We start from the raw sequence: 57671 nt of genomic DNA on the forward strand, positions 1-57671 counted from the left end.
CTGAAGTTTATCAGTTTGTTTGGAGTTATCACCATTTATTATTAGATGGTTGGTCTGTTCAGGTACTTTTAAAAGAATTTATTGTTATTTATCAAGCATATAGTCAACAACAAACACCGGGTTTACTCAACCCACGTCGTTATCGAGATTATATTGGGTGGTTACAGCAACAAAACTTGGCGGAAGCTGAGATTTTTTGGAAACAGCAATTACAGGGGTTTGTGTCGCCAACGCGGTTAAATGTTGGTCAAAATATAGATATTCGTCCCGATAATTTACACAGCCATTATCACGAGGAAAAAATTCAGCTTTCAGTCGAATTAACTAGCAAACTGCAAACCCTAGCTAAACAAAAACAATTAACCATCAATACCTTTATCCAAGGTGCTTGGGCGTTGTTGTTAAGTCGCTATAGTGGGGAAAAAGATGTTTTATTTGCTACTGTTAGTGCTGGTCGTCCCAGTGCGCTGAATGGTGCTGATGCAATGGTGGGATTATTTATTAATACTTTACCATTTCGGGTGTTAGTTTCTCCTGAAGAGACACTATATCAATGGCTGCAAAAACTACAAAATCAGCAAGTAGAAATACGGCAATATGAATATAGTTCCTTAGTAGATATTCATCGTTGGAGTGAAGTTTCACCATCTATACCACTATTTGAAACTTTGGTGGTATTTGAAAATTATCCCATTGAACCTGCTCTAAAACAGTCTTTAGAATCTTTGGAAATTCGCAATATTCAAGGGACGGAACAGACGAATTATCCTTTAACATTGTATGCTGTTTTGGATACGCAGCTTGCTTTGAGAATTTTATATGATAGCGATCGCTTTCACCATACCACCATCACCCAAATATTAGAACAGTTAGAAACCCTGTTGTTAGGAATGACACAGGGAGACTGTAATTTATCCGCACTCCCATTTCTCAGTCCCACCCAACAACAGCAAATACTCATTGACTGGAACGCCACAACAGAGGAAATTCCCCAGCAATCTGTTCACGAAATCATCAGCCAGCAAGCACAACAAACACCGGACGCGACAGCAGTTGTATTTGCAGATAAAACCCTAACTTACGCCGAATTAAACGCCAAATCGAACCAAATTGCCCATTATCTACTACAACTGGGAGTCAAACCCGAAGACCGAATTGGAGTTTATTTACAGCGTTCATCGCCATTATTACTCATAGCCTTGTTGGGTATCCTCAAAGCTGGTGCAGCCTACGTACCACTAGACCCCACCTTTCCCCCAGAACGTCTGCGTTTCATGATAGCAGATGCAGAGTTAACATTGCTACTCACACAAACATCTTTAAACAGTATTTTTATTGATGAATTAGCGACAATTAACCTCGATGAATTAGAGGAAAACATTAATCAAAAGCCAATATTTGACCCACAAATTGAAGTAAAGCCAGAACAACTAACTTATTTAATTTATACATCTGGTTCAACAGGACAACCAAAAGGAGTGATGATTGAAGGGCGATCGCTCATCAACATTTTAACAGACCTAAAACAAAGGTTATCAATTACCCTTAACGACAAACTCTTAGCAGTAACCACCATCGCCTTTGACATCGCCGCCTTAGAATTATTCCTCCCCTTAATCGCCGGCGCACAAGTCGTATTAGCGCCCCAAACCCTTGATCCCACTCAACTTGCAACCTGCATAGAAAAAAATCAAATCACCGTCATGCAAGCCACCCCCGCCACCTGGAGGTTACTAATAACCAGTGGTTGGGAAGGTAAACAAGACTTAAAAATTCTCTGTGGCGGAGAAGCATTAGATAACACCCTAGCGCAAAAGCTATTATCTTGTACCCAAGAAGTCTGGAACCTATACGGACCAACAGAAACCACAATTTGGTCAGCCGCCCAAAAACTCAGTATAGATGAACCCGTAACCATCGGACATCCCATAGCCAACACCCAATTTTACATCCTCAACGAGCATTTACAACCCGTCCCCATCGGCGTACCCGGAGAACTATATATTGCTGGAGATGGACTAGCCAAAGGATATTGGAAACGTCCAGAATTGACAGCAGAAAGATTCCTCATCAAAACTCCTCTCTGCGCCTCTGCGCCTCTGCGTGAGAAAATCCTATACAAAACAGGCGATCGCGTCCGCTACCTAAGAGATGGTAAACTCGAATACTTAGGGAGACTAGATTACCAAGTCAAAATTCGCGGATTTCGCATTGAACTAGGAGAAATAGAAGCGCGACTAGCACAACATCCCGCAATAGCACAAGCAGTAGTCACCCTGCGAGAAGATGAACCAACAGAACCCCGCATAGTAGCTTACATAGTTTCCCATCCTGAAATTATCCCCACAGAACTACGCACATTTTTAGGGGAAAAACTACCTACATATATGATGCCATCAGCATTCATAGTTTTAGAAAAATTCCCCCTCACACCCAACGGTAAAGTAGACCGCAAAGCATTACCAAAATCCAACAATTTACCTTTAACAACCACTAACAATTTCATACCACCACAAACACAAATCGAACAAACCCTAGCCAATATTTGGCAACAAGTATTAAGCAGAGAAAACATCAGCATACATGATAACTTCTTCGACTTAGGAGGACATTCCTTATTAATAGTGAGAATGCAAGGACAACTAAACCTAAAATTCAACCAAAACATACCCCTAGTAGACCTATTCCGTTATCCCACAATCAACTCCCTAGCAAAATACCTAACCCAAAACACCCCCACACCAGATAAAGAAATAGAAAACAGAATATCCCAACAACAAACCGGAAAACAAAGACTCCTCCAACAAAGACAAACCCGACTAAAAACCTAACCCTATTCAAATAAATTATATGAAAAACCCCACCGAATACACAGGATTAGAAATAGCAATTATCGGCATAACAGGGAAATTTCCCGGTGCTAATAACCTAGAAGAATATTGGCAAAACCTCCGCAACGGAGTAGAATCAATCACCGAATTAAGCGATGAACAAATCCAAAAAAACGGCGTAGAACCCGCACAATTAAAACATCCCAATTACGTCAAAAGACAAGCCATAATAGACAACATCGAATACTTTGACGCAGAATTTTTCGGATTCAATCCCAGAGAAGCAGAAATTCTCGACCCCCAGCACAGACTATTTTTAGAATGTGCTTGGACAGCCTTAGAAGATGCAGGATATAACCCAGAAAACTACACCGGAGCAATTGGAGTTTATGCCGGTGCAGCCATGAATAACTATTTATTAAACTTAATCACTAACCCACAAATTCAAAATCAAGTTAGCCGCTATCAACTATTTTTATCCAACGATAAAGACTTTCTCACCACCAGAGTTTCTTATAAATTAAATTTACGAGGCCCAAGCTTAGATATTCAAACAGCTTGTTCCACATCCTTAGTAGCAGTCCATCTAGCTTGTCAAAGTTTATTAAGTGGTGAATGTGACATAGCCCTAGCAGGCGGTGTATCCTTAGCAAAAGCCACAGGTTACTTATACCAAGAAGGCGGAATTTACTCACCTGATGGCCATTGTCGCGCCTTTGATGCTGATGCTCAAGGAACAATTGCAGGTAGTGGTTTAGGTATTGTTGTTCTCAAAAGACTGCAAGAAGCTATTGAAGATAGAGATTATATTCATGCTGTAATTAAAGGTTCAGCTATTAATAATGATGGCGGTTTAAAAGTCAGCTACACAGCACCGAGAATTGATACCCAAGCAGCAGTAATTCGCGCCGCACAAGCATTAGCCGGAGTAGAACCAACAGAGATTAGTTATATTGAAACCCACGGAACAGGAACAGCATTAGGTGATCCCATTGAAATCGCCGCCTTAACTCAAGCCTTCCGCGCCGGAACAGAGAAAACCGGATTTTGTGCCATATCATCAGTAAAACCCAACATTGGACATTTAGATGCGGCTGCGGGAATTGCTAGTTTAATCAAAACTGTATTAGCACTCAAACATCAACAAATTCCCGCCAATTTACATTTTCAACAACCAAATCCCCAAATAGATTTTTCGCAAACACCCTTTTATGTCAACACCAATTTAGTTAACTGGAAAACCGACAAAACACCCCGCCGTGCTGGTGTCAGTTCCTTTGGAATTGGGGGGACAAATGCTCATGTAATTTTAGAAGAAGCACCAATACAATTCAAAAGTAAAAAGTCAAAAGTCAAAATTAATTATCATCTGTTATGTTTATCGGCTAAAAGTGAAAAAGCTCTTGAGCAAGCAACAATTAATCTGGCTACATATTTACAACAACATCCAGAATTAAACCTTGCAGATATTGCTTATACTTTGCAAATAGGACGACAACATTTTGCATATCGTCGGATGGTGTTGTGTCAAACTACGCAAGAAGCAGCGCAAATTTTAGAGAAAGAAACTAAATACACTCATACAAACCTCGAAAAAAGCCCAAGTATCGCCTTCATGTTTCCTGGACAAGGTAGCCAATACCTCAACATGGGTAAGGAATTATATGATACAGAAGCTATATTTCGAGAGCAAATAGATCATTGCTGTGAATTATTACAGGATGATTTGGGGTTAGATTTGCGGTTACAAATTTATTCACAAGACTCTGAACAACTCAACCAAACATCCATAGCACAACCAGCATTATTTATAATCGAATATGCCTTAGCAAAATTGTGGATATCTTGGGGTATTCAGCCACAAGCCATGATTGGTCATAGTATCGGACAATACGTAGCAGCAACTTTAGCTGGTGTCTTTACTCTCCCCGATGCTTTAAAATTGGTAGCCTTGCGTGGTCGTTTAATGCAAGAATGTCCCACTGGGGGAATGCTCTCAGTAGCAATGTCAGCAGCTGAACTACAAGCTCTGTTGACAGATAATTTAGTCATAGCGGCATACAACGCACCAGAATTATGTGTAGTATCTGGTACTGAAGCAGAAATTACCCAACTAGAAACAAACTTAAATCAACAGGGAATTTCCACCCGTAAATTACAAACATCTCACGCTTTCCATTCACCCTTAATGGAGTCAATAATTACTCCATTTATCGCCGCTTTCCAGAAAATTCAACTGCAAACACCCAAAATTCCTTTTATTTCTAACGTTACAGGTACTTGGATTACACCAGAACAAGCAACTGATCCACACTACTGGGCAAATCACTTACGTCAACCTGTACAATTTGCCACAGGAATCAAAGAACTGCTAACAGAACCTCAGCAAATTTTACTAGAAGTAGGCGCAGGACGAACACTCGCTACTTTAGCCAAACAACAAACCAACAGCCATACAATTTTATCTTCCTTACCCCATCCCCAAGATACACAATCAGATGTAGCATTTTTACTGCAAACCTTGGGTCAATTGTGGTTAGCAGGTGTATCAATTGATTGGTCAAATTTCTACACACACCAACAACGTCAACGTCTACCATTACCTACCTATCCCTTTCAGAGACAACGTTACTGGATTGATCTCAAAACAGAGAATACTCAACTCCCAATCCCCAGTCCCCAATCCCCAGTTCCCCAGTTTTATATGCCTTCTTGGGAACGTAGTTTACCCCATCCCCAGATAGATATAGCTGAAAAACGCTTGTGTTGGTTGGTATTTACAGATAATTACGGCGTTTCTCAAGAAATAATTAATACTTTGCAAGCGGTTGGACATGATGTAATTATTGTTAACAAAGGTGAAAAATACGACCAACCCGCATATCGTAATTTTACAGTTAATCCCCAAAACTCCCAGGATTTTGTTGAGTTGTGGTCAGATTTAGAACTGCGAGAACTAATCCCTCACCATATTTTATATTTATGGGATTTAACTGATTCACAACAGCAACCAGTCAGTTTATTATATCTAGCGCAAGCAATTTACTCGCAAGCAATTGAGCAAGAAATAACATTAACATTGGTAACAAATGATGGACAATTGCTATTAGGAAATGAAAATATCCAACCCATGAAAGCGACAGTTTGGGGTATGGGTAAAGTATTTTCTCAAGAAATACCACAATTAAATTGTCGCTGTGTTGATATTTCATTAACAAGCGCAGTTAAGACAAATGAACAAATCGCTCAACAATTAATTATAGAATGTTTAAATAATCAGATTCAATCTGTAGTTGCCTATCGGGGTAATTATCGCTGGCATCAAATTTATAAACCCTTATTAATAGATGATGCACAATCCAAAATATCTGTACGAGAAGGAGGTAATTATGTAATTTTGGGAGACTTAACAACAGGTTTAGGAACAGTATTTGCTGACTATTTGATGAAAATGTCAGCGCGGTTAGTGCTACTTAGTGATGTCATTCCCACAACTCTCAAACAAAGTTTAGATAATGCTGGTATTGATTACTTATCACTCAATATAGATATTACCAAGCAAGCAGAATTAGAAAATGCAATAGCTCAAACCGAGACAAAATTCGGAAAAATAAATGGGATATTTTACTCCACACCCATGAGTAATGAGCATTCAATGGCATTTTTACCCCAATTAACTACAAAACACTGGGAATATAACTACCGGACAAAAATACAGGGATTATCTGTTTTAGCTGAAGTTTTGCGCGATAAACCTTTAGATTTTTGTGTATTACAATCTTCCCTATCCACAGTTTTAGGCGGGTTAGGTTTAGCTGCTTACGCTGCGGCGAATGCAGTAATTGATATGTTTGCTATTCAACAAAATCAAAATAGCAAATTCCCCTGGATTAGCATTAATTGGGATGCTTGTCGTAGCGAGTTAGAAACAGACATTAATCATAGTTTCGCCGCCAATTTAGCAGCAATAGCACTCACACCGGAAGAAGTATGGCAAGCAACCCAACATATTATCAAATTAGGTTTACCAGAATCAGTTGTAGTTACCAAAGCCGATTTAGACAAACGTTTAGAACAGTGGGTAAAAAACACCCCAAGCAAAACCAAAACAGAAACCGATAACAGTTATACCCGTCCCCAACTCACAAATGAATATGTTGAACCCCGTAACGAAATTGAAACAGCGATCGCGCAAATTTGGCAAGACCTATTAGGAATTTCCCCCATTGGAATTGATGATAGCTTCTTCGACTTAGGCGGACATTCCCTACTAGCCATTCAAGCCATTTCCAGATTACGCGATCGCTTTGGTGTCGAACTCTCAATGCGGAACTTACTATACGAAACACCTACCATCTCTGGAATTGCAGCAGTTATTTCCAACCAAAAACCCAAACTAGAAGACTTAGAACAAATGACAGCATTATTAACAGAAATCCAAAACCTTTCCCCAGAAGAAGTATTACAACAACTGCAAGATTAATCATCTGCATCAGGATTTACAGGATTTGAAGATTTACCAGATTGAATTTAATCCTGTACATCCTTTAATCCAGAGCATCCTGATTCAGACAATTTAATCTAGTTAATCCTGACCCCATAAAAAAATGTCAAACTACTCAGAAATCCTCTCAACCCTAACCCCAGAACAAAAAGCCTTATTTGAACGCCGCCTAAAAGAAAAAGGATTAACCCTACCTCAATCCTCCACCATTCCCCCACGCAATCAAACAGAAAACATCCCCCTATCCTTCGCCCAACAACGCCTCTGGTTCATCCAACAACTAGAACCAGATAGCTACGTTTATAACGTTCCCTGCGTCCTAAAAATGCACGGAAACTTAGAACTATCCGCATTAGAAGCAGCCATCAACGAACTTAGAAAAAGACACGAAACCTTAAGAACATATTTCACCACCAATTCCGAAAATCAACCCATTCAAATTATTGAACCTTGGCAACCCATCACCTTACAAATTATAGACACAACCGCAGAAATTGAAAAAATAGCATTAACCGCCGCACAAACACCATTTAATTTAACTCAGCCTTTATTCAAAACTAGCCTTTTCCGGTTAGCTGAAAACGAACATATTTTATTAATTACAACCCATCATATTATTTCAGATCGTTGGTCAGTCGGTGTTTTTCTCAAAGAAATTTCTCTATTATATTCAGCTTACGTGCGGGCAGAATCTGCACTATTATCAGAATTACCTATTCAATATGCTGATTGGGCATTGTGGCAAAGACAACAATTACAAGGTGCATTTCTAGAAGAACAAATTAATTATTGGCAACAAAAACTAGGCGGTGAATTGCCTGTTTTACAATTACCGATTTTGCGTAAAGATGTATCTACATACTCTGGTTCACAGTATGCAGTTGCTCTTTCTCCCTCTTTATCCCAAGGGTTGAAAACTTTAGCAGCCAAGCAGGGTGTCACCTTATTTATGTTGCTATTAGCGAGTTTTCAATTATTACTATATCGCTACACAGGAGAAGAAGATTTATTAATTGGTACAGATATTGTTAACCGCGATCGCCAGGAAACAGAAAATCTCATTGGTTTATTAGTCAATACTGTAGTATTGCGTACAAATTTAGACGGAAATCCTACGATAACGGAATTATTAAAACGAGTACGTGAGGTGACGCTCGGTGCTTTCGCTCATCAACATTTACCTTTTGAAAAATTGGTAGAAGTTCTAAATCCAGAACGGCATATTAATCAAATGATGCCTTTATTTCAGGTGAAATTTGATTTACAACTGGCAACAGTACAACCACCTCAACTAGCAGGATTATCTGTAGAAAGATTGCCAATTAATGATAATACTGCCAAATATGAATTACGTCTAAATTTACAAGATACTTCCCAGGGAATTAAGGGACAATTTGAATATAGTTCGGAATTATTCGATGCTGCTACTATTACTCAAATGGCAGAGCATTGGCAGATGCTTTTAGAAAATATAGTTACAAATATTGATACGAAAATATCTGATTTATCTTTATTAACTGCGAAGGAATCAGAATTATTAAATAATTGGAATACGACATCACGGGAATATCCTCAACATGAGTGTATTCATGAATTATTTGCAGCACAGGTGGAAAGAACACCTGATGCAATTGCTTTGATTTTTGGTGAGGAAGTTTTTACATATCAAGAGCTTAATATTAAGGCTAATCAACTGGCTCATTATTTACAAACTTTGGGAGTGAAGCCAGAAACGCCTGTGGGAATTTGTCTGGAACGTTCCCCGGAAATGGTGATTGGGATGTTAGCAATTCTCAAGGCTGGGGGGTTCTATGTACCTTTAGATCCGGCTTATCCTGATGAGAGATTACGGTATATTTTGGATGATGCGAAAGTTGAGATTTTGTTAGTTCACGCAGAGACGCAGAGGCGCAGAGAGGAGTTTGGGAGGGTTGTTTGTTTGGATTGGGAGAGTTTTGGGGAATATCCTATTACTCATCCTGTGACGGATGTTACGCCGGGGAATTTGGCTTATTTGATTTATACTTCGGGTTCTACGGGTAAGCCAAAGGGGGTGATGATTGAACATCGCAGTCCAGTTTGTTTATTGTACTGGGCGCGTGAGGTTTTTAGTGATCATGCAATTTCTGGGGTGTTGGCGGCTACTTCTATCTGTTTTGATTTATCGGTGTTTGAGATTTTTGTTCCTCTGTGTTGGGGGGGTAAGGTAATTTTGGCGGAAAATGCGCTGGAATTGCCGAATTTACCTGCTAAAAATCAGGTGACGTTAATTAATACTGTACCAAGTGCGATCGCTCAACTTCTCAACTTTAATGCTATTCCTAATTCTGTGAACACAGTTAATTTAGCGGGTGAACCTCTGACATGGAAATTGGTACAGCAACTTCAACAACTCCCTCATGTTCAGTACATCTATAATCTTTATGGGCCTTCGGAAGATACTACTTATTCTACTTACATAGAACTGAAAGATATTACACCAAATAGTCCTACTCCTCCTATTGGTCGTGCGATCGCAAATACTCAAGTTTATATTTTAGACAAACATTTACAACCATTACCCATTGGTGTACCAGGAGAATTATACATTGCAGGTGCAGGAGTCGCACGAGGATATTGGCAACGTCCAGAATTGACAGCAGAAAGGTTTATTGGAGACTGGGGACTGGGGACTGGGGACTGGGGATTGGGAATTAAAACACGGGCTAAACGCCCCGCTTCCGGTAACAGCACTTTATATAAGACAGGCGATCGCGTTCGTTATCTCCTAGATGGCAATATTGAATACTTGGGTAGATTAGATAATCAAGTAAAAATACGTGGTTATCGCATTGAATTAGGTGAAATTGACGCTTTACTCAGTCAGTATCCAGAAATTCAAGAATCTGTGGTGATTGCTAGTGAAACAGCATCAGGTGATAAAAGATTAGTTGCTTATATTGCTCCTAAAAATATCAATATTCCAGATTTAAGGCAATATTTAGCAGATAAATTACCTGGATACATGATTCCCGGCTATTTCATGACTTTGGATGCACTACCACGTAATCCCAATGGTAAAATTGACCGTAAGGCGTTACCCGCAGTTGAAAATTTATCCTCAGAATTAGGGATTGCTTATGTAGCACCTCGCACATCTACAGAGCAAGCTTTAGAGGTGATTTGGCGAGAAATACTCTTAGTTGAGCAAATCAGCATTCATGATAACTTTTTTGCATTAGGTGGACATTCAATACTGGGGATTCAATTAGTAGCGAGAATTAACGAATCCTTACAGGTAGAAGTACCTCTCAAGTATTTATTTCAGTTTCCCACCATTGCCAGTTTAGCTGCACAGATTGACCAGTTACAGCGCCATGAAATTAAGTTGGGATTACCCAAAATTCAACCCCAGCCCCAAGAACGTTATCAACCTTTTCCCCTAACAGATATTCAGCAAGCTTACCTCATCGGACGTAACGCCGCTTTTGAGTTGGGTAACATTGCTACACACGGTTATCAAGAAATTGAGACGATAGGGTTAACTGTTGCACAGGTTGAAATGGCAATGCAGCGATTAATTGAGCGTCATGATATGCTGCGGGTAATTGTCCAAGCTGATGGACAGCAACAAGTTTTATCACAAGTACCGGATTTCAAAATTGCGGTGACAGATTTGCGTGGGGTAGATTCTGCACTCCAGGATATCCGCCAAAGCCTTTCCCATCAAATTCGCCCCACTGACAGCTATCCTTTATTTGAAATTCAAGCAATTTTATTAGATGACAACAAAATCCGCTTCTGCATCAGCTTTGATGTTTTAATCGGTGATGCTTGGAGTTTTCGCTTATTAGGTAGAGAATTAGTCCAAATTCTGGAAAATCCAGATGTCGAGTTACCACCCATTAACTTAACTTTCCGAGATTACGTCCTCACAGAAAAGACATTACAAGATTCAGCGATTTATCACCGTTCTCAAGCCTACTGGCAAAATCGCCTCACCAGCCTACCCCTTGCACCAGAATTACCTTTAACAAAGCCACTCAGCAAAATTACAGAACCTCATTTCACCCGTCGCAGTGGTACTTTATCCCCAACCCAATGGCAAAAACTCAAACAGCAAGCCAGCGAAGCGGGAATTACACCATCAGGCATACTTTTGGCTGCTTTTGCTAAAATTCTCTCACGGTGGAGCAAACAACCTAATTTCACCCTAAATCTGACTTTATTTAACCGGCTACCCCTACATCCCGAAGTTAATCAAATTGTCGGAGATTTTACCGCCTCTCTACTTCTAGAAATTGCCAGTGCAGGGTGTAATAACTTCCTCGAACTAGCTCACCGCATCCAAACCCAACTGTGGGATGATTTAGACCATCGCTATTTCAGTGGTGTAGAGGTACTGCGTCTACTAGCGCGTCAGCAACAACGGGTGACAGAAGCCCTGATGCCTGTAGTGTTTACCAGCACCCTCACCCAAGATCATCAACAAACAGAAGATAAACGCCATTGGCAGGGTAACTTAATATACAGCCTTAGCCAAACCTCCCAAGTGTATTTTGACCATCAAGTAGGAGAAGTCGCCGGCGCATTAGTATTTAATTGGGACACCATTGATGAACTTTTCCCCCCAGGAATGTTAGATGAAATGTTCCGTTCCTACTGTAATTTCCTCAAACAGTTAGTAGAACCCGATACTAATAACATCCCCCTGCCCCCTGCCCCCTGCCCCCTGCCTCCTGCCCTCTGCCTTCACACCCTATTTTTTCAGCAGGTAGTAAAACAACCAAACCAGCCAGCAATTTTTACTACAGAACAAACCTTAACTTATCAACAGGTGAGCGATCGCGTCTGTCATCTTGCCGAACATTTACAACAATCAGGTGTAATTCCCAACCAATTAGTAGCAATTGTCATGGATAAAGGTGGGGAACAAGTAGTAGCAGCCTTAGCAATCCTCACTGCTGGTGCAGCCTACGTACCCATAGATCCACAATTACCAGCCCAGCGTCGTCTGCACCTACTACAAGAAACCCAAGCACAAATTATACTTACTCAGTCCTGGCTAGATAAAACTTTAGAATGGGCTGATAATCTAACTCGGATATGTGTTGATACTCTTGATGCACCACACCAAGCAACCATACCCACACCACAACAACAACCCACAGATTTAGCTTATGTAATTTACACATCCGGCTCAACGGGAACACCCAAAGGTGTAATGATTGATCATCAAGGTGCAGTCAACACCATATTAGATATTAATCAACGCTTTGGTGTAACAGCAAATGACCGAGTTTTAGCGGTGTCATCCCTGAGTTTTGATTTATCCGTGTATGACATCTTTGGTATTTTAGCGGCTGGCGGAACAATCATCATTCCTGATAGCGGTAATGATCCCACCCATTGGATGCAGTTAATCAAGCAATATCAGGTAACAATTTGGAACTCAGTTCCCGCCCTGATGCAGCTTTTAGTTGACACCTCACCTACCCAAAACCAGACACTCCGCCTAATTTTACTCAGTGGTGATTGGATTCCTTTAACATTACCCGAACGCATTTGTAGCCAATTCAATCATCCGCAAATTATTAGTTTAGGTGGTGCAACAGAAGCATCTATTTGGTCAATTTTCTACCCTATATGCGAAATCGATCCGAATTGGAAAAGTATTCCCTACGGTTATTCTCTTACTAATCAACAGGTTTACGTCCTTAACCATTCCCTAGAAACCTCTCCTCCCTGGGCTATAGGCGAAATTTACATCGGTGGTTTAGGAGTTGCTAAAGGTTATTGGCAAAATCCAGAATTAACGGCGGAAAAGTTTATTAATTGGGAACTGGAGACTGGGAAAATAAATAACCCTACTCCCATTTATAAAACTGGTGATTTAGGACGCTACTTACCTAATGGGACAATAGAATTTTTAGGAAGAGAAGATTTTCAAGTTAAAGTTAATGGCTATCGAATTGAGTTAGGAGAAATTGAAGCAGCTTTACAACAACATCCAGCCATAAACCAAGCCGTTGTGACAACTGCGGGAAATACACCATCTCAACAACATTTAGTTGCTTATTTGGTGTTAGAACCAGAAGTAATTGTCAGCCAAAACATTCTTAATTCTTCCTCCCAACTTGATTTTAAACTACAACAAAAGGGAGTCAGGAAATTTTATCCTGGGGTGCATTCTGTAGCTTTACCTGGAGTTAAAACTTCTAAAGTCAATTTACGACGACAAAGTTACCGACAGTTTTTAGCAGAAACCGTACCTCTAAATGCCTTGGGTGAACTTTTAGAATGTTTGCAAATGCAGCAATTAGAAAACTCTCCTCTGCCAAAATATCGCTATGCTTCTGCTGGTAGTTTATATCCAGTCCAAACATATATTTATATCAAACCCCATCAAGTTGAAAATTTAGCTGCTGATTTTTATTACTACCATCCCCAACAACATCAACTTATCCAATTAAGTGATGCTATAAATATTGATAGCAGTATCTATGGCATCAATCAAGAGATTTTTACAGCCGCAGCATTTTCTATATTTTTAATTGGTGACTTACAAGCAATTTCACCAGTTTACGGAGATAAAGCCAGGGATTTCTGTTTGCTGGAAGCGGGTTATATAGGTCAACTATTAATGGAAACTGCCCCAAATCAAAACTTAGGTCTGTGTCCCATTGGTGATTTAGAATTTGATGCTATCCGTGAACATTTCGCTTTAAATGAACAACAAATATTCTTGCATGGTTTTGTTGGTGGGACTATCGATCCCAGTTGGAAAAATCTTTGGCTATCACCAGAAACTTCTTCAAACAAAATCACAAAAACCGAATTAGTTACCCAAAAATTACGGCAATTCCTCCAACAAACATTGCCAGAATATATGATACCTAGCCTCTATATTCCCCTAGAAGCCCTACCATTAACAGCCAATGGCAAAATTGACCGCCGTGCTTTACCCCAGCCAGAATATCAATTTATTCAGTTTGAACAGCCTATTATACCTCCCTCTACGGAATTAGAAATAGCACTAGCTCAACTATGGGAATCTATTTTAAATGTAGAAGTTTCAAGTATTCACAATAATTTCTTTGAATTAGGAGGTAATTCATTATCAGCAACTCAGATAATTACACAGATGCGGCAAAATTTCCAACTTGATTTACCCATTCGGGAATTTTTCCTCAAGCCTACATTAACAGCACAAGCTGAATTAATCAAGCATCAGTGGGAATCTAGAAAAGAAATTACAATTGAACCTATTGAAAGTATTAATCCTCAAAAATTACTGGCAAATTTAGATGAACTTTCAGACGAAGAAGTGGAGATGTTACTTCAAAAAATGCAGTTAGAAGAGGGTGATTAATTTCACGCAGAGAGATACTTTTGAGATGAAAATTAAAAACTTAATCTCCTAAACTCTCATTCTCTGCGCCTCTGCGTGAGACAAAAATAAAAATCTTATTTTAGTTGAGTAAACTATGAATATTTCTACATCACAAAAACGCCAACTATTAGCAAAACTGCTACAACAAAAAGTAGCTAAACAAAATTTTCCGCTTTCTTTTGCTCAAAAAAGATTGTGGTTTCTCGATAAATTACAACCAGGATTATCTGTTTATAATATACCTGCGGCTTTGCGGTTGACGGGTAATCTCGATCTGACTCGTTTAGAGCAAAGTTTACAGTCAATTGTGTTACGTCATGAGATTTTACGCACCAGTTTTACTGTAATTAATGATGAACCTGTACAGAATATTGCTGCAAATTTAAAACTAACTTTACCTTTAATTGATTTGCGGGAATTATCACAACAAAATCAAACAGCAGAAGTTATACAGCAAGCTAAGTTACTTACAGAACAACCGTTTCAACTTACAGAAGCGCCTTTATTACGTGTTGCGTTACTACAACTGTGTAATACTGAATTTGTGTTGATTTTGGTGATGCACCACATTATTACAGATTACTGGTCATTTCGTGTTTTAGTACGGGAATTAATATCAATTTATCAAGGTCAAACCTTAGCAGAATTACCAATTCAATTTGCAGATTTTGCAACTTGGCAACAAAAATGGTTACAAAGTGAAGCTAGAACAACTCAATTATTATACTGGCAAAAGCAACTGCAAAATTGTCCCTGTGAATTGTCTCTCCCTACAGATTATTCACGCAAAGCCATACAGACTTTTAGAGGTGCGCGGCTATTTTTCACTTTATCACCAGAATTATCTGAGCAATTGCAGCGACTCAGCCAACAGCATAATTCTACAGTTTTTATGACGCTGTTAACAGCATTTAATATTTTATTATATCGCTACAGTGGACAAGATGATATATTAGTTGGTTCTACGGTTACTAGCCGCGATCGCAAAGAAATTGTCAATCTCATAGGTCTATTTGTTAATAATCTCATATTTCGCAGCAATTTATCTGGTAAACCCAGTTTTATTGAACTTCTCAACCAAGTCAAAGAAACAGTTTTAGGCGCATTATCTCATCAAGAATTGCCCTTTGAAGATTTGGTAGAACAACTACAACCAGAGAGAAATTTAAGTCAAAATCCTCTATTCCAAGTCATGTTTGTTCTCCATAACACACCCAGCCAAACTATAACCTCACCTGATTTAAAAATCGAACCAGTAGAAACAGAACATTTCACATCTCGGTTTGATATCAGCTTGGATATGTACGAAACCCCAAGAGGTTTAAGGGGAACTTGGGAATACAGTACAGAATTATTTCAACCTACAACTATTGAACGTTTAAACGAGCATTTCCAAACCTTATTATCAGGAATTGTCCTCAACCCAGAACAATCCATCGTTGAATTACCATTATTAACACAAAAAGAGCAAAACTTACTCACACAGTGGAACGATACATTTACAGATATACCCAATTTAAGCGTCCATGAATTATTCAGTCAACAAGTAACTAAAACCCCAGATAAAATTGCCGTTATTTTTGGCGATGAATCCCTAACTTATCAACAACTCGAACAAAAAGCCAATCAACTAGCCGATGATTTGCAAAACTTGGGAGTACAAGCAGAAACACGAGTAGGAATTTATTGCGATCGCTCCCTAGAAATGGTAATTTCGCTATTAGCAGTCCACAAAGCCGGCGGTGCTTACATTCCCCTCGATCCCAGCTATCCCCAAGAGCGCTTACAATTTATAATTAACGACTCAAAAATATCAATCTTAATAACTCAAACATCCTTATTAAATAACCTACCAAAAATAGAGGGAATAGAGTTAAATACACCTCTCAAAACTCCTCTCTGCGCGCCAGTTGCTTCAAGTCGGGAAACCCGCCCAACGCACTGGCTTGCCTCTGCGCCTCTGCGTGTTAGCGTAGCGGGGCGTAGCCCGATAAAAATCATCCCCCTAACCAGCGACAAAACCAGTGACTTCCCACACCCCCAGCAACTCGCCTACCTAATTTACACATCCGGCTCAACCGGAACACCCAAAGGCGTGCAAATTTTGCACAGAAGCTTGAGTAACTTCTTAATCGCAATGTCCAAAACACCAGGACTAACAGCAGCAGATAACCTCCTAGCTGTAACCACCCTAGCCTTTGACATTGCAGCCTTAGAGATTTTCCTACCCTTAACAGTAGGTGCGTGTTTAGTCCTAGTAGAAAGGGATGTCACCCTAGATGGAGAGAGATTAGCACAAGCGATCGCCAAACATCAAATCACCGTCATGCAAGCCACACCCGCCACCTGGAGGTTACTAATAGCCAGTGGTTGGGAAGGTAAGCAAGACTTAAAAATTCTCTGTGGTGGAGAAGCATTAGATAACACCCTAGCGCACCAACTATTATCCTGCACCCAAGAAGTCTGGAATCTATACGGACCAACAGAAACAACCATTTGGTCAGCAGCCCAAAAACTCAGTATAGATGAACCTGTCACCATCGGTCATCCCATAGCCAACACCCAATTTTACGTCCTAGACGAGCATTTACAACCCCTCCCCATAGGAGTACCCGGAGAATTATATATTGCTGGAGATGGACTAGCCAGAGGATATTGGCAACGCCCAGACCTAACAGCAGAAAGATTTCTCCTTAAAACTCCTCCTCTCTGCGCCTTTGCGCCTTTGCGTGAGAATACCCTATACAAAACAGGCGATCGCGTCCGCTACCTAAGAGATGGTAAACTCGAATACTTAGGCAGACTAGATAATCAAATCAAAATCAGAGGATTTCGCATTGAACTAGGAGAAATAGAAGCAGTATTAACAGAACATCCCGCAGTCACCCAAGCAGTAGTCACAGTCAGAAAAGAAGAACCTCCCTTAGTAGCCTACATAGTCCTCAACTCTCAGGATGCGGAAGTCAATGATTTACAAATATTCCTAGCCAACAAACTACCCAGATATATGATTCCTGGGATATTTGTCACATTAGCAGCCTTACCCCTCACACCTAATGGTAAAGTTGACCGTAAAGCCTTACCTGCTCCCGACCCAAAATCCTTTAAAAACGAAAATGAAGGTATTCTCACCCCAACAGAGGAAGTTTTAGCGAGTATTTGGGCTGCGGTGTTGGGTGTCGAATCGGTGGGTATTGAAGATAACTTCTTTGATTTAGGTGGTCATTCCCTCCTAGCTACGCGGTTAATTTCCCAAGTGCGGCAGGTATTTGGTGTAGAGTTGCCTTTGCGTCATCTGTTTGAAAGTCCCAGGATTGCAGATTTGGCGCGGGTAATTGCCCAAAGTCACAGGGAAACTAGCCCTATATTGCCTATTCCTCGCACTGATAATTTACCTCTATCCTTTGCCCAGCAACGTTTTTGGGTTTTGGCACAGTTGGAACCAAACAGCATCGCCTATAATATTCCTCTGGCTGTACAAATTCAGGGCGATATTGATGTGGGTATTTTGCAAGCCAGTTTTGCAGAAGTAGTCCGACGACAGGAAATGTTACGGGCGAGTTTCTCAAGTTTGGATGGACAGCCTGTTTTAAGGATTGCTGATGTTTGTGATGTCCAGATACCAGTAATTGATTTGCAGGGATTACCGGAATTTGAGCAACAGCAACAGGTGCAGGAGTTGGCGCGAAATCAGGCGCAGCAGCCTTTTGATTTGGCTGGTTTGTTGTGGCGGGTGCGGTTGGTAAGATTGGGGGAGGGGAATCAGGTTTTGTTGTTGACTTTGCATCATATTATTGCTGATGCTTGGTCTGTAGGGTTGTTGGTTCGGGATGTTTTTCACGCAAAGGCGCAAAGGCGCAAAGCTGAATTTTCAGAGGATTTGGAAAACCCCTCTCCAAACCTCTCCCCTGCAAGGAGAGAGGCTTTAACTTTTCCCCCTTCCCTTGTAGGGAAGGTGGTTAGGGGGTTAGGTCATAACAAAGTGGAGAGGATTCAGTATGTGGATTTTGCTTTTTGGCAGAGGGAGTGGTTGCAAGGAAGGGTTTTAGAGGAGCATTTGGAGTATTGGCGGGGACAGTTGGAGTCTGCACCTGTGATGTTGGAATTGCCTACTGATTATCCGCGTCCGGCTGTACAGTCTTTTCGGGGTGCTGTGTATGGGTTTGATATTTCGGCGGAATTGACTCAGGGTTTGAAGGGTTTGAGTCGGATTTCTCACAGCACTTTGTTTATGAGTTTGTTGGCTGTTTGGAATGTGCTGTTATATCGTTACAGTGGTAGTGATGATATTGTAGTTGGTAGTGCGATCGCTAATCGTAATCGAGCTGAAACGGAAGGGTTAATTGGTTGTTTTGCGAACACTCTGGCTTTACGCACTGATTTAAGTGAAAATCCTAGTTTTATGACTTTGTTGGCACGGGTACGGGCGACGGCTTTGGGTGCTTATGCCCATCAGGATTTACCTTTTGAACAATTGGTAGAAGTTCTCCAACCTGTGCGATCGCTCAGTTATACGCCAATTTTTCAAGTCATGTTGGTGTTGCAAAATTTACCTTTGCCAGAGTTAGATATGGCGGGAGTGCAATGGCAAATAATTGATGCCGATAGTGGTACAGCTAAATTTGACCTGACTTGGGTAGTGAGCGAAACTTCCCAGGGGTTAAGTTGTAAGTTGGAATATAATACTGATATATTCGCAGCGACAACAATTGAGCGTTTAGCGGGACATCTAGAAACTTTACTAGAAGCTGTAGTGGCAAATCCGCAGCAACCTATCAGCCAACTACCGTTATTGACTATTGCAGAAAAACAGCAATTAGCACAATGGAACGAAACTCAACGCCAATATCCTCAGCAGTGTTTACATCAGTTATTTGAGGCACAGGTTACAGAAACACCTGAACGTATAGCCGTTGTTTGGGGTGAAGAACAGCTAACATACCAAGAATTAAACACCAAAGCCAATCAACTCGCCGCTCATCTGCAAAGTTTAGGTGTCCAGTCAGAAGTACCTGTAGGGATTTGCGTTGACCGTTCCCTAGATATGATTATCGGCTTATTGGGTATTCTCAAAGCAGGTGGTGCTTACGTTCCCCTCGACCCCACCTATCCCGCAGCCAGATTAGCATTAATTATTCAAGATGCCCAAATGCAGGTGTTACTCACCCAGCAACAGCAATTAAGCAAATTACCCCAACTCCAAATCCCCATAGTTTGCCTAGATTCCCCAATCCCCAATCCCCAGTCCCCAATCCCTAATCCCCAATCCCCATCCAACCTCGCCTACATTATCTACACTTCTGGTACTACTGGCATTCCCAAAGGAGTCGCCATCACCCACCAAAGCCCAGTTACACTCATGTATTGGGCGCGAGAGATTTACTCAGCAGCAGAATTAACAGGTGTTTTAGCTTCCACCTCAATTTGTTTTGACCTCTCAGTATTTGAAATTTTCGTTCCTCTGAGTTGGGGAGGTTGCGTGATCCTTGCCGATAATGCCCTACAATTACCGGAATTATCAGCCGCAGCACAAGTTACGTTAGTAAATACAGTCCCCTCAGCAGCCAGAGAACTCCTGCGTTTAAATGGCATTCCCTCATCAGTAAAAACGGTAAATTTAGCCGGCGAACCTTTACCAAAATCTCTTGTAGACGAACTCTATCAACAATCGACAATTCAGCGAGTATATAATCTTTACGGCCCTTCCGAAGATACCACTTATTCGACTTTTACCCTTGTTCCTCCACACAGCCAACAAACACCGACAATTGGTAAACCCATCGCCAACACTCAAGTTTATATCCTAGATCAAAATCTCCAAACCGTTCCCATTGGTGTACCCGGTGAAATTTACCTCAGTGGTGCTGGGTTAGCACGGGGATATTGGCAACGTCCAGAATTGACCGCAGAAAGGTTTATAGGAAATATACCCCTCCCCAACCCTCCCTTTGGTAAGGGGAGGGTGTCCGATAGGACGGGTGGGGTATTTTATAAAACAGGCGATCGCGCTCGTTATCTTCCCGATGGTAATATTGAATATCTAGGTCGCTTAGATCATCAAGTCAAACTGCGCGGTTTTCGCATTGAATTAGGAGAAATCGAAGCAGTACTCAACCAACATCCACAGGTAACACAGGCTTTAGCAATAGTTCGTAACGATACCCCCGAACATAGCCGTTTAGTTGCTTATGTTGTCGCCAAACCAGACCTCCAAACAGCAGAATTGCGTCAATTTTTGGCAGAGAAACTACCTGCTTATATGTTACCAACCGCCTTCGTTATCCTAGAAACTTTACCTTTAACCGCTAATGGTAAAATAGACCGTCAAGCTTTGCCCATACCTGATGTATCCCCTGTCAACACCACAGCAACCGCACCGAGGACACCCATAGAACAACAATTAGTTAACATCTGGAGTCAGGTATTAGGGATTGCATCTATCAGCATTCACGATAACTTCTTTAGCTTGGGTGGTGATTCCATTCTAGCGATTCAAGTAGTAGCCAAAGCAAATCAGCAAAACTTGGCATTGCGTCCCCGGCAGATGTTCCAATATCAAACAGTGGCAGAACTAGCAGCCATTGTAGACACCAAGATCATCTTACCCAGTGACCAAGCACCAGTGACAGGAGAAATTCCCTTAACTCCCATTCAGCACTGGTTTTTTGAGCAAAATCTGGTAGATGCACATCATTGGAATCAAGCCATACTTTTAGAAGTACACCAATCTCTCAACCCTGATTACTTACGGCAAGCATTAGATCAACTACTAGCACATCATGATAGCTTGCGTTCTCACTTTACAAAAACCCCCGATGGTTGGCGACAATTTGCAGCAACAAATCCAGTCCCCCTCCTCGCTTGCGGGGAGGGGCTAGGGGTGGGGTTTCATCATATTGATCTATCAGACTTAGCAATTCTCACCCCAGAAAAAGTATCAGAAACCATAACCAATATTGCCAATGACTTACAAGCCAGCTTTGATCTAGAAACACCGCCATTGCTGCGTATCGCCTATTTTAACCTTGGTAAAAACCAAAATAATCGCTTACTCCTCATCTTCCATCACTTAATCATTGATGGCATCTCTTGGCGAATATTTCTCGAAGATTTGCAACTAGCATATCAGCAACTTAGCCAAAAACAGCAAATAAAACTCCCACCAAAAACCACATCTTACCAACAGTGGGCGGTCAAACTTCAAGACTACACCTGGACAGGCGATTTACAACCAGCATTTAACTACTGGACATCTCCCCTTTGGCAGCAAATACCACCTTTACCCGTAGATTATGCCCCAGGTGCTAATACAATGGCAGATGTAGAAACTTACTCTACATTTTTAACAGTTCCAGACACCCAAGCCTTACTTCAAGAAGTTCCCAACGCCTACCACACCCAAATCAACGACATTTTATTAACAGCACTAGCACTAGCCTTTCAAGATTGGACAGGTGAAAATCGTCTGTTAGTAGAACTAGAAGGACATGGCAGAGAAGATTTGTTTCCAAATATAAATTTATCTAGGACAATGGGTTGGTTTACAAACCTATTTCCGGTATTATTAAATATAACTCCATCTTCTGATTTAGGGGTTTACCTCAAAACAATCAAAGAACAACTGCGGCAAATTCCAGACCGTGGTATTAGCTATGGATTGCTACGTTATCTAGCATCCCCAACAATTCAAGCTACCCTCAAATCAATACCTTTACCACAAATCAGATTTAACTATCTAGGACAATCTGACCAAATCTTCTCAGATAATTCCCTATTCACCCCAGCGCGTGAACTTATCGGACACAGCCGGAGTCCCAAAGGAAATCGCAACACTTTAATTGAAATCAACAGTATCATCACAGGAGGAAAACTGCGATGTGATTGGACTTACAGTCAAAAAATACATCAAACTCAAACCATCACAACCTTAGCAGACAACTATCAACAAATACTACTGTCCCTAATTCAACATTGTGTCACCCCGAATATTAGCGGGTTTACCCCCTCTGATTTCCCACAAATGGATTTCACCCAAGATGAACTTGATAACTTGTTGGGAAAATTGTAATAAATATCTCTCAAACTCTTACTCTCTGCGCCTCTGTGCCTCTGCGTGACACAAACTAAATATTTACATCACAACATCAAAACCAAGAATCATGCAACCTGTGGATAAACGCCAAAATATAGAAAACATCTATCCCCTCTCTCCCATGCAGCAAGGAATGCTATTTCATACCTTGTTAACACCACAAGTAGGCGTGTATGTACCACAAGTTTGCTTATATCTGGAAGGAAAACTAGATGTAAATAATTTACAAACTGCATGGAATCAAGTTGTGAAAAATCATGCAGCTTTACGCACAGCCTTTTATTGGGAACAGCGAGATAAACCTTTCCAAGTTGTATTTCGGCAAGTAGAAATTCCTTGGAATTTTATTGATTGGCAAGGAATACCAGAGGCAGAAATTAAGGTAAAATTAGAGGAGTATTTCCAGAGCGATCGCACTTTAGGATTTGACCTCAAAGAACCGCCATTAATGCGTTTTACTCTCATTGAGCTATCAGATATTAAACATATTCTTATTTGGACACAGCACCATTTAATTCTTGATGGCTGGTCATCAGCATTAGTAATTAAAGAAGTTTGGCAAAATTATTATAACTCCCCATTTTACTATCCTAATTTTCGCCCATACAGTGACTACATCGCCTGGTTACAGCAACAGGATAAAATCGCAGCTAAACAATTCTGGCAAAAGCAACTTCAAGGATTCACCACACCTTCTTATCCCCTGTCTTTTACAAGAAGCGAAAGCAATAACTTCACACCCCAAGAACAACACCGCAACCTCACCCCTAGTCAAACCACTTCTTTACAACAGTGGGCAAAACAGCAACAATTAACCCTAAATACTCTTTTACAGGCTGCTTTTGCTATATTATTAAGTCGTTATTGCAACACCACAGATGTAGTATTTGGTGCAACCTCTTCAGGACGACCCGCAAATCTAGCTGGTGTAGAATCAATGGTAGGGTTATTTATCAACACCTTGCCGGTGCGAGTGCAAGTCTCTGCGACAGAGAATTTAGTTGCATGGTTACAAAAATTACAAGCACAACAAGCAGAAGCTTTAGACTATGAATACACATCTCTCTTAGAAATTCAAGAATGGAGTGAACTTTCACAGGGAACTTCACTATTTGATAGTATTTTAGTATTTGAAAATTATCCCGTTGATACATCGGCAATTCCAGAAAATCAAGAATTACGTATTGTTGATATTCAATCTTTGGAGTGGACAAGTTTCCCCTTAACTGTGTTGGTTTCTATGGGAAATCAATTGTCATTGAAGGTGAAATATGACTGCAACAGATTTACAGATCGTACTATTACTCAATTATTAGAGCATTTCTGTATTGTGTTATTAGGAATGAGTCAACCAAACCAAACTGTAGGAAACTTACCTTTATTAACTCAGCAGGAATACGAAACCATTCATCAATGGAATCAAACAGAAGCATATTATCCCCCAGAATCTATTCATCAACAATTTGCCGCCCAGGTAGAACGCACACCAGATAATATTGCTGTAGTGTTTGAGGATAAACAACTTACTTATAGAGAATTAAATCAACGCGCCAATCAATTAGCCCATTATTTACAAACATTGGGAGTGCAACCGGAAATCCCCGTGGGGATTTATATTGAACGTTCCTTAGAAATGGTTATTGGGATATTAGGTATCCTCAAAGCTGGAGGTTGTTATGTTCCCCTTGACCCCGTTTATCCCGCTTCTAGATTAACATATATCATTGACGAAACTAATATTTCAGTATTATTAACACAATCATCTTTATTAGACAAATTACCTAATTATGACGGCAAAAGTCTTGCTTTAGATACAGATTGGCAGGAAATATCTCAGACATCTGAAAATAATACCACTACATTAGTTAATCCTGAGAATGCAATTTATATCATATATACCTCTGGTTCTACTGGAACACCCAAGGGAGTGATTAATACTCATAGAGGTGTTAGTAATCGGTTGTATTGGATGCAGCAACAGTATAATTTAGAGATAGGAGAACCAGTTTTACAAAAAACACCCTTTAGTTTTGATGTTTCAGTATGGGAATTTTTCTGGACATTACTTAACGGTGGTTGTCTAGTAATGGCTAAACCAGAAGGACACCAAGATACAAATTATTTATTAGAGATTATTGAACAGCAACAAATTACTACATTACATTTTGTGCCGGCAATGTTGGGAGTGTTTTTAGAAGAACCAAATTTAACTGAACGTTGTCGCAGTGTGAAGCGGGTAATTTGTAGCGGTGAAGCATTATCAATAGAAATACAAAATCGCTTTTTCCAGCGTTTAAATAATACAGAATTACATAATTTATATGGACCGACAGAAGCCGCAATTGATGTAACATATTGGCAATGTCAACCTACCAATGATTTACATACAGTTCCTATCGGTCGTCCTATTTCTAATACACAAATTTACCTTTTAAATGACTATTTACAACCAGTCCCTTTAGGTGTCCCTGGTGAAATTTACATCGGTGGTGTCGGAGTCGCACGGGGTTATTGGAATCGTCCAGATTTAACGGCGGAAAGATTTATTAAAAATGCACCCCACCCTAACCCTCCCCTTATAAAGGAGAGGGAACTAAATTTTCCGGTTTCCCTCCTTTCTGCTACTTCCCTCTATAAAACAGGCGACCTTGGTCGTTATTTGCCTGATGGTAATTTGGAATACTTAGGGCGATTAGATAATCAGGTAAAAATTCGGGGATTGAGAATTGAGTTAGGTGAAATTGAAGAGGTACTAAATCAACATCCTGATATTCAACAAACAGTTGTGATTTTGGACTCCAAATTCCCTGAAAATCAGCGTTTAGTTGCTTATGTAGTGCGTTCTTCAACCAGCACCGAGTCAGAATCTTTCACTCAGGAATTACAGAAATTTCTGTTATCTCAATTACCAGAATATATGCTGCCCTCCGTATTTATAATGATGTCAGCTTTACCTTTGTTGCCTAACGGTAAAATCAATCGTCAGGCTTTACCTCAACCTGAGACTATACGCCATGCTAATCAAGCATATCTTGCACCCCGTAATTCTACAGAAACGCTGGTTGCTAATATTTTGGCGGATGTGTTGCGACTGGAACGCATGGGAGTAGATGAAAACTTTTTTGAATTGGGGGGAAATTCCCTCTCAGCAATTCGGGTAACATCACGACTGAGGGAGGCTTTTCAATTGGATTTACCTTTACATAGTGTGTTTGAAAAACCAACAATTGCTGGACTTGCAGAACGAATTGAAATTCTACAACAAACTATTCAACAAATGCAAACTACCCCATCTGATCAACCGGGGCGTAAGGAGATTTCGCTATGAAGACAATAGAAAAGTTTCTGGCACACCTTTATAGCCTAGATGTGAAACTGTGGATAGAAGATGCTAATTTGCGGTGTAGTATTCCTGAAGATGTGCTGACGGATGAACTTGGGGTAGAATTGCGATCGCGCAAATCGGAAATTATCAACTTTTTACGTCAAGCTAAGTCATCTACAAATTATACACAAGCAATTACACCAATAGAACGCAAAAGCAATCTTCCTCTATCTTTTGCTCAACAAAGATTATGGTTTTTAGAACAATTACAACCTGATAGTTATACTTATAATTTACCCACAGCAGTCAGATTGACGGGGATTTTGGATGTTGCAGTGTTAGAGCGATCGCTAAATACAATTATCCAACGTCATGAGGTATTACGCACACAATTTAAAACTGTAAATGGCAATCCTATTTTACAAATTCAGCCGAGTGTCACACTTCCCCTGGCTGTGATTGATTTACAAACTTTCAATCTCCTTGAACAAGATGAAGAAGTCCGTAATTTGGCTTTAAAAGAAGCACAAACACCCTTTAATTTAGCCACGGATGTATTATTGCGGGTGAAAATTCTTCGACTAGCTAAAGATGAAAACGTAGTGTTATTTACCATGCACCACATCGTCTCTGATGGTTGGTCAATGGAAATATTAATTAAGGAATTAGCAACCCTATATACTGCTTTTAGTACCAATCAACCATCACCCTTACCAGAGTTAGCAATTCAGTACGTTGATTTTGCAGTTTGGCAAAGACAATGGTTACAAGGAGAAGTTTTAGAAACTCAACTAGACTATTGGCGACAACAGTTAAGTGGTATCCTGCCAGTATTACAATTACCCACCGACTATCCCCGTGGAAGAGTGCAAACATTTCGGGGTGCAATTGAGTCTTTTTCCCTTTCTTCAAAGTTGAGTCAAGACATCATCAAATTGGCAAAAAATGCAGGTGTCACCCCTTTTGTTACTCTCCTCACAGCTTATAAAATTCTCCTACACCGCTACACTGGACAGACAGATATTCTTGTCGGGACTCCCGTAGCTAATCGTCATCGTCGGGAAATTGAAAGTTTAATTGGCTTTTTTGTCAACACATTAGTATTGCGAACAAATTTAGCTGATAATCCCAGTTTTCAGAATTTATTGCAACAGTTAAAAAATAGCACTTGGCAAGCTTATGATCATCAGGATATACCTTTTGAGAAATTAGTAGAAGTCCTACAACCGGAAAGAGATTTAAGCTTTAATCCTCTATTTCAGGTAAAATTTCGCTTAGAAAATGCCCCTACAGAAAAATTGGAATTACCGGGATTAACTCTCACACCTCTAAATCGGACAGAAGCAAGTGCCAAACTAGATTTAAGTTTGGATATGTACGAGACATCAGCAGGTTTTGTAGGTGCATTTGAATATAACCGAGATTTGTTTGCACCAGAGACAATTAGCCGGATGGTAGGGCATTTTCAAACGCTATTAACAGCGATTATCGAGAACCCAAAACAACAGATTTCTGAATTACCATTACTGACAGAAAGTGAAAAGCAAAAAATCCTCATTGATTGGAATCAAACTGAGGTAGAATTTCCCCGTCATTTAACCTTTCAAGACTTATTTGCAGCGCAGGTAGAAAAGACACCGGATGCAGTAGCGGTAATATTTGAAAATCAGTGTCTTACTTATAGAGAACTCAATCAAAAAAGTAATCAAGTTGCTCATTATCTCAAAGAAAAAGGAGTGAAACCAGAGATAATTGTGGGATTATGTGTAGATCGTTCCCCTTTAATGATCATCGCTTTACTTGGTATTCTTAAAGCTGGAGGTGCGTATCTTCCTCTTGACCCCAATTATCCCCCAGAACGATTGGGATATATGTTGGCTGATTCCCAAGTTCCGATTTTGCTGACACAAGCAAATCTCAAACTTCCCACTCCTCAAAATTATGAAATAATCTATTTAGATACAGATTGGGAAATAATTTCTCAATGCAGTATAGAGAATCCAAAAAGTGAAGTTACACCAGAAAATTTAGCTTATTTAATCTATACTTCTGGTTCTACTGGTAAACCGAAAGGCGTTTTAATTCCCCACATTGGTTTAACAAACCTCACACAACATAAAATACAAGTTTGTGATGTTCATCCTGGTGATTGTGTACTGCAATTTTTCTCTATCAGCTTTGATGCTTCCATTCCCGAAATCATCATGGCCTTGGGAAGTGGTGCTAAACTTTGTCTAGCCAAATCAGAATCTTTACTACCAGGAGAAACCTTACGTAAACTATTACGAGAAAACGCAGTTACTCATATTACCATCACTCCCTCAGCCCTATCTTTACTTCCTTCAGCAGACTTACCACATTTGCGAATGGTACTCGTAGGAGGAGAAGCACCATCTCCTGAATTAATCGCCAAATGGTCAGAAGGAAGACGCTTTATTAATGCTTATGGCCCAACAGAAGTAACAGTCAACGCCAGCATGGTACTTTGTGGAAATGGTCATCCTTTGCTTCCTACAATTCGCCCCAGCGCCAACAAACAACTATATATCTTAGATAATTATTTACAACCAGTTCCTATTGGTGTAATTGGTGAACTTTATATTAGTGGAATTGGTTTAGCAAGAGGCTATTTAAATCGCCCAGATTTAACAGACCAAAGATTTATATCAAACCCCTTTAATCACTTTAATAATCAATCCAGTCCCCCTCCTCGCTTGCGGGGAGAGGCTAGGGGTGGGGTGTTATTAGTAGGAGAAGAATCGCGTTTATATAAAACTGGCGACCTTGCTTGTTACTTACCAGATGGTCGAATTAGACTGTTAGGAAGAATTGATGATCAAGTAAAAATTCGTGGCTTTCGCATTGAACCGCAAGAAGTAGAAACAGTATTATGTCAACATCCTGCGGTACGGGCTGGAGTCGTAATTGTCCGCGAAGATCAACCAGGAGAAAAACGTTTAGTTGCTTATGTTGTTGCTAATGAAATTGACTCTTTAAAAGAAGTTTTAAAATCTTCCTTGAATGAAGAAATTTCTTTCCTTTCTTCTCCCACTCCTTCCGACTTGCGTCGCTTTATGCGAGAGAAGTTACCAGAGTATTTAGTACCTGCGGCGTTTGTAGTATTAACCGATTTACCTCTAACACCTAATGGGAAAGTAGATATTCCTTCTCTTCCTCTACCAGAACGAGTTTTATCAAATGCTGAATTTATCGCTCCCCGGACAGAAATTGAAACGCAATTAGCTGATATTTACGCCCAAATACTCAAGTTAGAAAAAGTGAGTATTGACGATGATTTCTTTGAATTGGGAGGACATTCTTTAATTGCAACCCAATTAATTGCCCAAGCTTTACAAGTGTTTCAAGTTGAATTAACTGTAATGGATTTGTTTGATGCACCGACGGTAGCAGGTATGGCGGAACGAATTTTGCAAAGACAACTAACAACGCAAATTTCAATGATTTCTGATACCGCAAATGATGAACGGGAGGAGTTTGAAATTTAACTATGAATCAATTAATGTATCTTAAACCCAATGTCATTGTAGAACCACTTTTTAATCAGTGGTATGCTTGGTCATATCTAATTTCTCCCGCCACAGCCGCAATGTATATTGCTAATTCTCATATACCAATTATGCAATCTTTTTTGGCTGCGCCCCAAGTACATCAAGATACTTTAAAAAATCCGGCGATGATTGGCGGACCTTTTATCAATCATGATTTTAATCGAGTGGAGAATATTCGATTATTACTAGAAACAACCCAAAAACAACAAGCACAACTTTTAGAACTAGCGCAAGCAATTGAAGACTTAGAAAAACTCTTGGCTAAACATAGTCATGGTTATTCATTAGAACCTTTATATGCTCAAATTCCAGCAGCATTAAAAGGATATGTAGAACTGGTGCAGGACAGTAATAGTTATCCTTCCATTCGCTTTATTGAAGGGCTACTATATCGCAGTTCATATTACAATCCTGCCAATCAATCGGTGAATTTGTATTTAGGTGATGGAGATAAAAGGGCTTTTGTTTTGAGTACACCGCGCTTACCAGATGAGCAAAGTATACACCTGAAGATGGCTTTTAGCGATCGCACTTTTGACCAACTTTTCCAAATGCGTCACACTCCCCACCCCTACAACGATATTCGAGACACCCTAAAAATTCAACCCCACCAAGAAAACCTATTTGCAGACTTTTTCACCACCACACCCCCCAACCAACAACCAGACTACAACGGGGAAGCTGTCCGAGTTCGTTATTTTGGTCATGCGTGCGTTTTAGTTCAAACCGAATCTATTAGTATTCTTTGCGATCCAATTATTAGTTATCCCGATGATTCTGGGGATAATCGTTACACTTATGAACATCTCCCCCCGGTGATTGATTATGTTCTCCTTACCCATAATCACCAAGATCATGTAATGTTAGAAACACTGTTGCAGTTACGCCACAAAATTAAAACTGTGGTCGTTCCTAAAAGCAATAAAGGAATATTAATTGACCCTTCCTTGAAATTGATGCTGCAACAAATTGGCTTTGAAAATGTCCAGGAAATTGATGAATTAGAAATAATTAATATTCCAGATGGTTACATAACCGGATTACCATTTTTAGGAGAACATGGAGATTTAAATATTGCTGCAAAAGCTGCCTATTTAATTAATCTCAAAGGAGGTTCAATTTTATGTGCAGCCGATTCTAATAATATTGAACCCCAACTGTACAACCACCTACAGCAAATCTTTGGAGATATAGATATCCTGTTCATCGGTATGGAATGCCAAGGTGCGCCTTATACATGGGCTTACGGAGCATTATTAACCAATAAAGTATCAAGAAAAATAGCCAAAACCAGAAGATTAGATGGTTCTGATAGTAGCAGAGCGATTGCCCTAGTGCAACAACTTCATCCCCAGCAAGTATACGTTTATGCAATGGGACAAGAACCTTGGCTAACATTCATCACCTCAATTACTTATACTTCTGAATCCAAAGCAATAATCGAATCTAACCAACTAATCGCATATTGTCATAGCCAAGAAATTCACAGCAAACGCCTCTTTGGTTGTGAAGAAATCTTTCTAACACCCAAGTCTAAAACCTCATCAATTTTAGGCAAAATTTCCCCTCAATCTCAACCATCATTACAACCCATAAATCAAACACAAACAGACAATACAATCCAAACATTCCTCACCGAATTGCAGCATTTAGATATTCGGATTTGGCTAGAAGATACCGACAGCATACCCAAACTAAGATGTAACGCTCCCAAAGGAGTTTTAAAACCCACATTAAAAACACAATTGCAGGAACGCAAAAACGAAATCATCGAATTTCTACAAAATGCTGAAAAGACAAAAGTAGAAATAGATTGGGAACAAGAAACCACCCTAGATCCTAATATTATTGCTCCTCCCGCATCTTCCTTATATTCCTTACCTTCCTCATTACTATTAACAGGTGCAACAGGATTTGTAGGCGCATTTTTATTGCGAGAACTACTAAACAAAACCACCGCCTCAATTTATTGTTTAATCAGAGCCGAAAATATTGAAACAGCAAAACAGAGAATCGTTAAAACCTTACAAGATTACCAAATTTGGGATAGCTTATACTCAGAAAGAATTATTCCCATAGTAGGGGACTTAGCCAAGCCAAAATTAGGACTATCTGCACTAGAATTTGCCAACTTAGCCAACCAAATAGACATAATTTATCACAATGGAGCGAGAGTAAATCACACAGAACCTTACAACCGATTAAAACCCGCCAACGTGTTAGGTACACAGGAAATTTTCAGACTAGCAAGCCAAAGCAAATTAAAACCCGTACATCTAATTTCCTCAACCAGCATTTTTGCAGAAAATAATAATAGTAATTTACAGGTAACAGAAGATGATAACTTAGATAAATATGGTATACCTATTGGTGGATATGCTCAGAGTAAATGGGCAGCCGAAAAATTAGCCATAAATGCTATAAACCGAGGAATACCAGTCAACATATACAGATTAGGAGCAGTTTCAGGAGATAGTAAAACCGGAGCATTTAATCAAGACGATTTTCTATATAAACTGCTTTTAGGCTACGTCGAATTAGGCAGTATACCAGATACATCCATGCCCTTAGAAATCTTACCAGTAGATTACGTCTGTAGTGCCATCATCGAACTATCAAAAATAGGATCAAACCATCAAATTTTCCATATCATCCAACCCAAACCCGTTTCCTCAGAGATTGTTTTTGAACAACTAAAAAAAATCGGCTTTCAAATTGAGAAAATTTCCTACCAACAATGGCGAAACAAAATATTAGAAATAGCCCAAAATTCCCCAGAACATATCTTATATCCCCTAATTCCCCTACTACCGAGACAGAGAACCACCAATGAATCACAACCCACTAATAAATTGCAAATTGACAACAGAAAAACCCAAAACATCCTCAATCAACTTATCACCCCATCCACCATAAACGAAAACCTAATACAAACCTACCTCTCCCACCTCATCCAACAAAACTTAATTCAAACAAAACTCCCCTCTTAAAACCTCTCTGCGCCTCTGCGCCTCTGCGTGAATAAAAATCATGATCTCCAACACACCAAACCATACAGAATACGACACTTGGGCTTGGCTATATAACCAAACAATGGGGCCAGAATATTGCCAAAACCAACTAAAACCCCTAGAAAAAATCCTCCTCCCCCGACTAAAACAAAACGCACAAATCCTAGACTTATGCTGTGGAACAGGACAATTAGTGCAGATTTTAATTAATCAAGGATATCAAATAACAGGCATAGATAACTCCACACAAATGTTAAATTATGCCCGTCAAAATGCACCCAACGGCAAATTTATCCTAGCAGATGCACGTCAATTTGAACTTCCCCCATCCTTCGACGCAGCATTTTCCACAAGTGCAGCCCTCAACCACATCATGACAATTCCCGAACTTCAGCAAGTATTTCAAAGAGTATATTTAGCCCTCAAAGATAACGGCTGGTTTCTCTTTGACATCAACCATCACCAACAAATGCAACGCTGGTGGAGAGGTAAAATAGTCGAAGGAGAAATCGAAAATAAATACGCTTGGATGCTGACACCAAATTATAACCCCGACGAACGTAAAGGCTACTTCCAAGTCACCATGTTCCAACAGAAAACCAAACCATCATCTACACTTTTATTGAGAACAATGTGGCGTTTATTTTACCCAATATTAAACCACCGACTTTTATACAAACTCCGAAGAAAACTCCTAACTGAATTTCAAGCCAAAGAAAAAAATTGGCAAAGAATGTCTGAAAAATACCCCGTCAGAGGACATATCCCCGAAGAAATCAAAACTGCATTAGAACAAACAGGTTTCACCGACATTCACATCCTCACCCTAGAAGGAAACCCCACAATAGACGATAGACACTCAGCCTATTTCCTATGTCGTAAACCCGTAAATATTTAAACTCCACTTACTTATAACCTTTCTTCCTTTGCGCCTAACGTACTTCGTACTTCGCTTCGCTGATGCGTGAAAAAAAACACCCATGACAACAACAAAAAACCCCCCACAACAGTATCTAGAAACATTCATCCAAAAATATACCCAACGCACCCAAGCGTCGAAAAACCTAGCCCAACAAAATCGCCAAATACTAGCAGATAAAACCTCAATTGGCATCAAATTCACCCCAGAAATCAAAGAACTTTGCTACCCCATTGCTGTAGAAAAATCCAACGGTTCTCGACTGTGGGATATTGATGGAAACGAATACATAGACATTCTTATGGGGTTAGGGACTAACTTATTTGGACATAACCCCCCATTCATCCAAACAGCCATCGCCGAACAACTACAACGAGGAATGCACATTGGTGTCCAAAATACAATAGCTGGAGAAGTAGCCCAACTCATCAGTGAATTAACAGGTGCAGAACGCGTCACCTTTAGCAACACAGGCACAGAAGCAGTCATGACAGCCGTGCGTATCGCCCGCGCCGCCACAAAACGCCCAAAAATAGCGATTTTCACCAACTCCTATCACGGACACTTTGACTCTGCACTTGTAAGGGCAACAATGACAGAATATGCCAAAAAAGCTGCTCGTCGCGTCATTACCGCCAAATCTGGTAGTTTACTCGGTAGATTAGCCGAACCAATTCAAGCCGTTTTTACAGCCAACCTCAACCCCAAAGCTGTACCCGCAGCCCCAGGTATTCCCAACAGTGCAGCTGCTGATGTGCTGATTTTAGAATACGGTAACGAACATTCCTTAAAGCTGATTCGCAAACACCGCCGAGAACTCGCCGCCGTCTTAGTCGAACCTGTACAAAGCCGTTTTCCCGAACTCCAACCCCGTGAATTTCTGCAACAGCTACGACAAATCACCCAAGAACTAGGAATAGCCCTAATTTTCGATGAAATGGTGACAGGTTTTCGCATTCACCCAGGAGGAGCGCAAGCACATTTTAGTGTAAAAGCAGACATTACCACATATAGCAAAATAGTTGGAGGTGGGCTACCACTTTCGGTAATTGCTGGCAAAGCCAGTTATATGAATTACATAGATGGTGGGCAATGGCAATTTGGTGATGATTCCGCGCCTCAAGTCCCTACAACCTTCTTTGCAGGGACATTTTGTAAACATCCCCTCGCCCTCGCTGCCGCCCATGCCACGTTACAACATCTCAAAACATCTGGTATTGCATTACACCAAGATTTAAATGAACGCACTACGCAGCTTGTCAGTGATTTAAACGCTGATTTGACACAACAGGATATAGCTATTAAGTTTACCAGCTTTGGGTCATTTTTTGGAATAGCAGCTTCCCAAAGTGCAGTTTCCCCAATGGCGACGAATTTACTCTCCTATCATCTCATAGAAAAAGGAATACACCTGCGCCAAGGAGACAAAGGAGGATTTCTTTCCACAGCACACACAGACGAAGATATTAATCTCATCAAAAAAGCATTTATCGAGAGTATTAAAGAATTGCAAACCCAAGGATTTATAAACAAATAGGAATAAAACCATGCCACAAATCGGAAAATACTGCAAAGCTTATCTACTACAACAACTGCGTCAATATAAAAACTGGCAAGAAAACCCAAACCTCCAACAACAACTAACAGAAGATAGCATTCTCTACATACAAGAAAACTATGTAGTAACAACCGGAATTTATCTCGACGAAAACATCATATTTAATCATATCACCCCCGAATGGCAAGAATTTTGTCAACAGACCTTACAATTCACCATTCCCACCACCTCATAAAACCTTCGCGCCCCTTTGCGTTAAAAAATAAAAACATGACACTAGAACTCCTAACGCCCTCCGAACTCCCCATCAAAAGCAACCTAACTCAAAACAATAAAACTCAAATTGAAAAAGTGCTAAAAGAACTCTTAACAGCACTAACTAAACCAAATATTCAACAGAATATCAGCATGATTGAAAACATGATCATGGAATTAGAAATATATGATGTATTCACCCCAGAAATAACATCAACAAACACAACATTAAAATACTGGGAAATTGAAGACTTTGATACTTACTTTCAAGTAAGTCATATCCAAACCAGCGAACCAGAAATATGTTTAGTAAAAAGTTTGTTATCCACAATTAAAACATTTTTCTGCCTAAATCAAAATAACCTAAACTTAGATATGACTCAAATCGATTTACAACGAGAAGGCTTTCTAACTTATATTTATTTATTAGGGCGAGTTTTTCAGCTTGAACTAGAGGTATGAACGAGTTAAAAATTGAAGCACAAGAAATTTGGCAAGGTTTTCACTGGTCATTTTTTATTAATATTCAAGGATTAATTATTTGTTTGCGTCGCTTTGAAGTATGGCTCACACAAGGGAACTTAGCAGAAGCACAAACGGAATTAGCAGCTGCCACAAAATTAATGTTAGCATCAGGTGCAGCTATGCGATTAGCCGGGAGCTTAAGTCCCGAATTGTATGATGCACAAATTCGTCCTTCAATGATGCCTCCTCAAGTTAAATCTCATGATTTTAGTGGTTTAATGTCCTGGGAACATTCAGTTCTCATTAAAGTTTGGAAGCAGTTGCGCCCCCATTTTGCTAATTTACCAATAGAATTAAAAGAGCAACATCAAGAGTTTGTTGATGCTTATCTTTATCTGGCTAATTCTCATCGAGCAGTTTGTAAAAAATTTGGTGGGGAAGAAGCTGGTAGTTTGCGATTTGAGCGTAGTTGTGCTGTTGATATTTTAGATGCTTTTGCGCGGAGTCGCTGTCAGTTTATTAATCCTGAAAAGGATGATTTCACGCAGAGGCGCAGAGGCGCAGAGTAAGATTTATAAGTTTTTTATTAGAGATTTTTAAGAGTAGAGTAATTATGAATTATTCCATTGATGAGATTAAAAATAACCCTGCATCTGAGCGTATTTTGGCTGCACTTAAGGACGCTAGAATTAAGTTAGAATCTGTGGAGTTAGAAAGGTCTGAGCAAATCGCTATTATTGGAATGGCGGGGCGGTTCCCCGGTGCTAGAAATGTAGATGAGTTTTGGCATAATCTCAAAAATGGTGTTAACTCCATTGAGTTTTTAAATGATGAGGAATTATTAGCCAATGGGGTGAAACCAGACGATTTACAAAATCCGCATTATGTCCGGGCTTATGCTAGTTTTTCAGGAATTGATCAATTTGATGCGGCTTTTTTTGGTTATTCTCCTAGAGAAGCGGAAATTCTTGATCCTCAACATCGTGTATTTTTAGAATGTGCTTGGCAAGCATTAGAAAATTCTGGTTATGATTCACAGCAATATTCAGGAAGTATTTCTGTCTATGCTGGGGCTGCACTTAATAGTTATCTTGTCAATTTATCGAGTAATTCTCATTATCGAGATTCTGCCAATAATGTGCAGGTTGTCATTAGCAATGTGATGGGTTTAATGCCTACTCGTGTATCTTATAAATTGAATTTAACTGGACCGAGTTGTGGTGTTCAAACTGGTTGTTCTACTTCTTTAGTAAGTGTACATCTTGCTGCTCAAAGTTTACTCGGTAGAGAATGTGATATAGCTCTGGCTGGTGGTGTATCTATCGGTTCAGGTGAAAAGACAGGTTATCTTTATCAAGAGGATGGTGTGCTTTCTCCAGATGGTTATTGTCGGGCTTTTGATGTGAATGCTCAAGGTACAGTTTTTGGTAATGGTGTGGGTATTGTTGTTCTGAAACGACTGCGGGATGCTATTAAAGATGGCGACCATATTTATGCAATTATCAAAGCAACTGCAATTAATAATGATGGTTCGCAAAAAGTTGGTTTGACTGCACCCAGTGTCACAGGACAAGCTAAAGCTATAGCCACTGCTTTAGCCAAATCAAAAATAAATCCAGAGACAATTAAATATATTGAAACTCACGGAACTGGAACAGCTTTAGGAGATCCCATTGAAATTGCGGCTTTGACTAAAGCCTTTTCTCCACATACTAATAAAAAACAGTTTTGTACTATTGGTTCAGTAAAAACTAATATTGGTCATTTGGATGCGGCTGCTGGTATCAGTGGATTAATTAAAACTGCTCTAATGCTCAAACATCAACAAATTCCCCCCAGTTTAAATTTTACTGCGGCAAATCCCCAAATTGATTTTGCCAATAGTCCATTTTTTGTGAATACTCAGTTAACATCTTGGACAAATAATGAATACCCTAGAAGAGCAGGTGTGAGTTCTTTTGGTATGGGTGGAACTAATGCTCACGCTATTTTAGAGGAAGCACCAACATTATTATCTGCTAATAGTTCCCGTCCTTGGCATTTGCTGACACTATCAGCAAAAACTCTATCAGCTTTAGAAACAGCAACCAAAAATCTGGCTGAATATTTCCAACAATTTTCTGATGTAGATGTTGCAGATGTAGCTTACACTCTCCAAATTGGTAGAAGAGCATTTACCCATCGTCTCTGCTTAGTTTGTCAAACTCCAGCGCAAGCAATAGAAATACTCACAGGACTTGATGCTTCTCAACTTTTGAGTTATTCCCCAGAAAACAGCGAACTTAGTGTTGTGTTTATGTTTCCTGGACAGGGTAGCCAATATGTAAATATGGGACAAGAACTGTACGCTACAGAAGCAGTTTTTCGCAGAGAAATTGACCGTTGTTGTGAATTATTAACTCCACATTTAGGTTTAGATTTGCGTTCTATCCTCTTTGTTGAAAAAGATAAGAAAGTAGAAGAGCAAGTTTCCTTACTTACCCAAACTGCCTATGCTCAACCTGCCCTATTTGTTGTAGAATACGCCCTAGCTAAACTCTGGTTATCTTATGGTATTCAGCCACAGGCAATGATTGGTCATAGTATAGGGGAATATGTGGCTGCGACTTTAGCTAATGTATTCACTTTAGCTGATGCTTTGCTAATAGTGGCACAGCGCGGACAATTAATGCAAAAATGCCCGTCAGGAGTGATGCTTTCTGTTTCTCTCGCTGCTGAGAAATTGCAAATGTTGCTGACAGATGATTTAGTGATTTCTGTGCATAATGCACCTCAGTTATGTGTTGTATCGGGAACAGAAGCCGCGATTAATTTATTAGAACAACGTCTAGAAAATGAAAATATTCCTCATAGACGTTTACATACTTCCCACGCTTTCCACTCACCTTTGATGGTAAGTGCTGTTAATCCTTTGACGGAAATTTTACAAAATATTCAACTTTCTTCTCCCCAAATTCCTTTTATTTCTAATGTGACTGGAACTTGGATAACTTCAGAACAAGCGACAAATCCCAATTATTGGGCGAATCATTTGCGTCAACCTGTGCGATTTGCTGAGGGAATTACTCAACTCCAACAAACACTTAATCAGGTTTTATTAGAAGTTGGTTTTGGTCAAACTTTGAGTACTTTAGTTAGACAATTTCCTGATGCACATCCAACTTTATCATCTGGACGGCATCCCCAAGATAATCAATCTGATGTGGCTTTGATTTGCACAACTTTGGGACAGCTTTGGCTGTGGGGTGTGAGTGTGAATTGGGCAGAATTTTACACTGAACAACAACGCCGACGATTACCTTTACCTACTTACCCTTTTGAGCGTCAACGCTATTGGGTTGAACGGTATCCGTTACCAGAAACTACTTCTAATAACTCTAAAACCCTTGAGAAGCAGGAAGATATTTCAAATTGGTTTTATTTGCCATCTTGGAAACAAAAGCCTCTGTTGCGTTCTGCTGTTCCTGTAAATAAAAAGCGCTATTTGGTATTTTGCCATGCTGGGGGCGTTGGTGAACAGTTAGTAGAGCAACTTGAGGAAATAGGACAGGATGTAATAACTGTTAAACCTGGGAAAGGATTTACTCAAGCAGGTGATAATTATACGATCGCACTTGATCAACCAGAAGACTACAAAACACTTTGGTTACAATTACAAACAGATGATAAGTTACCTGATGTAATTTTGCATTCATGGACTCTTCAAGAACTTACAAATTTTCAGCAACAGCAAAATCTTGGTTTTTACAGTTTACTTTGGCTAACTCAGGCGTTATCGTCATCATCTCCATCTCTGCGGATTTGTGTATTGACTCAGCAAGTACAAAATGTTTTGGGTAATGAAACTCTTAATGTTGATGATGCGACAATTCTAGGTTTAGTCAAGGTAATTCCGCAAGAATATCCGAATTTGACTTGTCAACATATTGATGTGTCTATTTCTCATATTAATTTACAGCAAATAGTTAAGGAAATAACTACCCCACCCGTCCTATCGGACACCCTCCCCTTAGCAAAGGGAGGGTTCGGTAGTGCTATTGCTTATCGCGGTAAAACTCGCTGGGTACAAGAATTTCAACCAATTTCTTTACCTGATCCTGAAGTTACTCCACTACCTCTGATTTCAGGGGGTGTATATGTGATTGCTGGGGATTTGGTGGAAGGTTTAGGGTTGATTTATGCCAAGTTTTTATTTGCTACGGTGAATGCAAAATTAGTGTTTTTGGGACGTTCAGATTTACCGCAGCCAAAACAATGGGATAATTGGTTGGCTACCCACGGTCGTCAAGATTCTGTTAGTCATTGTATTCAACAACTACAAGCTTTACAGGCTCAGGGATGTGAATTTTTGTTTAACAGTGTTGACTTAGCCCAGATTGATCAAGTTGAGGAGGCGATCGCTCATTCTCTCACTCGATTTGGTACGATTAACGGTGTGATTCACGCTGCTGCAATGGGCGATCGCGCTAGTTGTTTGATTCGTAATCTCACAATGGATGAGTGCGAGAAACAATTCCATACGAAAATACACGGCTTACTGACGTTAGAAGCAGCACTAAAAAATCAACCCCTGGACTTCTTCCTTTTACAATCATCTCTCTCGGCTGTGGTTGGTGGGATTGGCTTTGCTGCTTATGCTGGGGCTAACTGCTTTATGGATGCTATATCTCATCAACGTAGTCAAAAAAGTAACACATCTTGGATTAGTATTAACTGGGATGCCGTAAGTTTAGCAGAAATCACTACTCCCACAGGTGCAGCCCTCGTAGATTTAGCCATGACTCCCCAGGAAGTTTGGCAAGTTACCCAAAGGATTCTGGCTCAACCTGTAGCCGCACAAATCACCGTTTCTCCTATAGACTTAGAATCTCGCCAACAATCTCAGCCACCAGAACAATCTACAACTAATCACACCCGGACTCAAATTACAGCTACCTACCTTCCCCCCAGCAATGAAATTGAAGCCAGAGTCACCCAAGTAATGGAAAATTTATTGGGAATCTCACCTATAGGGATTCATGATAACTTTTTCGAGTTGGGTGGACATTCGCTGTTAGCTATTCAAGCAGTTTCTCAACTACGCTCAGAATTTCAAGTAGAATTACCCATGCGACAATTCTTATTTGAGTCACCCACCATTGCTGGTATAGCCAAAATTATTAGAGAAAATCAATCTCTCGTTACTGATGATACAGAAGCTTTGGGAGCGAACCTTAGTGAAATATCTCACCAAGAAGAAATCGCCACATTACTTGATCAAGTTGAACAAATGACACCTACCCAAGTAGAGGAATATCTGTTGGATAATTTGGAGCCGAGGTAGCCCCATCTTCTCTATTGGTGACAAGTTAAGGAAAAGAAAAAATTGTCAAGGGTGGTATCCCACATTCCGCACCTTCAACTGTCACAAAAATTAAATAGGGCTTGCTGAAAAAGTGGCAAAAGGCAAGAGATCTAATAAAAAAACCTCATGCTAGATCAGCACTAGGAGAAGATTGTATTAGGGAAACTATCTTTTTACTTGGATAAACTGAATGTTGATTGTTCTTGTAATTTGCGAACAAATGGTAAACTTGCCATCACCAAATCATAATCTTGGACAAAATCAATTAAACAAGCAATTTCATCTATACCAGCAGCACGAATTTGTTCAACGAATGGACGACAACTTTCGGGAGTACCAATGAGCGATCGCCCCTTCATAAATCCTTCGACACCAAATTGCAGTAGACTATCAATATCATCTTCAGAGAAGTTTTTGATACTGACATTTAGACCCATACCCTTAGCTAGATTTTCCAGCAAGTCGTAGTGAGTTTTGAGATAATTGCAAAAAGGCTGTGTAACTTTTGCTTTCACATCATTGATATTATCACCCAAAAACGTATGAATCATCAACGCCACTTTCCCACCTTGGGGGTCATGTCCGTGTTTCGCTAAAGACTTCCGGTAGAGTTGAATCTTCGGCACAATATCATCAAGAGTACCACCCAGCAAAGAAGTCAAGACATTTGAGCCTAATTTACCCGCATCGACAAAGGTTTCTGAAGATTGACAAGTCATCCACATAGGAAGCTCTGCTTGTACAGGTCTAGGTAGTGTTTTTACGATGAAACTTTTCCCAGTAGCATCCTGACGTTCCACAGCGTCACCCCGCCAAAGTTTTCGCATCACCTCCAAATCACGCCACATTACAGCTTTGCGGTTAGTGTGGGGTTCACGAGCCAAAACAAAATCATCCACAGTCCAACCAGAAGCAAAAGCGATCGCCACCCTACCATGTGATAAATTATCTACTACAGCCCATTCCTCAGTAGATCGTACAGGGTCATGTAAAGGTAAAACAAAACTCCCAGCACGTAGCTGTACTCGCTTAGTAATCATCGCCAAAGCCGCACTCGTCAAGGCTGGATTTGGGTAAAGACCACCAAAAGCATGAAAATGTCGCTCTGGAGTCCAAACCGCAGTAAAACCATTAGCATCAGCAAACTTAGCACTTTCTATTAAAAGTTGGTATTGGTTAGGAAGGGCAACAGAACCATCACCATCGAAATAAAATAGACTAAAATCCATATTTTTGATCATCCATCAACTAACTAAAAGAAAACAGATACTTTTATAGAGGATGTTTATAAAGTCTCATTTAGTACTAGCCCTGGCGACTAGAAGTCGCGGCTATACAGACATGACGCGAAGCGTCTTCCTGTAAGGAAACCCGCCTGCGCGGGTTAAAAACCTTAATTCTTCATTAGTCCAGGTCGGTGGACTTTGCCTGTGTAGTAGCGAATTATATTCGCCCAAAACTTTTAAAACATCCTTATAGAGACGTAGCATTACTACGTCTCTACTTTGCGTACCTCTGCGCTAACCTTAGCGCTACTCTGCGTTTAAATCCTCAGACCGAGTATTTTACACAACAGTAAACGCTGAAGAATTGAGGCTACTGGATTGAACAAACTTCAACACAGCCAGAGTTTCATCGCCTGTTTTAATCAAGGTATCCATACCACTTTGAGTCAAAGTTAACTGGTCGAAACTTAGACCACCACTTAAACCAATTTTTTGTCCCAAGCTAACTTGGAAGTTGTTGATAGTATCAACTCCCTGACCTTGGGCTATAGCAACAGTATCTTGACCACCATTTAAGAAAATCATGTCATTACCAGAACCTGCGTTAATCAAGTTTTGACCAGAACCACTGTAGATAATGTCATCACCAGCACCACCTAATAGGGTATTATTGCCGTTACCAGCATAAAGGATATCGTTACCGTCACCTCCATCTAATAGGTTGTCACCGGGACCGCCATACAAGTAGTCATTCCCAGCACCACCGAAAAGTTGGTCATTACCATTACCACCAAACAGAGCATCGTTCCCGTTACCACCAAATAGTGAGTCATCACCATCACCACCAAATAGGTAGTTATCGCCACCACCAGCATAGATGATGTCGTTACCAGCACCACCAAACAAGCTATCGTTCCCCAAAGTGCCAACAATAACATCGTCACCAGGAGTACCAATGGGACTGGTGGGGGCATCACTAATGGTCAAATTGATACCACTAGCATCAGGATTAACCTCATATAATTCCCCATCTACCAAATTGAAGGTAATGTTTTCTACGCCTTCATTTGGACCATCATCAAATACCTGCAAGGTCAAGGAAGCAGTGGGTTCCGTTAAAGTGACAAAGAAACCTCCACCAGTTCCATCTGATGTTGGGAAGCCAGCAATACCTTCAAAGGTGACCGCAGGTGTGCCATCTGGGTTAAAGATAACAAACTCACCTAATGCTCCTCTGGTGGGACTGAGAACAAATACTTGCAAGCCTCCCTCTGGGATTTCACCATCTACACTGAAGTTAACTGTTAAAGTATCACCTTCATACAGTAGGGTCTGCTCAGTGGAGATGCTGACAACTGGACCGACTCCTCCTGGTACACCATCTACATAAGTGACTGTGGCTGTAGCTGCTGCTGGGTCTACTCTGTAGGTTTCACTGGCTAACAGTTCATAGCTGTAGGTGGTATCTGCTTCTTCAAGGATGTCATCGAAGATGGGAATGGTAATGGTGCTATCTGCTTGAGTTAAGCGGAATTCATAGGCTTGGGTGGTGCTGTTGAATCTTAGGTATTGGATACCTTCTGATTGCACTCGGTTACGGATTAACAGGCTTTCTGCTAGGACTGATGCTCGCAGTTCTCCACCTACGCTGACGACTATGCCTTCTTCGGGAATGATGCCTTCCACATTGAAGAACAACACTAAGCCGGGTCCATCTGCTTCACTAACTACTGGGCTGGCTGTGAATCCTACTACTGGGTATTCACTAATGGTCAAATTGATACCACTAGCATCAGGATTAACCTCATACAATTCCCCATCTACCAAATTGAAGGTAATGTTTTCTACGCCTTCATTTGGACCATCATCAAATACCTGCAAGGTCAAGGAAGCAGTGGGTTCCGTTAAAGTGACAAAGAAACCTCCACCAGTCCCATCTGGTGTTGGGAAGCCAGAAATACCTTCAAAGGTGACAGCAGGTGTGCCATCTGGGTTAAAGATAACAAACTCACCTAATGCTCCTCTGGTGGGACTGAGGACAAATATTTGCAAACCTTCTGCTGGGATTTCGCCATCTACACTGAAGTTAACTGTCAGGCTATCACCTTCATATAGTGAGGTCTGCTCAGTGGAAATGCTGACTACTGGACCTACTCCTCCTGGTACACCATCTACATAGGTGACATCTGCTGTAGTTGCTGCGGGGTCTACAGTGTAGGTTTCACCAGCTAGTAATTCGTAGGTGTAGGTGGTGTCTGCTTCTTCTACTATGTCATCGAATACGGGAATGGTAACAGTAGAGTTACCTTGGGTTAAGCGGAACTCGTAGGCTTGGGTATCACCGTTAAATCTGAGATATTCAATACCTTCTGATTCCACCACTTGGCGGAATTGCAACCCTTGCGCCACGGCTGAGGCTCGGAAGTCTCCACCGACGCTAACTACTATTCCTTCTTCGGGGATGATGCCTTGGGCATTGAAGAACAGCACTAAGCCTGGCCCATCTGCTTCACTCACTACTGGGCTGGCTATCAAACCAACTACAGGAGGAACTACAGAAACCAAACCATCTTCAATGGTCACAGTTATGCCAGAATTATTAGGATCAACTTCATAACCTTCCCCATCCACAAGGGTGAAAGGTAAGACTTCTGTTCCTTCATCTACGTTATCCTCGAATACAGGAACAGAGATGGTGGCAGTAGCTTCATCCATACGGAAGAAGAATCCACTGACATCTTCGTCTGTCCCAACAATTTCACCACCAGTGACGGTTACGCCTTCAACTTCCCCTGTGCGCGCATTGCCGGTAATATCAAATTCAGCAATGGCTCTTGCCACGTTGCTATCTAGGAAGACGGTTACGCCCCCTTCAGGAATCTCTCCTTCGGCACTCAAGGTAACGGTCAAAACGGTCTGCTCACTTTCGATAAGTGTTTCAGGTGTGGCAGTAACCCCGATGATGGGTACGGGACTGGGTAACTCCCCATCGCTAACGGTGAAGGTGACACTGTTGACCCCTGTTGCATCGAGGTTATAACCTTCCCCTTCCACTAAGGTCAGGGTGTACTCAGTATCCATTTCCTCGATGATGTCATCCACTACAGGTAAGCGTAGGGTGGCATTGGCTTCGGTAATGGTGACTCGTTGTAAGAGTCTGACAAAGTTGCCGTTTTCATCGGTAATGGTTGTCCGAGAACTGCCAGGAATGCTGATACCGACGTTATCTCCTCCATTGGAAGGATTACTAATTTGAGTTCCTAATAGGGAGGGGTTGGTGATTTCGAGAACAACTGTCGTACCAGAGGACGGAATGGTACCAGTGGTGCTGAAGTTCAATTCTAGTACCGTGCCTTGGTCTTCTCTGAGCAGGGTGGGACTACCACTCATGCTGACTACAGGTGGCTCTACGGTATCTTCAATGCTGAAGGTTACACTGGGTCGAGAAGAACGAACGTTGTAGGCTTCCCCTTCCACTATGGTGAAGGTGTAGGTTTCGAGTCCTTCGGTGACATCATCAGAGAACACGGGGACGGAGATAGAGGCGTTAGCTTCATCCATACGGAAGAAGAATCCACTGACATCTTCGTCTGTCCCAACAATTTCACCACCAGTGACGGTTACGCCTTCAACTTCCCCTGTGCGCGCATTGCCGGTAATATCAAATTCAGCAATGGCTCTTGCTACGTTGCTATCTAGGAAGATGGTTACGCCACCTTCAGGAATTTCTCCGGCAGCGTCAAAGGATACGGTTAAGATGCTCTGTTCGCTTTCGTAGAGGGTTCCGGGTGTGGCACGAACTCCGATGATGGGTACGGGACTGGGTAACTCCCCATCGCTAACGGTGAAGGTGACACTGTTGACCCCTGTTGCATCGAGGTTATAACCTTCCCCTTCCACTAAGGTCAGGGTGTACTCAGTATCCATTTCCTCGATGATGTCATCCACTACAGGTAAGCGTAGGGTGGCATTGGCTTCGGTAATGGTGACTCGTTGTAAGAGTCTGACAAAGTTGCCGTTTTCATCGGTAATGGTTGTCCGAGAACCGCCAGGAACGCTGATACCGACGTTATCTCCTCCATTGGAAGGTCGGCTGATCTCAGTACCGAGTAAGAGAGGGTCGGTGATTTCAAGAACAACTGTCGTACCAGAGGACGGAATGGTACCAGTGGTGGTGAAGTTCAATTCTAATACTGTGCCTTGGTCTTCTCTGAGCAGGGTGGGACTACCACTCATGCTGACTACAGGTGGCTCTACGGTATCTTCAATGCTGAAGGTAATCGCCTCTTCACCGGGAACAAAGTCGTAACCGGGTACAGGACTGAGCGTGTAAGTAAAGGTTTTTGGATCTTCTGCTACTTCATCTTTAAAAAGAGGGAGAGTAATGGTTGCTGTTTGCTGAAGTAATCTGACAGTTACAGCACTGGAAGTAGCATTAGCTCTTAAAAACTGCAACCCATCGAATGCTGCACTAAAAACATTAAATTCAGAGAGCGATCGCTCTACACCACTATCGAATGTGACTTCCAAACCTCCTTCTGGGGGTGCTTCACTGAGTTGAAAGCTTAAAACAATACTATCTTCGTTTGCTTCAACTAAAGTAGTGGGGCTGGCGGTAAAGCTAATTGTTGGCATAATGGCTGGTGGGTTAACTGTTATATTAACTGTGGCAGGTGTAGAATCTGCTTTGCTATCGTTAGCTAGATAAGTAAAGCTATCTGTACCTGAAAAATCTGCATTGGGTATGTAAGCAAAGGAACCATCAGCATTGAAACTGAGAGTACCGTTACTGGGTGCTTCTACCACTGAGGCTGTCAATGGGTCTAACTGAGCATCGGTGTCATTTGTTAGGACACCATCAGCCATAGCTACTACCAATTGTTGACCTGCATCGGTACTGTAGCTGTCATTAACTGCTACTGGCGGGTTGTTTACTGGCAATGGAACCTGACTAGGATCGTCGTAGAAGTTTACTGTTACTGCACTAAAACTCGGATCAACTGTATATGCTGCATCAGGTTGGAGAGTGTAAACTACTGTTTGCTGTCCTTCGGGAATCCCGTCTGGGAAAATGGGCGCAGTGACAGTGGCAACTTGGGATGTAATGTTAAAGAAGAACCCTGAAAAATCAAAGTCTCCCTGTGGGACACCGCCACCTGTGAAGCTGAGTGCAAATAAATCTAATTGAGTTAATGATTGGGGGACATTACCCAGGAGATAAACTCTTAGACCTCCTGCTGGTGGTGGCTCACTTAACTCAAATCTGAAGGTAAGGGTAGTTTCTTCAGTTTCTATGAGAGTTGTAGTATTGGTCGTGAACTTGATTGTTGTCATGATATTTGGCGAAAAATTCGGTTAGTTTCAAACTAGAGCTACAAAAAACCGGGTTGTATTTCTCTACAAACTGAATAAGTTTTACTTTGTCTCTCAGTCGTATTCAACTGCATATTTGCCAGTTACTATTGTGCCACGTAGCAGTTCTTCAGCTAGTTAATGGATAGCGAGTAACATAACCACACCATCAAGTTTTTGTGACCAATTAAACTGTTCTCTTCGAGATTTTACCTAGTGTCACTATCTTATCTGTGCTAGTTTGAAAGGCAATTTGAGTGCATAACAATTTTGAATCTCAATAACTAGCTAGAGATGATACTTCTAAGATGATGATAGTGAGGAAAAAATCAAGTTGTGATGCTCTAATTAATGACAGTTGACTGGATGTTAAGGAAATTGCTGCACATCCTGTTGAACACAGCGAAGAATATTAGATTTGGTTTATTGCGATTTATTCTTGATAATTTGAACTATCTGAGAATCATAACACTATCGGGAATTAATTGTAAACATGAATAATAGATTTCTAGAAAAATTTCTGGCGTTGCTGATTGAGAGTATAAATTTATTTCACGCATTAGGGTTAGGACTTACGCACAAATGAGGGAGTAACGTTAGCGTAGCGTCCGCGAAGCGCATACCACACCAGACACAGAGGAATAAGGGTTTGATAGAGTTTTTGCATAAATCCTATGGATATGTTTCTGGATGATTAAGCTGGTTTGTGCAAATTTTGCATAAATTAAAATTGGGTTGACCTGGGGGTGCAAACCCAATTCCAGAAAATTATCGTCAATCGGTGTGGTTCTAAGCCAGACTAAAATTACCCTGGACAATTACATCGTTATAATCGAGATCACCTCCTAGAGGTAAATCCTCAAAACCCCATGTGTTATTTCCTAAAAGCCTTACATGATCTACTCTACCAGGATTAGCACCGACAAAAGCGAAGTAAACTGAGGGGTCATTATTAGAATTATTATCTAAGATCGCCTCTGGTCTGCCATTGGCAATAATAAAGGGCGCATAGATGGAACCGCCATCTAAGTTGGTGCTAAAAGTCGCAGTTCCTTGATTGCTAACCGTCATATCAAGACCGATAATCCGGTTTTCGATTGCAGCTTTTGTATAACCTGCGTCTCCAGGGCGGAAATCCACAATACCATTACCGTCAATATCAATCCCACCATCAACATCAACGATTTTGTAAAATCCAATCAAATTGTCAAAGGCAGCTTCTCGGCTTAATATAAACTCAGCCCGTACCTGACCTGTGATTTCTCGTAAATCAATCAGTTCTCCTTGGGGGTTGTTTTGCAGGCTACTACCTAATGGTAAAGATGTGTTGGTAGCTGAGGCTTGTACCACTAAATCTTTGAAATCAACAGCACCACTACCCTCTTCCCAGGAGATTTTATAAGTCCCATCACTAAGTGTTTCTATTCTTTGGGTTGAAGGTTCGCCAAAAATCACTGCTGATAGAGGACTTAAGCCAGAATTTACGGCATCAATGGTAGTATTTTTGACTAAGAAAAATTTAAGTTGCTCTCCTGAATTAAACTCTATTAAGCTGCCTAAATTGGTTTGATTAAATCCATTAGGTGGATCAGAAAGAACAGAGAAGACAACTTTTGCTCTCTCTAATGCGGCTTGGGTGTAGCCTGGAGAATTGGGTGCTATGCCATTGATAGTTCCCTGATTATCATCAACGACAAATACACCCAGCTCGTTGACTTGATCAGAATTGCGCTCAAGTAGGGAAATTTGTAGTTTTGGCTGATCACCGCCTTGGATCTCAAAGACAGTATCCGATATTTGCTGGAGGCTGGGGTTATTATTTTCTACAGGGTTAGTGTTTGCGAGGCTAAAAGTAACACCGTCAGCATCGGAATTAACTTCATACTGTTCTCCATTGACTAGATTGAAGATTAAGGTTTCTAATTCTTGATTAGAATCATCATCAAGTACCTGTAATTCCAGAGAAGCAGTTGATTGGGTTAAAGTGACGAAAAAACCATTACCAGTGCTATCTGTTTCTGGTAACTCGGCTAGTCCTGCTGTATTTAATATCTGGAACTCACCCAACGGATCTGGGGTTGGACTCAACACATACAACATCAATCCTTCTGGGGGAATTTCACCATCAACGCTGAAGTTAAGGGTGAAAATATCTCCTTCCTGGATTGTAGTTTTTTCTGTGGAGATACTGACTACTGGACCTACCCCACCAGGTACACCATCCACATAAGTTATGTTTGCTGATGCTGCGTCTGAATCGATAGTATATGCTTCACTTGCTAATAGTTGGTAAGTGTAGGTGGTGTCTGCTTCTTCTACTATGTCATCGAAGACGGGAATGGTGATGGTAGTGTTGGCTCGTGTCAACCTGAACTGATAAGCTTGAGTGTCACTGTTGAAAGCTAGATATTCAATTCCTTCTGACTCTATCCGTTGCTCAAATTGTAGTCCTTCTACTAGAGAGGAGGCTCTAAAATCCCCACCAACACTAACTATAATGCCTTCTGCTGGGATGGTGCCTTGGGTATTAAATATCAGCACTAAGCCGGAACCGTCTTGTTCACTCACTACCGGACTAGCTGTGAAACCAACGAGAGGTAATTCGCTCACTGTTAATGCATCGTTGATGGTAAAGGTAATTGCATCCTCACCCGGTACAAAATCATAGTCGGCTATGGGGCTAAGTGTGTAAGTAAAGGTTTTTGGCTCTTCTGCTACTTCATCTTGAAAGAGGGGGAGAGTAATGGTTGCTGTTTGTTGGAGTAATCTGACAGTTACGGCACTGGAAGTAGCATTGGCTCTTAAAAATTGGACTCCATCGAATGATGCGGCAAAAACGTCAAATTCGGCAAGCGATCGCTCTACGCCACTATCGAATGTGACTTCTAAGCCTCCTTCTGGGGGTGGTTCACTTAGTTGAAATGTTAAAACAATACTGTCATTATTACCCTCAACTAAAGTATTGGGGCTGGCGGTAAAGCTGATTGTTGGCTTAGTTACTGGAGGATTCACAGTAATGCTCACTGTTGCAGCAGTTGAATTTGCGTTACCATCATTAGCAACATAGGTAAAACTATCTGTACCGGAGAAATTGCCATTGGGTGTATAGCTAAATGAACCATTAGCATCCAAGGTCAAACTCCCATTATTGGGTGCTTGTACTACGGTGGCTGTTAAGGGGTCGCTTTGAGCATCTGTATCATTACTTAAAACACCATTAGCTACATTCACTACCAATTGCTGACCTGCATTTGTGGTGTAACTGTCATTAACTGCTACTGGTGGGTCATTGACTGGAGGATTCACAGTAATGCTCACTGTTGCAGCAGTTGAATTTGCGTTACCATCATTAGCAACATAGGTAAAACTATCTGTACCGGAGAAATTGCCATTGGGTGTATAGCTAAATGAACCATTAGCATCCAAGGTCAAACTCCCATTATTGGGTGCTTGTACTACGGTGGCTGTTAAGGGGTCGCTTTGAGCATCTGTATCGTTACTCAAAACACCATTAGCTACATTCACTACCAATTGCTGACCTGCATTTGTGGTGTAGCTGTCGTTAACTGCTACTGGTGGATCATTTAATGGTGGTGGTGCTGGAACCTGACTCGGATCGTCGTAGAAGTTCACTGTCACCGCACTAAAACTCGGATCAACTGTATATGCTGCATCAGCTTGGAGAGTGTAAACTACCGTTTGCTGTCCTTCTGGAGTCCCGTCTGCAAAAATGGGCGCAGTTACAGTTGCAACTTGGGACGTAATGTTAAAGAAAAACCCGGAAAAGTCAAAGTCTCCCTGTGGGACACCACCACCAGTGAAGCTGATTGCAAACAAATCCAGTTGAGTTAATGATTGGGGGACATTACCCAGGAGATAAACTCTTAGACCTCCTGCTGGTGGTGGCTCACTTAATTCAAATCTGAAGGTAAGTGCAGTTCCTTCAGTTTCTATGAGGGTTGTTGTATTGGTTGTGAACTGGATTGTTGTCATGATATTTGGCGAAATATTCGGTTAGTTTCAAACTTGAGGGACGGAAAAATTGGCTGATTTTTCCTACAAAGCCTGAACAGGTTTCACATTGTCAGGACTCAAGTCAAAATGGGTAATGTTTAAAATTAAAGCTTATTTTGGTAAGTGCGATCGCCTCAAAATATTTGCGAAGTTTAATCTGAAAGTCAGTCCTATGGTGACTGTTAATAACAGCCCAGGCACAAATCCTGGTTCGGGGACAGATGCGGGAGGTTGATAACGTCGTAAGGTGGTTAAGGTTGCACCTGCTAAATTTTGGCTAGAACGGCCATTAATTAATTCAATATAAGTAATGTTTTCCAAGGGCGAATACCACATATTGGAGCGATATCCCAGAGTTTGTCCGCGATGGATGTACCAAAACCGATTAGGTGATTCTAGAGTCCCGATACCCAAACCGTAACTAGAATAATTCTCCGATGTAATCGGGCTAATGGTTGTAAGCATTTCCTGGAGAGTGTCAGGTTCTAAAAGTTCCCCATGAATTAAGGACTGAATAAAGGTGCTTAAATCGGCAGTATTGGATATCATGGCTCCGGTAGACCAAGCCCAAGATAGATTTGCTCCGCTAATATCGTTGAGAGTACCATCTTGATCGAAGTCCCAATAACCTCTGACGTAACCGCCGGGGATGGCTTCTTGTTCAGCAAAGAAGGTGTTGCTGAGGGCTAAGGGTTCGAGTATGCGATCGCGGATTTCATTGGCAATATTACCGTTGGTTGCGGCTTCCACTACCATCCCTAACAATAAAAAGTTAGTATTGGAATACTCCCAAGATTCTCCAGGATTAAAACTTGGTTCTAAGGCATTAATAAAACTCACTAATTGCACTGGTTCCCAACGATTGAGAAATACGCCGGGATTAACTGCTGCTTGACTGAATAAAACATCTACATAGTCGCTAATACCGCTAGTATGATTTAATAGTTGGCGAATGGTAATTTGATCAGCATTAGGAATGGAATCAGTTACCGATGATGGCAGTCGCTCAGTTAGTTTATCTTCTAAACTGAGGACGTTTTCTTCGACTAATTGTAGTACAGTTGTGGCAACAAAGGTTTTTGTAATACTACCAATTTGAAAGCGATCGCTTGGCTGCAATGGTGCGCCTGTGGCTAAATTAGACACACCGCTAGATCCAAACCAAGTTCCTTGAGGGCTGAGAATGGCGACGGCGGCTCCCGGAATTTCCCCTCGTGCTTGATCCAAGGCTGTCTGCAACTGTTGTGCTAAATCTTCATTGACAGGAGATGATATTGATCCCAAATTTGCTGCTTGCGCGATCGCTGGAGCAAACAATAGGGCTGATGTCACAATAGTGGTACGGATAATTTTTTCAAGCATGGTGATTAATGTGGTGAGTAGAAATATTTAACAGGACTTACGTAAAAATTGCCGAAAAGCTTAATTTATCCAACCGCCAAGTCGCCAAGAACGCCAAGAGTTCGTAGAGTGTGCGTAAGTCCTATTTAAGATGGGGGAATTTCAGGAAGTTTCTGATCTGGGATGAAATCCTCTACTTTTCGTAAAGTCCGCCAGTTGTAACCAAAAATCCCTACCAAAACTGTGCAGATACTCATGGTGACAAACAACAAAGTAATACCTGCGCCAGTGTCAGTACCAAAGATATTGCCGAAAATAGGAGCTAAACTGCCAGTGGGACTCATAGCTGGTTCAAAAATTCGATCTGCGAGAAATCCCGCAACTAAAAATGTAGTCGCTGAAACCGTCACCCCAATCAGTTGATCTGCGGCTAAAACTCGTCCTTGTAACGATGGTGGTACTTTGGCATACCAAATGGCGTTACTAGAACTATAGAACAAGGGAATAAGTAACGATGCCAAAAAATGAGTAATTATCCAGACTGGTAATGTTTGCCCAAAACCGAGCATTGTTCTAAAAAAACCATAGCCGATAAAACCGAGTAACATTCCGTGAATGCGACGATGGAAACCTCCCCAAATACTCAGGACTAATGCCCCAATCACACCACCAATACCCGCAGCACTGGTGACAGTTCCAAGAATTTCGGAGTTACCACCTGTACGCGCCAGCAGCATAGGACTGTAGAGAGCTTTACTGATATCATTGGGAAAGGCAAATAAAGTAAAGGCGATCGCCATCGCTGTTAAAGATGGATTAGCCCAAATGTAGCGAAATCCAAATGTAAGTTTTTCCCAAGTAGTCTCAGTGTGATTACTGTTGACTTTTTCTATAACAGGCTGAGGAATTGTGACAATTAGCAATGTGACAAAAGCCGTAGCAAAAGTTGCTAAATCAATCCAGAAAATACCTTGCATCCCCACACGCGGATAGAGAAACCCTGCTAAAGCGGGAGCAAAAATAGCCGCACTGTATTTAACCGCAGAACCCAAACTTTCAGCACGGGTGAATTGTTCCTTGGGAACGAGTAAAGAAATAGAAGCAGAATAAGCGAGAAGTTGCAATTGTCCAAAACCGCCGTAAAGGGAAACAATCACATATAAATGCCAAACCTCCAATTGTTGATTGAGGTAGAGCATGGCTATAGTTAGGGTACATAACATAGCGACAACTTCCGCCACAATCATCAGTAGGCGACGATTAAATTTATCCACAGCAATACCAGCAAAAGTGGTAATTAGCACTTTAGGCAACTGAGAGAAAAAACCCACTAATGCTAAAGCTGCTGCGGAACCTGTCTTATCCCATACCCAAATTGTCAGAGCAAATACTGTCATAAAACTGCCAATAGTAGATGCTATTTGCCCCAACCAGATGATCAAAAAAGTTCGCATGATCTAATTCATAATTAAAAAAGTAGCATTGCTGAATAAAAGTATAAAATTCAACACTTCTGCCTCTGAAACTCTAACTCTCCGCGCCTCTGCGCCTCTGCGTGCAACAAATTGATATTTCCACTCAACTTCTTTGTATCGAACCGCCAAGTCGCCCGCGCGCAGCGATGCCCGCAAGGGCTGTAGAACGCCAAGAACTTGTAGAGTGTGAGTAAGTTCTATCCTGGTTAGAATTGCCAAGAAACACTACCAGTTAAAGTAAACGGCGCACCTGGAACTATACGCACAATATCCCGCGCTCCTTCCCAATAATTTTTGTCAAATAAATTCTGGATATTAATAGCAGCACGAAACTTATCCCGACGATAGAAAATAGAGGCATCTGTACGCCAATAACTAGGTAATGTAAAGGTATTGCGTAAGTCCCCTTGGCGTTCTCCCTGAGTAAAAACACCCAAGCCTAAACCTAAACCTTTGAAATTTCCTTCTTGGAGTTCATAGCTACTCCATAAGCCAAAAGCATTTTTAGGAACATTTTGTAATTGCTTATCTTGAAATTCTGGACGGTTATCTTCGAGAATTTTGCTATCTGTATAAGCGTAACTAGCTGTTACGTTCCAACCAGGAAGAATTTCACCAGCAACATCTAATTCTATACCTTGGCTGCGCTGCTTACCGATTTGAATTTGCGATAAAGGTTCGCTGAGTCCTTGGGCGGCTACATTGGTACGTTCTAAATTATAGAATGCTAGGGTGGTGGACAGGCGATCGCCTAACAAATTAGCCTTCAAACCAACTTCATATTGAGTTCCCCTTTCTGGTTCAAAAGGTTCGCCAATAATACTTTGTCCCGTCTCTTCATTGACTAAAACCCTAGTTCTACCAACCACGGGTGAAAATGATTGACTGTAACTAGCGTATAGTGAGAGGTTTTCCCTGGGTTTAATCACAACGCCCAAACGGGGGCTAAAAACTGTATCATTACGTTCAAAACTTTCTGAGGAAGACAGCAAATCTTCGTATTTTTGGTAAGAAAAATCCAAACGTCCACCCAGAACTAAAATAATATTCTGCGATAATGAAATTTGGTCTTGAGCATAGATACCCACAGAGTTCTTACGAGTATCAATATTACCAAAGGGAATCGTAAAATTAGAAACAGTTTCAGGTTGATAAACAGGATTGAAAATATCAATAGCACTGATTTGTCTAAAATCAAGTTGATCTTTTGTCTGCTCTCTAGAAACTTCCACACCGAATAGAAAATTATGCTCAATGCTACCAGTATTAAATTTACCTATGAGATTATTATTTAAGACAAAAGTAGATAAACTGGAAGGATTTTCTATCAAAAATCGTCTGACTGTGCGCCCATCATTATTTAATCCATCGGCTCTCCCAGAGTTAGAAATAGGAGTTATCCCAGTATTTTTAGGAATATCTAAAAATGAGGTAGAAAGTTCACTTTTGAGCGACCAATTAGAATTGAGACGATGATCTAACTGATAACCCAAACGAGTTACAAATGACTCAGTTTCAGACAGAGATGGTTCACCTAAATTAGCATCCCGTGGCACTCTCCCATTAGGGTTAGCAATAACTGTTCCCGAAGCGGGTAAATCAGGTGCTGTCTCAAAGCTGCGATATTTAAGATATTCTATATTAGCCGTTAAGGTAGTATTTTCGTTACCAATTAATCTGACAATGGGTGAAATAAAGAATGATTCACTATTTTCAAATTTCTTAAAGCTTTCAGCAGTTTGATAACCAGCATTCAAACGATAGGCAATGCCATCTTGATCTAAAGGACCGGAAAAATCAATTGTGGGACGATGTAACCCAAATTGACCTACTTGATACTCAAAGCCATAATAGGGTCTATCTAAAGGCTGTTTTGTGACTAAGTTTATCACACCACCCAAATCACCCCGGCCAAAGAGTACGGAAGCTGGCCCTTTGAGAACTTCTACCCGTTCGACAGTACTAATTTCACTGCTAAATCGGAGAGTTTCGTCTCGTAAGCCGTTACGTAAAATATTTCCCGATTCAAAGCCGCGAATCACAGGATTTAACGCTGGTGCTTGGGAAGAAGTCCGGCCAGTGCTGGCACTACTTGTATTTTTCAAGACTTCTCCAACACTGCGTGTACCTTGGTCTTGAATAACTTCTTGGGGTATGACCTGAATTGCTTGGGGTACGTCAATAATTGGGGTATCGGTACGAGTCCCAATTGAGGAATTTGGAACTTGATAACTTGGTCTAACTTGTTCTCCTATAACTGTTAATTCTATGGGTTCTTCTGGTTCTGGAGTTTCTGGTTCTGGTTCTGGAGTTTCTGTAATTGTGGGAGTTTCTGGTGGGGTTTGACTGGTGGTGACAAAAGGAATACTGACAATAAATTCCTCTCCATTCTGGCGGAGATCAACTTTGGGAATTTCATTGACTCCTGTCACTTCAATTTCAATGGTATTAGGGTCAGACTGTCTGACAACAATCTGAGCAATATCAGGGATGGGATTATCGATAATTACAGGTATTTGTCCTTCTACCAGTTGCAATTGAGCATTATTAAGAATAATAATTAGGGTCTTGTCTACGGTGCTAGACTCAGTTTCTATAGATACTCCGGGTGGAGTCTTTAAAACAACTTCTAAACCTTGATCTGTATCATAAAGTTCTACTGCGGTTACAAGTATGGGAGCAGCCAAGACAGGCTGAGATACTAGAACAGTGATAATGCTAGCAACAGCAATTGAAGGTTGCCAAAAATTCCATGCCATAAATAGCTTTTTTCCTAATTTGCTAGTATAGAATTTTACAGATGAGGTAAAGAATGTGGTTACATCTGGGAAAAAACAAAAATTTTCTCCCAAGTAATTAACTGGAATCAAATATTACCATTTTTTCGTGGATCTTCTTCTGCTTTTAAATTGAGATATTTTTTGAAAGATGATCAACGCACAAATTTGAGGCTTTCTCCGGTTTTGGAGAAGAAATCAGTAAAGATGCTCATGACTGTACGTTCTCTAATTTTGATGT

General features: G+C 40.8%; 20 protein-coding genes (2 of these 20 cut by a window edge). 13 read left to right on the plus strand and 7 right to left on the minus strand.

Translation table 11 applies throughout. The annotated features are described in order from the left end of the window. The 13 genes from ACM0OP_RS01100 to ACM0OP_RS01160 form a co-directional block, all read left to right on the plus strand. Window positions 1-2831 carry the 3' portion of a non-ribosomal peptide synthetase gene (locus ACM0OP_RS01100; RefSeq protein WP_414526542.1) on the plus strand. The gene continues 409 nt to the left of window position 1, outside the view, so only the last 2831 of its 3240 coding nucleotides appear in the window; its start codon lies beyond the left edge, outside the window; it ends in the stop codon at window positions 2829-2831. Window positions 2832-2850: 19 nt separating this feature from the next. After that, a complete protein-coding gene (locus ACM0OP_RS01105) occupies window positions 2851-7314 on the plus strand; it encodes a type I polyketide synthase (protein ID WP_414526543.1) in 4464 nt (1487 codons plus the stop codon). A gap of 124 nt (window positions 7315-7438) precedes the next feature. Further along, on the plus strand, window positions 7439-14686 hold the full coding sequence (locus ACM0OP_RS01110) for an amino acid adenylation domain-containing protein (RefSeq protein WP_414526544.1): 7248 nt from the start codon (window positions 7439-7441) through the stop codon (window positions 14684-14686). A 115-nt stretch (window positions 14687-14801) separates the two neighbouring features. Then, complete coding sequence (locus ACM0OP_RS01115; RefSeq protein ID WP_414526545.1) at window positions 14802-22775, plus strand: amino acid adenylation domain-containing protein; 7974 nt, start codon at window positions 14802-14804, stop codon at window positions 22773-22775. 91 nt (window positions 22776-22866) lie between these two features. Next, window positions 22867-26127, plus strand: coding sequence for an amino acid adenylation domain-containing protein (locus ACM0OP_RS01120; RefSeq protein WP_414526546.1), 3261 nt, complete (start codon window positions 22867-22869; stop codon window positions 26125-26127). Continuing rightward, window positions 26124-29630 carry a non-ribosomal peptide synthetase gene (locus ACM0OP_RS01125; RefSeq protein WP_414526547.1) on the plus strand — a complete coding sequence of 1169 codons (3507 nt, stop codon included), beginning with the start codon at window positions 26124-26126 and terminating at the stop codon, window positions 29628-29630. The genes ACM0OP_RS01120 and ACM0OP_RS01125 overlap by 4 nt, the downstream gene beginning before the upstream one ends. A gap of 2 nt (window positions 29631-29632) precedes the next feature. Further along, on the plus strand, window positions 29633-32683 hold the full coding sequence (locus ACM0OP_RS01130; protein ID WP_414526548.1) for a thioester reductase domain-containing protein: 3051 nt from the start codon (window positions 29633-29635) through the stop codon (window positions 32681-32683). 40 nt (window positions 32684-32723) lie between these two features. After that, window positions 32724-33602 carry a class I SAM-dependent methyltransferase gene (locus ACM0OP_RS01135; protein WP_414526549.1) on the plus strand — a complete coding sequence of 293 codons (879 nt, stop codon included), beginning with the start codon at window positions 32724-32726 and terminating at the stop codon, window positions 33600-33602. Window positions 33603-33684: 82 nt separating this feature from the next. Continuing rightward, window positions 33685-35160, plus strand: coding sequence for an aspartate aminotransferase family protein (locus ACM0OP_RS01140; protein WP_414526550.1), 1476 nt, complete (start codon window positions 33685-33687; stop codon window positions 35158-35160). Between the two features lie 10 nt (window positions 35161-35170). Next, the gene (locus ACM0OP_RS01145; protein ID WP_414526551.1) at window positions 35171-35416 is read left to right on the plus strand and encodes a hypothetical protein; all 246 of its coding nucleotides are present in this window, start codon (window positions 35171-35173) and stop codon (window positions 35414-35416) included. 35 nt (window positions 35417-35451) lie between these two features. Beyond that, entirely contained in the window at window positions 35452-35898 is a 447-nt protein-coding gene (locus ACM0OP_RS01150) for a hypothetical protein (RefSeq protein WP_414526552.1), read from the plus strand. Continuing rightward, window positions 35895-36470 carry a siderophore biosynthesis protein gene (locus ACM0OP_RS01155; RefSeq protein WP_414526553.1) on the plus strand — a complete coding sequence of 192 codons (576 nt, stop codon included), beginning with the start codon at window positions 35895-35897 and terminating at the stop codon, window positions 36468-36470. The genes ACM0OP_RS01150 and ACM0OP_RS01155 overlap by 4 nt, the downstream gene beginning before the upstream one ends. A 44-nt stretch (window positions 36471-36514) precedes the next feature. Then, complete coding sequence (locus ACM0OP_RS01160) at window positions 36515-41224, plus strand: type I polyketide synthase (protein WP_414526554.1); 4710 nt, start codon at window positions 36515-36517, stop codon at window positions 41222-41224. 194 nt (window positions 41225-41418) lie between these two features. On the opposite strand, the gene ACM0OP_RS01165 is transcribed toward ACM0OP_RS01160, so the two are convergent. From ACM0OP_RS01165 to ACM0OP_RS01195, 7 genes are all read right to left on the minus strand, one after another. Then, window positions 41419-42474, minus strand: a complete 1056-nt coding sequence (locus tag ACM0OP_RS01165; RefSeq protein WP_414526555.1) for an LLM class flavin-dependent oxidoreductase — start codon at window positions 42472-42474, stop codon at window positions 41419-41421. 336 nt (window positions 42475-42810) lie between these two features. Continuing rightward, window positions 42811-47805: an Ig-like domain-containing protein gene (locus tag ACM0OP_RS01170; protein WP_414526556.1), complete on the minus strand. Its 4995-nt coding sequence runs from the start codon at window positions 47803-47805 to the stop codon at window positions 42811-42813. An 807-nt stretch (window positions 47806-48612) separates the two neighbouring features. Continuing rightward, entirely contained in the window at window positions 48613-51816 is a 3204-nt protein-coding gene (locus tag ACM0OP_RS01175; RefSeq protein WP_414526557.1) for an Ig-like domain-containing protein, read from the minus strand. A 132-nt stretch (window positions 51817-51948) separates the two neighbouring features. After that, window positions 51949-53199, minus strand: a complete 1251-nt coding sequence (locus ACM0OP_RS01180; protein ID WP_414526558.1) for a serine hydrolase domain-containing protein — start codon at window positions 53197-53199, stop codon at window positions 51949-51951. A 125-nt stretch (window positions 53200-53324) separates the two neighbouring features. Further along, window positions 53325-54632: an MFS transporter gene (locus tag ACM0OP_RS01185; protein ID WP_414526559.1), complete on the minus strand. Its 1308-nt coding sequence runs from the start codon at window positions 54630-54632 to the stop codon at window positions 53325-53327. A 227-nt stretch (window positions 54633-54859) separates the two neighbouring features. After that, on the minus strand, window positions 54860-57412 hold the full coding sequence (locus ACM0OP_RS01190) for a TonB-dependent siderophore receptor (protein WP_414526560.1): 2553 nt from the start codon (window positions 57410-57412) through the stop codon (window positions 54860-54862). Window positions 57413-57585: 173 nt separating this feature from the next. After that, window positions 57586-57671: the end of an HlyD family efflux transporter periplasmic adaptor subunit gene (locus ACM0OP_RS01195; RefSeq protein ID WP_414526561.1), read on the minus strand. Its footprint extends 1432 nt past the window's final position; the window shows 86 of its 1518 coding nt (coding positions 1433-1518); its start codon lies off the right edge, out of view; its stop codon occupies window positions 57586-57588.

Source organism: Nodularia chucula CCY0103 (assembly GCF_963923915.1).
GTDB lineage: Bacteria > Cyanobacteriota > Cyanobacteriia > Cyanobacteriales > Nostocaceae > Nodularia > Nodularia chucula.

What these genes read in the sequence shown, in the direction of transcription:
- ACM0OP_RS01105 (WP_414526543.1), top strand. Translation starts at nt 2,851, where the DNA reads ATGAAAAACCCCACCGAATACACAGGATTAGAAATAGCAATTATCGGC.
- ACM0OP_RS01110 (WP_414526544.1), top strand. Translation starts at nt 7,439, where the DNA reads ATGTCAAACTACTCAGAAATCCTCTCAACCCTAACCCCAGAACAAAAA.
- ACM0OP_RS01115 (WP_414526545.1), top strand. Translation starts at nt 14,802, where the DNA reads ATGAATATTTCTACATCACAAAAACGCCAACTATTAGCAAAACTGCTA.
- ACM0OP_RS01120 (WP_414526546.1), top strand. Translation starts at nt 22,867, where the DNA reads ATGCAACCTGTGGATAAACGCCAAAATATAGAAAACATCTATCCCCTC.
- ACM0OP_RS01125 (WP_414526547.1), top strand. Translation starts at nt 26,124, where the DNA reads ATGAAGACAATAGAAAAGTTTCTGGCACACCTTTATAGCCTAGATGTG.
- ACM0OP_RS01130 (WP_414526548.1), top strand. Translation starts at nt 29,633, where the DNA reads ATGAATCAATTAATGTATCTTAAACCCAATGTCATTGTAGAACCACTT.
- ACM0OP_RS01135 (WP_414526549.1), top strand. Translation starts at nt 32,724, where the DNA reads ATGATCTCCAACACACCAAACCATACAGAATACGACACTTGGGCTTGG.
- ACM0OP_RS01140 (WP_414526550.1), top strand. Translation starts at nt 33,685, where the DNA reads ATGACAACAACAAAAAACCCCCCACAACAGTATCTAGAAACATTCATC.
- ACM0OP_RS01145 (WP_414526551.1), top strand. Translation starts at nt 35,171, where the DNA reads ATGCCACAAATCGGAAAATACTGCAAAGCTTATCTACTACAACAACTG.
- ACM0OP_RS01150 (WP_414526552.1), top strand. Translation starts at nt 35,452, where the DNA reads ATGACACTAGAACTCCTAACGCCCTCCGAACTCCCCATCAAAAGCAAC.
- ACM0OP_RS01155 (WP_414526553.1), top strand. Translation starts at nt 35,895, where the DNA reads ATGAACGAGTTAAAAATTGAAGCACAAGAAATTTGGCAAGGTTTTCAC.
- ACM0OP_RS01160 (WP_414526554.1), top strand. Translation starts at nt 36,515, where the DNA reads ATGAATTATTCCATTGATGAGATTAAAAATAACCCTGCATCTGAGCGT.
- ACM0OP_RS01165 (WP_414526555.1), bottom strand. Translation starts at nt 42,474, where the DNA reads ATGGATTTTAGTCTATTTTATTTCGATGGTGATGGTTCTGTTGCCCTT.
- ACM0OP_RS01170 (WP_414526556.1), bottom strand. Translation starts at nt 47,805, where the DNA reads ATGACAACAATCAAGTTCACGACCAATACTACAACTCTCATAGAAACT.
- ACM0OP_RS01175 (WP_414526557.1), bottom strand. Translation starts at nt 51,816, where the DNA reads ATGACAACAATCCAGTTCACAACCAATACAACAACCCTCATAGAAACT.
- ACM0OP_RS01180 (WP_414526558.1), bottom strand. Translation starts at nt 53,199, where the DNA reads ATGCTTGAAAAAATTATCCGTACCACTATTGTGACATCAGCCCTATTG.
- ACM0OP_RS01185 (WP_414526559.1), bottom strand. Translation starts at nt 54,632, where the DNA reads ATGCGAACTTTTTTGATCATCTGGTTGGGGCAAATAGCATCTACTATT.
- ACM0OP_RS01190 (WP_414526560.1), bottom strand. Translation starts at nt 57,412, where the DNA reads ATGGCATGGAATTTTTGGCAACCTTCAATTGCTGTTGCTAGCATTATC.